This window comes from Paenibacillus sp. KS1, assembly GCF_001680695.1.
In the GTDB taxonomy this organism is placed as follows: Bacteria; Bacillota; Bacilli; order Paenibacillales; family Paenibacillaceae; genus Paenibacillus_B; species Paenibacillus_B suaedae.
This window is the reverse complement of record NZ_MAIS01000028.1, coordinates 1-57,671: the sequence shown is the minus strand read 5'-3', so window position 1 is coordinate 57,671 and position 57,671 is coordinate 1. Positions and strand designations below refer to the sequence as shown.

The 57,671-nt window shown below is 48.4% G+C and carries 56 protein-coding genes and 2 pseudogenes (1 of these 58 running past the window's edge); 15 read left to right on the top strand and 43 right to left on the bottom strand.

Annotated elements, in window-relative coordinates:
• The 8 genes from gatB to uptA all read right to left on the bottom strand — a co-directional run.
• Positions 1-42, bottom strand: partial view of an Asp-tRNA(Asn)/Glu-tRNA(Gln) amidotransferase subunit GatB gene (gene gatB / locus BBG47_RS11735; protein WP_065291866.1) — the start only. It extends 1,401 nt beyond the left edge of the window; the window shows 42 of its 1,443 coding nt (coding positions 1-42); the start codon lies at positions 40-42; its stop codon lies off the left edge, out of view.
• 17 nt (positions 43-59) lie between these two features.
• Positions 60-1,502, bottom strand: coding sequence for an Asp-tRNA(Asn)/Glu-tRNA(Gln) amidotransferase subunit GatA (gene gatA, locus BBG47_RS11730; protein ID WP_094183154.1), 1,443 nt, complete (start codon positions 1,500-1,502; stop codon positions 60-62).
• Positions 1,503-1,541: 39 nt separating this feature from the next.
• The gene (gene gatC, locus BBG47_RS11725; RefSeq protein WP_021255273.1) at positions 1,542-1,829 is read right to left on the bottom strand and encodes an Asp-tRNA(Asn)/Glu-tRNA(Gln) amidotransferase subunit GatC; all 288 of its coding nucleotides are present in this window, start codon (positions 1,827-1,829) and stop codon (positions 1,542-1,544) included.
• A 149-nt stretch (positions 1,830-1,978) separates the two neighbouring features.
• A complete protein-coding gene (locus BBG47_RS11720) occupies positions 1,979-2,359 on the bottom strand; it encodes a hypothetical protein (RefSeq protein WP_021255274.1) in 381 nt (126 codons plus the stop codon).
• A 159-nt stretch (positions 2,360-2,518) separates the two neighbouring features.
• The gene (locus BBG47_RS11715; RefSeq protein WP_094183153.1) at positions 2,519-3,742 is read right to left on the bottom strand and encodes a M24 family metallopeptidase; all 1,224 of its coding nucleotides are present in this window, start codon (positions 3,740-3,742) and stop codon (positions 2,519-2,521) included.
• A gap of 259 nt (positions 3,743-4,001) precedes the next feature.
• Positions 4,002-4,625: an MBL fold metallo-hydrolase gene (locus BBG47_RS11710; RefSeq protein ID WP_065291864.1), complete on the bottom strand. Its 624-nt coding sequence runs from the start codon at positions 4,623-4,625 to the stop codon at positions 4,002-4,004.
• A 23-nt stretch (positions 4,626-4,648) separates the two neighbouring features.
• Entirely contained in the window at positions 4,649-5,215 is a 567-nt protein-coding gene (locus tag BBG47_RS11705; protein WP_065291863.1) for a thioredoxin family protein, read from the bottom strand.
• Positions 5,212-5,829, bottom strand: a complete 618-nt coding sequence (gene uptA / locus BBG47_RS11700) for an undecaprenyl phosphate transporter UptA (RefSeq protein WP_021255279.1) — start codon at positions 5,827-5,829, stop codon at positions 5,212-5,214. The genes BBG47_RS11705 and uptA overlap by 4 nt, the downstream gene beginning before the upstream one ends.
• Positions 5,830-6,093: 264 nt before the next feature.
• Between uptA and BBG47_RS11695 the strand changes: the two genes are divergently transcribed.
• The 5 genes from BBG47_RS11695 to BBG47_RS11675 all read left to right on the top strand — a co-directional run bounded on the left by BBG47_RS11695 (position 6,094) and on the right by BBG47_RS11675 (position 10,575).
• Positions 6,094-6,552: a cupredoxin domain-containing protein gene (locus BBG47_RS11695; protein WP_065291862.1), complete on the top strand. Its 459-nt coding sequence runs from the start codon at positions 6,094-6,096 to the stop codon at positions 6,550-6,552.
• Between the two features lie 50 nt (positions 6,553-6,602).
• Positions 6,603-6,938: a dehydrogenase gene (locus tag BBG47_RS11690; protein WP_370510431.1), complete on the top strand. Its 336-nt coding sequence runs from the start codon at positions 6,603-6,605 to the stop codon at positions 6,936-6,938.
• 142 nt (positions 6,939-7,080) lie between these two features.
• Complete coding sequence (locus BBG47_RS11685; RefSeq protein ID WP_065291861.1) at positions 7,081-8,034, top strand: D-2-hydroxyacid dehydrogenase; 954 nt, start codon at positions 7,081-7,083, stop codon at positions 8,032-8,034.
• A gap of 2 nt (positions 8,035-8,036) precedes the next feature.
• The gene (locus BBG47_RS11680; protein ID WP_083189241.1) at positions 8,037-9,206 is read left to right on the top strand and encodes a winged helix-turn-helix domain-containing protein; all 1,170 of its coding nucleotides are present in this window, start codon (positions 8,037-8,039) and stop codon (positions 9,204-9,206) included.
• A gap of 61 nt (positions 9,207-9,267) precedes the next feature.
• Complete coding sequence (locus tag BBG47_RS11675) at positions 9,268-10,575, top strand: MFS transporter (protein ID WP_065291860.1); 1,308 nt, start codon at positions 9,268-9,270, stop codon at positions 10,573-10,575.
• Here the strand turns inward: BBG47_RS11675 and BBG47_RS11670 are convergent.
• From BBG47_RS11670 to yyaC, 10 genes are all read right to left on the bottom strand, one after another.
• On the bottom strand, positions 10,537-10,980 hold the full coding sequence (locus BBG47_RS11670; protein WP_065291859.1) for a hypothetical protein: 444 nt from the start codon (positions 10,978-10,980) through the stop codon (positions 10,537-10,539). The two genes, BBG47_RS11675 and BBG47_RS11670, sit on opposite strands and share 39 nt — an antisense overlap.
• 7 nt (positions 10,981-10,987) lie before the next feature.
• Positions 10,988-13,084 carry an O-antigen ligase family protein gene (locus BBG47_RS11665; protein ID WP_065291858.1) on the bottom strand — a complete coding sequence of 699 codons (2,097 nt, stop codon included), beginning with the start codon at positions 13,082-13,084 and terminating at the stop codon, positions 10,988-10,990.
• Positions 13,085-13,188: 104 nt separating this feature from the next.
• On the bottom strand, positions 13,189-14,628 hold the full coding sequence (locus tag BBG47_RS11660; RefSeq protein WP_065291857.1) for a hypothetical protein: 1,440 nt from the start codon (positions 14,626-14,628) through the stop codon (positions 13,189-13,191).
• A gap of 75 nt (positions 14,629-14,703) precedes the next feature.
• Positions 14,704-15,381, bottom strand: a complete 678-nt coding sequence (locus BBG47_RS11655) for a PilZ domain-containing protein (protein ID WP_021255287.1) — start codon at positions 15,379-15,381, stop codon at positions 14,704-14,706.
• Between the two features lie 371 nt (positions 15,382-15,752).
• Positions 15,753-16,955 (bottom strand): class I SAM-dependent methyltransferase, encoded by a 1,203-nt coding sequence (locus BBG47_RS11650; RefSeq protein ID WP_065291856.1) that lies wholly within the window; start codon positions 16,953-16,955, stop codon positions 15,753-15,755.
• A 13-nt stretch (positions 16,956-16,968) separates the two neighbouring features.
• On the bottom strand, positions 16,969-17,736 hold the full coding sequence (locus BBG47_RS11645; protein ID WP_065291855.1) for a DUF6483 family protein: 768 nt from the start codon (positions 17,734-17,736) through the stop codon (positions 16,969-16,971).
• A 5-nt stretch (positions 17,737-17,741) separates the two neighbouring features.
• A complete protein-coding gene (locus BBG47_RS11640; RefSeq protein ID WP_065291854.1) occupies positions 17,742-18,413 on the bottom strand; it encodes an SdpI family protein in 672 nt (223 codons plus the stop codon).
• Complete coding sequence (locus tag BBG47_RS11635; RefSeq protein WP_021255291.1) at positions 18,413-18,694, bottom strand: autorepressor SdpR family transcription factor; 282 nt, start codon at positions 18,692-18,694, stop codon at positions 18,413-18,415. The genes BBG47_RS11640 and BBG47_RS11635 overlap by 1 nt, the downstream gene beginning before the upstream one ends.
• A 159-nt stretch (positions 18,695-18,853) precedes the next feature.
• Positions 18,854-19,648, bottom strand: coding sequence for an alpha/beta fold hydrolase (locus BBG47_RS11630; RefSeq protein WP_065291853.1), 795 nt, complete (start codon positions 19,646-19,648; stop codon positions 18,854-18,856).
• 473 nt (positions 19,649-20,121) lie between these two features.
• Positions 20,122-20,679: a spore protease YyaC gene (yyaC, locus tag BBG47_RS11625; RefSeq protein ID WP_065291852.1), complete on the bottom strand. Its 558-nt coding sequence runs from the start codon at positions 20,677-20,679 to the stop codon at positions 20,122-20,124.
• A 271-nt stretch (positions 20,680-20,950) separates the two neighbouring features.
• Between yyaC and BBG47_RS11620 the strand changes: the two genes are divergently transcribed.
• Positions 20,951-21,175, top strand: a complete 225-nt coding sequence (locus tag BBG47_RS11620; RefSeq protein WP_021255294.1) for a DUF1128 family protein — start codon at positions 20,951-20,953, stop codon at positions 21,173-21,175.
• Positions 21,176-21,268: 93 nt separating this feature from the next.
• Here BBG47_RS11620 and BBG47_RS11615 read toward each other — a convergent pair whose 3' ends face one another.
• Both BBG47_RS11615 and BBG47_RS11610 read right to left on the bottom strand, forming a co-directional pair.
• Entirely contained in the window at positions 21,269-21,973 is a 705-nt protein-coding gene (locus BBG47_RS11615) for a copper homeostasis protein CutC (RefSeq protein WP_065291851.1), read from the bottom strand.
• A gap of 53 nt (positions 21,974-22,026) precedes the next feature.
• Positions 22,027-23,034 carry an asparaginase gene (locus tag BBG47_RS11610; protein ID WP_065291850.1) on the bottom strand — a complete coding sequence of 336 codons (1,008 nt, stop codon included), beginning with the start codon at positions 23,032-23,034 and terminating at the stop codon, positions 22,027-22,029.
• A 155-nt stretch (positions 23,035-23,189) separates the two neighbouring features.
• Between BBG47_RS11610 and BBG47_RS11605 the strand changes: the two genes are divergently transcribed.
• Together BBG47_RS11605 and BBG47_RS11600 are read left to right on the top strand one after the other, a co-directional pair.
• A complete protein-coding gene (locus tag BBG47_RS11605; RefSeq protein ID WP_254659805.1) occupies positions 23,190-23,879 on the top strand; it encodes a phosphatase PAP2 family protein in 690 nt (229 codons plus the stop codon).
• Positions 23,880-23,970: 91 nt separating this feature from the next.
• On the top strand, positions 23,971-24,354 hold the full coding sequence (locus BBG47_RS11600) for a YtxH domain-containing protein (RefSeq protein ID WP_065291849.1): 384 nt from the start codon (positions 23,971-23,973) through the stop codon (positions 24,352-24,354).
• Between the two features lie 95 nt (positions 24,355-24,449).
• Here the strand turns inward: BBG47_RS11600 and BBG47_RS11595 are convergent, their stop codons facing one another.
• From BBG47_RS11595 to BBG47_RS11560, 8 genes and pseudogenes are all read right to left on the bottom strand, one after another.
• The gene (locus tag BBG47_RS11595; protein ID WP_028532007.1) at positions 24,450-25,220 is read right to left on the bottom strand and encodes a sigma-70 family RNA polymerase sigma factor; all 771 of its coding nucleotides are present in this window, start codon (positions 25,218-25,220) and stop codon (positions 24,450-24,452) included.
• Entirely contained in the window at positions 25,217-25,675 is a 459-nt protein-coding gene (rsbW, locus tag BBG47_RS11590; RefSeq protein ID WP_065291848.1) for an anti-sigma B factor RsbW, read from the bottom strand. Before rsbW ends, BBG47_RS11595 begins: the two co-directional genes overlap by 4 nt.
• 33 nt (positions 25,676-25,708) lie before the next feature.
• Positions 25,709-26,029 (bottom strand): STAS domain-containing protein, encoded by a 321-nt coding sequence (locus BBG47_RS11585; RefSeq protein ID WP_021255301.1) that lies wholly within the window; start codon positions 26,027-26,029, stop codon positions 25,709-25,711.
• Between the two features lie 117 nt (positions 26,030-26,146).
• Positions 26,147-27,337: pseudogene (locus tag BBG47_RS11580) on the bottom strand (response regulator); the annotation flags it as partial.
• Between the two features lie 11 nt (positions 27,338-27,348).
• Positions 27,349-28,215, bottom strand: a complete 867-nt coding sequence (locus BBG47_RS11575) for a CheR family methyltransferase (RefSeq protein ID WP_065291846.1) — start codon at positions 28,213-28,215, stop codon at positions 27,349-27,351.
• A 48-nt stretch (positions 28,216-28,263) separates the two neighbouring features.
• Entirely contained in the window at positions 28,264-31,650 is a 3,387-nt protein-coding gene (locus tag BBG47_RS11570) for a response regulator (RefSeq protein WP_065291845.1), read from the bottom strand.
• Between the two features lie 20 nt (positions 31,651-31,670).
• The gene (locus BBG47_RS11565; RefSeq protein ID WP_021255305.1) at positions 31,671-32,813 is read right to left on the bottom strand and encodes a SpoIIE family protein phosphatase; all 1,143 of its coding nucleotides are present in this window, start codon (positions 32,811-32,813) and stop codon (positions 31,671-31,673) included.
• A 175-nt stretch (positions 32,814-32,988) separates the two neighbouring features.
• Positions 32,989-33,585, bottom strand: a complete 597-nt coding sequence (locus BBG47_RS11560) for a DUF948 domain-containing protein (RefSeq protein ID WP_065291844.1) — start codon at positions 33,583-33,585, stop codon at positions 32,989-32,991.
• Positions 33,586-33,808: 223 nt separating this feature from the next.
• Here BBG47_RS11560 and BBG47_RS28940 point away from each other — a divergent pair, with 223 nt between their 5' ends.
• Positions 33,809-33,970, top strand: coding sequence for a DUF1328 domain-containing protein (locus BBG47_RS28940; protein ID WP_083189240.1), 162 nt, complete (start codon positions 33,809-33,811; stop codon positions 33,968-33,970).
• 104 nt (positions 33,971-34,074) lie between these two features.
• Here the strand turns inward: BBG47_RS28940 and BBG47_RS11555 are convergent, their stop codons facing one another.
• The 3 genes from BBG47_RS11555 to BBG47_RS11545 form a co-directional block, all read right to left on the bottom strand.
• Positions 34,075-35,481 carry an L-cystine transporter gene (locus tag BBG47_RS11555; RefSeq protein WP_065291843.1) on the bottom strand — a complete coding sequence of 469 codons (1,407 nt, stop codon included), beginning with the start codon at positions 35,479-35,481 and terminating at the stop codon, positions 34,075-34,077.
• Positions 35,482-35,554: 73 nt separating this feature from the next.
• Entirely contained in the window at positions 35,555-36,010 is a 456-nt protein-coding gene (locus BBG47_RS11550) for a MarR family winged helix-turn-helix transcriptional regulator (protein ID WP_065291842.1), read from the bottom strand.
• A 91-nt stretch (positions 36,011-36,101) separates the two neighbouring features.
• Positions 36,102-36,674, bottom strand: coding sequence for a hypothetical protein (locus tag BBG47_RS11545; protein WP_021255310.1), 573 nt, complete (start codon positions 36,672-36,674; stop codon positions 36,102-36,104).
• A 249-nt stretch (positions 36,675-36,923) separates the two neighbouring features.
• Between BBG47_RS11545 and BBG47_RS11540 the strand changes: the two genes are divergently transcribed.
• The 4 genes from BBG47_RS11540 (at position 36,924) to BBG47_RS11525 (ending at position 41,028) form a co-directional block, all read left to right on the top strand.
• Positions 36,924-37,571, top strand: coding sequence for a hypothetical protein (locus tag BBG47_RS11540; RefSeq protein WP_065291841.1), 648 nt, complete (start codon positions 36,924-36,926; stop codon positions 37,569-37,571).
• Positions 37,572-37,734: 163 nt separating this feature from the next.
• Complete coding sequence (locus tag BBG47_RS11535) at positions 37,735-39,183, top strand: MFS transporter (RefSeq protein WP_083189238.1); 1,449 nt, start codon at positions 37,735-37,737, stop codon at positions 39,181-39,183.
• Positions 39,184-39,207: 24 nt separating this feature from the next.
• Complete coding sequence (locus BBG47_RS11530) at positions 39,208-40,437, top strand: macrolide family glycosyltransferase (protein ID WP_065291840.1); 1,230 nt, start codon at positions 39,208-39,210, stop codon at positions 40,435-40,437.
• A gap of 165 nt (positions 40,438-40,602) precedes the next feature.
• On the top strand, positions 40,603-41,028 hold the full coding sequence (locus tag BBG47_RS11525; RefSeq protein ID WP_028532002.1) for a MarR family winged helix-turn-helix transcriptional regulator: 426 nt from the start codon (positions 40,603-40,605) through the stop codon (positions 41,026-41,028).
• Positions 41,029-41,153: 125 nt separating this feature from the next.
• On the opposite strand, the gene wsfD is transcribed toward BBG47_RS11525, so the two are convergent.
• From wsfD to BBG47_RS11500, 5 genes are all read right to left on the bottom strand, one after another.
• Positions 41,154-42,575 carry a glycan biosynthesis hexose transferase WsfD gene (wsfD, locus tag BBG47_RS11520; RefSeq protein WP_065291839.1) on the bottom strand — a complete coding sequence of 474 codons (1,422 nt, stop codon included), beginning with the start codon at positions 42,573-42,575 and terminating at the stop codon, positions 41,154-41,156.
• Between the two features lie 67 nt (positions 42,576-42,642).
• Complete coding sequence (locus tag BBG47_RS11515) at positions 42,643-43,170, bottom strand: GtrA family protein (RefSeq protein ID WP_065291838.1); 528 nt, start codon at positions 43,168-43,170, stop codon at positions 42,643-42,645.
• The gene (locus tag BBG47_RS11510; RefSeq protein ID WP_065291837.1) at positions 43,167-44,183 is read right to left on the bottom strand and encodes a glycosyltransferase family 2 protein; all 1,017 of its coding nucleotides are present in this window, start codon (positions 44,181-44,183) and stop codon (positions 43,167-43,169) included. Before BBG47_RS11510 ends, BBG47_RS11515 begins: the two co-directional genes overlap by 4 nt.
• Before the next feature lie 225 nt (positions 44,184-44,408).
• Positions 44,409-45,506, bottom strand: a complete 1,098-nt coding sequence (locus BBG47_RS11505) for a serine hydrolase domain-containing protein (protein ID WP_065291836.1) — start codon at positions 45,504-45,506, stop codon at positions 44,409-44,411.
• A 105-nt stretch (positions 45,507-45,611) separates the two neighbouring features.
• The gene (locus tag BBG47_RS11500) at positions 45,612-46,802 is read right to left on the bottom strand and encodes an anhydro-N-acetylmuramic acid kinase (protein ID WP_083189237.1); all 1,191 of its coding nucleotides are present in this window, start codon (positions 46,800-46,802) and stop codon (positions 45,612-45,614) included.
• Between the two features lie 397 nt (positions 46,803-47,199).
• On the opposite strand from BBG47_RS11500, the gene BBG47_RS11495 reads away from it, so the two are divergent.
• Positions 47,200-47,637 (top strand): hypothetical protein, encoded by a 438-nt coding sequence (locus BBG47_RS11495; protein WP_065291835.1) that lies wholly within the window; start codon positions 47,200-47,202, stop codon positions 47,635-47,637.
• 78 nt (positions 47,638-47,715) lie between these two features.
• Here the strand turns inward: BBG47_RS11495 and BBG47_RS11490 are convergent, their stop codons facing one another.
• From BBG47_RS11490 to BBG47_RS11465, 6 genes are all read right to left on the bottom strand, one after another.
• Entirely contained in the window at positions 47,716-48,903 is a 1,188-nt protein-coding gene (locus BBG47_RS11490; protein WP_065291834.1) for a trans-sulfuration enzyme family protein, read from the bottom strand.
• A 160-nt stretch (positions 48,904-49,063) separates the two neighbouring features.
• Positions 49,064-49,738: a serine/threonine-protein kinase gene (locus BBG47_RS11485; protein ID WP_065291833.1), complete on the bottom strand. Its 675-nt coding sequence runs from the start codon at positions 49,736-49,738 to the stop codon at positions 49,064-49,066.
• A gap of 268 nt (positions 49,739-50,006) precedes the next feature.
• Positions 50,007-50,279: a transcriptional repressor gene (locus BBG47_RS11480; RefSeq protein WP_065291832.1), complete on the bottom strand. Its 273-nt coding sequence runs from the start codon at positions 50,277-50,279 to the stop codon at positions 50,007-50,009.
• A gap of 50 nt (positions 50,280-50,329) precedes the next feature.
• The gene (locus BBG47_RS11475) at positions 50,330-51,799 is read right to left on the bottom strand and encodes a catalase (RefSeq protein WP_065291831.1); all 1,470 of its coding nucleotides are present in this window, start codon (positions 51,797-51,799) and stop codon (positions 50,330-50,332) included.
• A 389-nt stretch (positions 51,800-52,188) separates the two neighbouring features.
• Positions 52,189-54,051 (bottom strand): ABC transporter ATP-binding protein, encoded by a 1,863-nt coding sequence (locus BBG47_RS11470; protein WP_083189235.1) that lies wholly within the window; start codon positions 54,049-54,051, stop codon positions 52,189-52,191.
• Positions 54,044-55,789 carry an ABC transporter ATP-binding protein gene (locus BBG47_RS11465; RefSeq protein WP_065291875.1) on the bottom strand — a complete coding sequence of 582 codons (1,746 nt, stop codon included), beginning with the start codon at positions 55,787-55,789 and terminating at the stop codon, positions 54,044-54,046. The genes BBG47_RS11470 and BBG47_RS11465 overlap by 8 nt, the downstream gene beginning before the upstream one ends.
• 498 nt (positions 55,790-56,287) lie before the next feature.
• Between BBG47_RS11465 and BBG47_RS28935 the strand changes: the two are divergent.
• A pseudogene (locus tag BBG47_RS28935) lies at positions 56,288-56,452 on the top strand (PAS domain-containing protein); the annotation flags it as partial.
• Positions 56,453-56,629: 177 nt separating this feature from the next.
• Here BBG47_RS28935 and BBG47_RS11460 read toward each other — a convergent pair.
• The gene (locus BBG47_RS11460) at positions 56,630-57,478 is read right to left on the bottom strand and encodes an EcsC family protein (RefSeq protein ID WP_065291830.1); all 849 of its coding nucleotides are present in this window, start codon (positions 57,476-57,478) and stop codon (positions 56,630-56,632) included.
• Positions 57,479-57,671: the final 193 nt, after the last annotated feature.

The following is a 57,671-nucleotide window of genomic DNA, read 5'->3' as shown; positions in this document are numbered from 1 at the left end:
CACTTCCAAGCCAATGACCGTTTCATATTTCGTACTTGGCATGTCGTAAGCCTCCTCAATTACAACTGCGGACGCAGCTTATGGAACTCCGTGCGTTGTTCGAACGCATGGGCTGCACGAAGCACAGTCGCTTCGTCGAACGCCTTGCCAATCAATTGCAAGCCAACCGGCAATCCATCTGCCAACCCGCATGGTACGCTAATTGCTGGAACGCCAGCCAAGCTGACCGGAATCGTCAATATATCATTCAAATACATCGCTAATGGATCATTAATTTGCTCGCCGATACGGAATGCCGTAGTCGGTGCTGTCGGCCCGAGCAAAATATCGAACTTGTTAAATGCTTCGTCAAAGTCACGCTTAATCAAAGTGCGGACTTTCTGCGCCTTCAAGTAATAGGCATCATAGTAGCCTGAGCTTAGTGCATACGTACCCAGCATAATGCGGCGCTTCACTTCTTGTCCAAAGCCTTCACTGCGAGAACGATGATACAGATCCAGCAGATTGTCAGGGTTGTCCGCACGCACTCCGTAGCGAACTCCATCGAAGCGCGCCAAGTTGGAGGAAGCTTCCGAGGAAGCAAGCAGGTAGTAGGTCGCTACTGCATATTCGGTATGCGGCATCGATACTTCTTCCCATGTCGCACCCATATCCTCGAATACTTTCAAGGCAGCGAGCACAGCTTCCTTCACCTTCGGATCGACACCTTGTCCAATATATTCAGAAGGCACGCCAATGCGCAGACCAGTCACATCGCCTGTCAGCTGTGCTGCATAATCCGGAATTTCTACCTTCGCCGAAGTGGAATCCATCTTATCGTGGCCTGCAATCGCTTGGAGCACGAGGGCTGCATCTTCTACATTTCTCGTAATTGGACCGATTTGATCCAATGAAGATGCGAATGCAACCAAGCCGAAGCGAGAAACGAGACCGTATGTCGGCTTCAAGCCAACGACTCCACAATAGGAAGCTGGCTGACGGATTGATCCGCCTGTATCAGAGCCTAGCGCGAATGCAACTTGTCCAGCTGCTACGGAAGCCGCGGAACCACCGCTAGATCCGCCCGGAACACGTTCCAAATCCCACGGGTTGCGAGTCGTGCGATAAGCAGAGTTCTCATTGGATCCGCCCATTGCGAATTCGTCCATGTTCAGCTTACCAATTGTAATGGCACCCGCTTCCTTCAACTTGCGGGATACTGTACCGTCATATATAGGTACGAAATTATCAAGGAATTTACTTGCACATGTTGTGCGCATTCCTTCCGTTACGATGTTGTCCTTAACCCCTGCAGGGATACCAGCCAATAAGCCGATCTGTTCTCCTGCCGAGATGCGCTTGTCGATTGCGGCTGCCTCGTTACGGGCACCCTCTTCATTCATAGTAAGAAATGCTTGCACTTGCTCATCCGTGCTGGCAATGCGTCGGAATGACGCGTCCACCAATTCAGAGACGGAGAGCTTGCGCTCTTGTATTGCTTGTCTTGCTTCCGTTAATGACATCTCAAGTGGTGTCAATGCGGGCATCCTCCCTTATTCGCTTTATTCCAGAACGGCCGGTACTTTGAACTGACCATCTTCTTCTTCCGGTGCGTTAGCCATTACCTTCTCTATCGGCAGTGAAGGACGCGCTTCATCCTCACGCATCACGTTCCGTATAGGTAGAACATGAGTCGTTGGCGTGACGTCATCGGTATTCAATTCATTTAATTTTTCTGCATATTTTAGAATCGCGTTCAGCTGTTCCGTGTAACGCTCTTTCTCTTCATTGCTCAAGTCGAGTCTTGCCAACTTAGCAACGTGCTCGACGTCTTGTACGTGAATGCTCATCGGCAGCCTGTTCCTCCTTGCGCCATCAAGGCCAAATTCATCCCCTTATTATAGCTTAGAAGCGGAATCAACTCAACGCGTCATTCTGATAAAGTAATGGATGCAAAAAAACACCGAAGCACCGGAATGACCGGTGATCGGCGTCTTCTTTAAATCCAAGCTCTTAAATTCACTTGGCGAATGAACTCTTCTTGTGACATTGCTCCGTCCTGTTCGCTCTCTTCGCTATCAGGCTCTGCGTCTGCGTTCATAATTCGACGGAATAATGATTCATTATGGGTCGCCAGTGCATAATCGATAAGTGCTTCCCGTTCGATGCGGTCCGCTTCCTGCTGCAGCAACCGTTCCTCTTGATCGACATCGGATGCTGGCACAAAAAAGTTGCGGTTTGCTCTCGGAACTCGGATGACATAGTCGAATGCGTTGTCTGCATTGCGGTCATAGGCAATAATATAGCCGTATTCCCCGATAGGCAAATGTTGTTCGAAACGGTCGGCAACAATGACTACTTTCTCTCCCAAAGGCAGCATTGTCCATGCCTCCCATCCGTTAGATGTATTCTATATGGTACTAGAATTTATGGTTCCTGTAAATGTATACGTACGAGTATCGCAATTGGTCACAAAAAGAAGCCTCTCTATCCTGCATACGATAAAAGCTGTACATCCGACTCTAGCTATTGTCTATGTTCACAAAGAAATGATTCGCAATCCTTCCTCCGCAGTCGTTAGCTTCTCATATCCATCAGCAGTAATCAGGTATGTATTCTCTATACCTACGACACCGCGTCCCGGGAAAGTGAATTTAGGTTCGATAGCAATTACCATCCCCTCCTGAAGCGGCTGCTTGAACCCGCGGGCCAATACAGGCCATTCATCAATTTCCATACCAATTCCATGTCCAAGAAACTTGACTTGATCCTCACCATACCCCATAAAATGCTCTTGCAATCCATACGATTTCGCCATATCAACCGCGTCTTCGTACAATGTCTCGCATACCGTTCCCGGCTTCAAGTGTTCCTCAGTTGCACGCAATATCGCTTCCGAAGCATCATAAGCACGCTGGAGTTCATCGTCCAGTTCCCCAATGACAAGGGTTCGGGTCTGATCAATTACATATCCATCGATGCAGCAGCCGAAATCGATCAGAATAGGTTCATTCACTTCAATCGCCTTACGGCTAGATCCTTGTGGACTTGCAGGTGTCAGTCCAAGCCCTCCAGCGGGACCGTCGAAGTAAGTCGGTTCTGCGCCTGCACTTCCTGATGCCACCATGCCAGTTATTAGTTCCTGATTGAAGCCGCGCATTCGGATCATTCCAACATGACCCTGCAGTCGGAATTCTCGTTCAATGTAAGCAATGAGTTCTAGTTCTGTCATTCCCGGCTGGATGTAATCTGCAGCATCAGCAAGCACCTTATGTGCAGCAGCTGCGGCAACCCGAATGCGATCCAGTTCATCAGAGGACTTAATCATTCTCAGTTCCCGGAATAGGATCGATCCGTCTGTCCAATTCGCATCTGGAATGACTGTTCTCAATCTCTCATACTGCTGAACAGGTAGAACATCGAACTCTGTAGCAATGACGACAGCTTCCTTAACTTGGAACAGCTCCGCATAGTATGAGCGGATCGTCTCACCAAGCTGACGGAATGAACCGAGCGGAGCAACGCGAATGATCGACTCCTTCTGCGCACGCAGATAGCTGCGTTTCACCAAATAAACAGGTTCGCCGCATCTCGGTACGAGCACATAGCCGGTCTGCATGGAGCCGGTTAAGTAATATATATCCACGTTGTGTGTAACTAAGTACAAATCGATACCAGCAAGCTCCATCTTCTGCTGCAGGCGAGCGATTCGATTGCGATGCTCTTCGATAATTGCTGCATCTATTCGCTGTTCGGAATGCATCAATTGACTCCTCCTCGTATTAGGAAATGATATCTGCCGTTTTATTTGCACTTGTATCTGTTATGTAAAAAAAAGGACTGCGATACATAGTAGTAGGCAGTCCCATCGTTGCTGTATGCTTCCCTGATCATATCACGAGCGAGGTTTGGCTAGCAAAATGGATCTATGTATATTGGATAAAGTGAGCATCAAAAAGCGCTTGGTCTCCTTGTTCATCAGGAATCAGGAGTGCCAAGCGCTTATGTACTGCAAAATCGTATTAGACAAATGGGTTGTGCTTCTTCTCGTATCCAATTGTTGTAGTCGGACCATGTCCAGGGTATACCGTCACTTCGTCGCTTAGTGTGAACAGCTTCTTATGAATAGAGTTCACCAGTGTCTTCATGCTGCCGTCTCTCAGGTCTGTTCTCCCCACACTTTCCCGGAAAAGAACGTCACCTGCGAACAAGTGCTTATCATACAGGAAGCTCACACTGCCCGGCGAATGACCAGGTGTATGCATGACGTAGAAGGAATAACCGATCAGCTCCAGTGTATCCCCATCTTGCAGCAAATGTTCCGCTGGCTTCATGGACATTGGCGGAGACATTTGCGGCCACATGGTCGAGCCATTAAGTTCCGGTGTTGTCAGCCACTCTGCCTCAAGCTCATGAATGTACACCGGGCACGGATGTGCCTTACGCACAAGATCCACACCGCCAATGTGATCGAAATGCGCATGTGTCAACAATATTGCCTTAACGTTTAGTCCATCGAGCGCTTGCAGCAACCGATCTGGATTCATACCCGGATCAATGACAACCGCTTCTTTCGTATCTTCATTTGTTAATAGATAAGCGTTTGTTTGGACAGGACCTAAATTGAAACTTTGAATCGTAAACAATGTCTTGTCAGCTCCTTGCTATATTAAAAGCCTGACAGCAGGTCTCTCAATTCAGACGTAATTCGAGCATGATAGCCCGTTCCCTCGCCGTATTGTTCGAGAATACGCTGTCTGACTACTTTCAAATTATCTTGATAATCCGGAGCTTCACGATCCGGGTTCTCTTCCTTGAATCGGATCATATGTGCCTGTACGTCACTTGGACGAGGTCCCCATTGACCGAGAACATAACCGCCCGTATCAGTGAAAATGACGATTGGAACGGAGCGTCCGCCCATCGTCAGGAATTGATCCATAACCTCAGGGAACTGTTCCATAATTAAGACTTCTGTATCAATGCTTGCTGCTTCCATAGCGCGGAACACAACAGGCACATTACGTACCGCATCTCCACACCAATCTGCCGCCAAGATTAAGCAGCGGATATCGTCCCGATATTGAAGCGATTCGAAAAACTCCTTCTCTTCTTCACTGGACCAAGCAAATTGATCATACCAGGAAATGAAGGCTTCCTTGTTCTTCTGCATGGAGTCGATAAATGCTTGTGGTGAAATTCCTTGACCTATCACATTCGCTACATGTTTGCTCATTTCGGGTTCCCCTCTCTTCGCTTGGATTTCATATATTTGATAACAAAATATAGGGTAAGGCCAGCAAGTGCAACCAAAATAAATGGCTGAACATAAGGTGCCGCCTTCTCATTAATATGTTCCCACTGATCTCCAAGCGCGTACCCCAAATAAACAAATAGGATGGTCCATGGGATTACAGCCAGCGTTGTCAGAAGCGTAAATTTTCCTACCGGCATCTTGGATATTCCTGCTGGTATGGAAATCGCGTGACGGACAACCGGAACGAATCGTGCAGAAAAGATTACGCCTGTTCCATACTTCTGGAACCACTCTTCCGACTTCTCAATATGGTGCTTGCGTATCAGGATGTACTTCCCGAACTTCTCCAAGAAGGGCCGCCCGCCATATCTGCCGATTGCATATACGATGAGTTGCGCAAAGACACCACCAATTGTGCCGAAAATAATCGCAGCGATAAAACTGACCTTGCCAATCGATACTAAATATCCGCCGTAGGCTAACACGATTTCACTCGGGATGACTTCAATCATGAGCCCCAGCATTATTCCCCATTCCCCAAGCTGCTGCACCCAATGAAGCAGCATATTGATCATATCATGTATCCATGCCATAGCTCGTCTCTCTCCCTTTTTAATTCCCAGCTTATTCTAACATATGGATCGCCATGACTCCAATCATGACTTTGGCTTGTTCGATCTTGATGCCTCCTTACCCCCTGGGATAACACAAGTCATGCGCTACCCTGGCCATGCATACACTTGGACTAAGCACAAGCTTGTACCTTATATCTTCTCTAGTAATGGCTGCCTGCAAATGAAATGTTATGAGCAAGCACTAAAAAGTGATACTCAATTGGGCAAAGGAGGTTTCACAATTTGACACGTTTTTGGATTGTCTCTCGCAAACAATTGCGAATTGGTGCAATCGTCTTCTCCGCCATATTAGTAGCTGCAGCGTTCTGGCGCTATGAAACCGTGCGGTCTGAACGGGCAGTTGAGGCAGCACCTCAATCGACTCGAATTCTCCACATGGTAACAGGAGAGGTTAAGTCCAAACTGGATAATGGGAAAGAAATCGAAGTGTATCAATTTATTCCGGGTACAGTTCATGCCAAAGCCGGTGAGCGAGTAGAGCTTCGTATTCGCGGAATTAACGGCAAAAAGCATGATTTCGAAATCGAGAGCATGAATGTAAAAGGCAGCATCGAGAAAGACAAAGAAACCGTCATCACCTTTACTGCCAAGGAAGGCATTCATCGCATCGTCTGCTTAACCCATCCCGATATGCAGCATGAAGGCCCTATGGTAGGGTATATCGTAATCGATTCGAAATAGCGCGCGGCCACAAGGAACCTGGGTAGGATGCCTGCATATGATGAACATATATGCAGGAAAGGAGTCGTCATCCATTGAAAGCCCCGAAGGAGCCTCATACAAGGCCTCTCCCCACAGCCAGAAGAATTCGCCGTGCTTGCAACAATGAGTTGTATCGAACCATTAAGCGGATGAACGTCTGGATTCCCGAAGATCTCGTCAAACAAGGAGAAGAACTTTACTATCGCAAAGTGATTGAGAACTTGATCTGGATTCACGAGAACGGTGCCAACCGCAAGAAGCTGTCCGATTGGTGGGACGAGACCGTCTGCGAAGAGCTTGCCGCACTGTGGAATGTAGATCAAGCGAAATTATCCTCCAGCTTCCGGCAAGCATTCGGAGGCTAACTGCTATAATCGCTCATGCAGGCTGTCGGTTACCATCCGTTCAGCCTATTTCTAATGTCCAGCAACCTACGAAGCACTCATAGACGCACCAATCGGATTCGAGTTATGATGTTAGAAAATGGACGCTAAGGAGGACCTCATCTTGAAAAATATCGTATGTGCACTAGCTTTGCCGCCAGAATTTCTAGAGGGCATTCGCCTCGCTGCTCCCGAATACAATGTCATTGCTGGACGAGCTAAGGAGCTCGATCGAGACGTATTCCGACAAGCTGAAGTTATTTTCGGTTGGTCGCCTGCTATCATCGAGGAATGCCTCCATGATGATTCCCCGCTTCGCTGGATACAGCTGTGGACGGCTGGTGCCGATTATGTTCCGATGGATACACTCCGCAAGCACGATGTAATGTTGACTACGGCGGGGGGTGTGCATCCCGTCCCGATGATGGAGACGGTATTCGCGATGCTGCTCGGCTTCACTCGAAATCTGCCACAAGCGATTCGCAACCAAGATCGACACGTATGGGACAGTAAAGGGAATTATACGGAACTGCTGGGCAAGACCATGGGGATTATCGGCATCGGGCAAATCGGGGCTGAGGTTGCACGAATTGCCAAAGCGTTCGGGATGCGTGTTCTAGGCGTACGCCGCTCCGTTCAACCGACTGATTATGTCGACGGCTTGTACACGTTCGAGCAGCTGAATGAAGTTCTATCTGAATGCGATGTAGTCGTCAACATACTGCCAAAGACATCTCAGACGATAAACTTATATGATGAAAATAGGTTCGCTGCCATGAAGCACGGGGCACTGTTTATCAACGTTGGACGCGGTGCATCGGTGAAGACGGATGCTCTTATCGGTGCCTTGAACAGCGGCCACCTCGCGGGCGCTGGCCTCGATGTGTTCGACATCGAACCATTGCCAGAGGATCATCCGTTATGGTCCATGGACAATGTCATCATGACTCCTCATATCGGAGGCAATACCGATCAATTGAAGGAACGAGCTACGAAGCTGTTTATCGAGAATCTCAAGGCCTATATCGCACAGGGACGTCCTGCTCGCAGCATTGTCAATTACGACAAGGAATACTGAGAATGCTGATTATGATGTCCGGGCTTGCGTTTGAACCTCGTGATTATTCTGTCAGCTTTCAGGCTGAGACAATCAACTTGCTTGCGAAAGAATACGCGCTGCTCGAATTTCTGTACCGAAATCGCGGCAAGGTCTTTAGCCGGGAGCAGCTGCTGGATCAGGTATGGCCAATGGAATATCCGGGCGAACGAACGGTAGATGATCATGTGTATCGGCTCCGAAAAAGAATGAAACCATGGAGCGGGAAAGTTCAACTGATTACCGTGCGGGGGCTTGGCTACAGCCTCACAATAAAAGAAACGCTGGGACTTGCGGTTCCGTCGCTGACGGACAGTGGATTGCAGAAGCAAATCGGGCAGTTGTTGGACACCTATCTCATGTTAGGGCAAAGCCAATCGATGTTAGCCCTTGTCAATCAGCAAGAGCTTCTTGGCGTGAATATCAGTCCCTCCCATCAAATGTTTCTGAGGTTTGTGCGGGCAGATCTGGACTGGTTTCTGGAAAGCGATGCGGAGAACCCAGATAAATTATATTGGCTGCTGATATTTTACTACTCTTTTTACATGGAACCGGCAAAAAGTCTGAATTACTTTGAACGGACGATTGAATCGGGGATTTTGCCGTTTGAGATGCATCGCGAGCTGAAAGTGTTAAATATTCTTGGTCTTTATGCAGATAACGGTCGTGTTGAAGAGGATCTGCAGCGTGTGCAAGAAGCTTATCGGATCATCGAAAAGGAGCAAGGTAAGCTGGATGCCTTCAAGGTTCATATTGCCATGTCGGAAATGCATATTCATTTGGTCGCAGGCAGTATCCAAGAGGCAGAGCGGTGCTCTAGGCAGATCGAAGACATGCTGGCTGACGCTCCTTATTTGCGGGAAATCAGCGCCTATCATGGTTTAAGAGGGAAATTGCTGCTGCTTCAAGGCCACCCCCAAGAAGCAGCAGCTGCATTCGAATATGGCCTTGAGGCCGGCGAAACGGCGCATAATGTACCGCTGCTCGCTCGGTTGATCATTGGTACACTCCATTTTTTGAAAACCTCATATCACGATTCCAAACTGCTGCAGACCTTCCAGACTCGATATGATGAGTTTGAACGGGGGTATAAGCTGGAGGCATATAAACAGCCCATAGAACAGATGATTGATCGGATTTTAGGTTCTGTCTGATAACCCCCTGATATTTCTTCGTTAAAGTGAGAGTAATTCTGATTTAACGGAGGAAATATTCATGTCTACCACATTTGTATCAAACGGGCGCCAGGTATCTATTTGGAAGAACCGGATTTTTACTAAGATGTACTCGGCTTATGCCGTCTCATCTTTCGGCGAATGGTTCGACGTCTTTGCAATTGAGATTCTGGTGGCATACCGCTGGCATGCGGATCCGTTTATGATCGCCTTGATTCCGGTGATGATCGCTCTCCCCGGCATTCTGTTCGGATCTTTCGCCGGTGTAATCGCCGACCGCTGGAAGAAGGTCAATCTCATGCTGTTGGCCGATGCAGCCGAAACGCTGCTCACCATATTGCTGCTGTTTGTTCCCGGCATGTACTGGATGCTGCCTTTGCTTGCGTTTCGCGCCACAATGGGAGTATTCCGCGTTCCAGCGCATCAAGCGTTAACGCGCCAGGTGGTTCAGGAGAATCAACTGCTCAAAGCAACCTCGTATAACGGGCTCGTCAATCAATTTTCCAAAATCGCGGGGCCCCTGCTCGGCGCAGTGGCTTTAACAGTGATCTCCCCACAATTATGTATTTTGGTGAATGCCATCACGCGCTTTTCCTCCTGCATCTTGCTATATACAATGCGGCATATCGATGAAAATGCAAAAGCAGAGAATCGGGAGAATTCTGATGACTCGGAAAACGGCGCAGAGACTAAGATGAGCTTCGCCCAATTATGGAAGCAAGGGTGGGCATTGCTGCTGCAGCGCCGGATTCTTTTTAGTAGTTTTATCGTGAATATGATCATTATGCTGATTATTTTGATGATCGATTTCCAGTTTCCGACGTTGTATCGGGAAATTGCCCCTCATAACGAGTCTCTGCTTGGTTGGATGGTGGCTGCCACAGGAGTCGGAGCGTTTATCACCATCCTGCTGCTGAACCGTCTTGGCAAAGTAAGGTACGGACCTGGTATCGGAGGAGGAGCCGCGTTGATTGGAGCTGCTTTTGGAAGTATGGGACTCTTAAGAGCGGATTCGCATGGAATATGGAGCATCGTCTTGGGACTTGTGATCGGTATTGGAAACGGGCTGTCTATCGTGACTTATAACTATGTCCTACAGAAAGAAACTCCTGAGGGTATGACAGGCCGGATCTTTGGCATTCAAAATATGTCCGCCAGCACGATGATGGTAGGTGCGCCTTTAATCGGAGGCTTACTGATTCGTGGAATGGGTGTGAGCAAGGTGTTTTTCTTGCTGGGAACAGTTGTCTTCATCATTGGCGTCATATGCCTGAGTTTTCAGCACGTATTATGGCCGACCAGGTTCCAATCAACGCAGCCGCAAGAAATGCAGGAGGTTTCCGGGTAGCGGTTTATGCAGATCAAAAGACTCCAGTATGGAGCCTGAAAATAAGCCAACTTTCCGTCTTATGGATGTCATTTTCATATTGTTTATCGTGCTGGCAACATTGACGTACTCGCTCCAGCGAAGGTACGTACCGCTGATTTCAACCGGATGCTGCGGGACGATGCTATTAATCTGATCGTACCGCCTTGGAGTGGCGAATATTAATTCAGCGGAAAGTTCAAATCGGCCTCTGTTCGCATTATCTGCGACGAGGCCGGTTTTTTCTTGAGTTGTTCGAGATTCCGCCCTTATCGGCGTGCCGGCAGGCACAGCATGTTCAAAGTTCACCTTCAACTTCATGAGAAAAGTCCGGTATCCTGGTGACGTCAAATGAAGGCGACCAGCGCTCCGAATTCTGGTTAACATCCATGAACTACTGTCCCCTCGTGATCAACGAAACGATCGAGCTGTAAGCCCGCTTCGCTTCCTCCGTCATTGCGAAACGCTTGCCGTTCGCAGGATTGCGCATGAGAAGGACATGATGTGCCTCCGCTTCATATCGCCGGAACATCTTGCCTGCTGCGTTCGCATATGCGGCCGCTTGAAGGCGATCTGCACTGTAGTGCGCCGCAAGCGACAGCTTCTCAATGGCTTCGGTCTGCAGCACGCGATCGAAGCGGTCGCTGCTAACCGCCGCCTCCCACCAAGCGGCGGCGTCATCGGCGCGGCCAAGGCGTGCACTTGCCAAGGCGAGCGCACGGTAGAGCCCCTTGCCATCGCGTTCGTAGCGCAGCCCTTCCTGCAGAAGGGCAAGCGCCTCCTGCGGAGGCAAGGTTCGGCTCACGGCGATGCGAAGCGCCGTGTTCGCGGGCGCCCAGCGCAGCGCAGCCACTTGCTGCGCATGCGCGCGGGCCATGCCGACAGGGCCTGTGGCCTTGTCGGCAGCAGCGCTGGCAGCCGCGGCGAGCTGTTGTGCCACGAGGTGGCACGACGCGAGCACGATTGCGGCTGCCAGCGGAGCGGCAAGCAGCAGTGCCGCGAGACGCTTCCCGCGCTTCGTGCCCACCTGCCACAGCGCGAAGCGCATCCTTGGAGAGCCATGATTGAGGCTCTCATCGTACAAGCCCAGCGTTAGCAGCACTGCGAACAGCAGCGTCACTAGCCCATACGACATGTCGAAATCAATCAGACTATGTGCAAGCAGCATCGCTGCGGCCAATCCGAATCCGGCATGCCGACGCCATGCTAGCAGCAATGCTGCTAATACTAACCCTATTGAAGGCATTGTAAATACCAGCCCTACATCAAGCAGCATATCCAGCACGCTGCTGTGCACTTCCTTGCCAACATACGGCTCGCTCTGAATGCGTGCAAACTGCTGCCGCCATGAATCTCCGCCTGCGCCGAACCAAGGATGTTCCTTCCACAGCGTAATTGCATCCTTATAGAACAATGTTCGCGCTCCTGCAGTAGCATAATGATCCGTAATCCGGCTGCTTGCCCCTATAGGCAGCAAGTGAATGCCTGCTATCATAAGCATTGGAAGTATGATGAGAATCAACCCATTTCGTAGCCAACGGTTCTGAGATAGACTCAGCATTACGCCGCTGAACAGTACAATTGAACCGATCCAAGTGAACCAAACAGGCATCGGCAGCCACCCATCCCCACTCTGCCACATCGAGGCACTCCACGCGGCCGCTAGGAAAGACCATGCTCCGAACCACAAAAACGTCGTCACGTACTCCGCACGATAGCCGCGAGCGCTCCAGATTCCAACCAGCAATACGATACCAAATACGATCCAGGATCCCCTTGATTCGGTAAGACCAAGGACGACCAAATGGGGAACAATCGGCACAGCCGCAAACAGCCATTTGGTCGAGATTACCCGTACATGAATATTTCCACTCCGTTGGCTTCGAGCTTTAGCCGCCGCACAGGCTGCGCCGTTCAAGTGCAGTAACGCGAATGCCCCAGCAAGTACACCAAGCGTATTCGGGTATTGGACAACCCCACCTAATCGAAATCCAAACGCCGACAATTCTGAATTCTGACTCACCATCACACCTGATTCATTCGGTATCCATCCATAGAGCATGCCAAGAGCGCTGCCACTGATTAGGAATCCGACTAGCATGATTGAACCTGTAATGAGCCGCTTAGCCTGATCCCCCCCTCTGTGCAGCATAATGGCGAGCAGTATAATCCAAGCTTGCAGCATCGCGGTTCTTAGGATTTGCATCTCTGTGCCATATACGGTTGCAGGCCCTAACACCCAGCTAATGAGGTAGCCAATGAGCAGGGGAAGCGGATATATGAGTGGCAATGGAAGGAGTGCATCCCACCTCCATGCGGCAAGCATACATACAGAAGTTGCACAGAGCAGGAGAGATAGCATTCCCACATCGCGATCATAGAACAGCCCCTGCTTCCATAACGCAACAAGAAGCACAGCGAAGATTATCCCGATTCCAACATACAAAACAACAAAATTGCCATGGCCATCTTGTTGTAAATCCACCTTCATCTGCACTCCCCCTTCTTTCCCGATTCTACCAATTCTATATCTATTATGATGGACAATCAAAAAGAAGGCCAACCCTTAGGTTGACCTTCTAACGATACTGCTTGTTATTCTGCGAGAATCGCCATCACGATCTTAGCGCGAACAAAATTATTGTCACCCTTCGTGAACAGCCATTGCTGGGCGTCCACAATCTGATAGGATGATTCGCCTCTTGCGGCAGCCAGCTCCTTCAATTCACGAATGACTTTCTCTTTGCCGGACAGTTCAATCGCTCGCTCCAGCGTGACCGTCGTTCCATCGAACAGATAGAGACCATACTGTCCTTCATCAAATCCTTTAGATTGGCCCTTTTGTTGATCAATGATGAATGTAAGGCTGCCCCCACTTGTCAGTTCTCCCTTACGAGCATTACCTGATGCAACCTTCTGTTCGAGCTCTGCATAGGAAGGCAGATACTGTTCAAATGGAGCCATGTAATACTCACCGGAGCCAGCTGGCATCACTTCAAAGCCGTTATCTACTTCTGGATAAGTACCGGCAATCCCAACTTCGCGCGGTTTGCTGATGTACATGCTTAATGTTCCATGCGCAGGAATACCTTGTCGTTGATCATCCGCAGTAATCGTGATTTTCTCGATGCCCTCTGCGGAATCGGCTCTCGCACGCAACAACAGGTTATCCCCATTAATCTCGCATGAGACCAGGCCGTTTGCCGAGACTGCAGTATAGAATAATTCATCGTTGTCTAAATCCTCAAAATACCGTGACAGCACGATACTAGCTTCCCCGCCAGGCATCAAATGCACAGTACGATCAAAATTATTTTTCAGGCTGGGTGACTGATTGATTTTATAGTCCTTATAGTATGTAGCGGATATATCTTTACCGTTCGTATCTTTTATTGTTACTTTGAATACCCATCTAGTATCCACTGCGTTCTGAGCCACAGCGCTGAAAATATATCTTTTCTGATTAACAGGTGTTATATTATTGAATCCATTTCCAGAGCGAAGCTCGTTATAAGGTACCGGTAAGTTGGATCTCCAATCTACATTCTCAAATATATATTGGAAATCATTGATTTCAGAAGACCCCAGCTGCACATAACTTTCCTGTTCAGGTTCTCTAATCCGAGGAATAATATTACCCTGTGAGGGGTCGACTACCGCAACGACAAACTTATGATGAAGTACCGTTCCATCCCCTTGGGTCCATTTGAACTCGACCGTAGTCGATCCTGGACTATGCGGCGTCACCACGTATTCTTCGTTAGGTAAATCTACCTTTACTTCGGCAATTGCAGGATCAATGTTCACCACTTCCTGATACGTAACATTCGTAACAGATGGCTGAATTAACTCGGCCTTAATCTTCTGACGCCCTTCCTGATTCATTGCAACGTCTGTGAATACCTCAAATACCTTAGTCGGGTATCGATTATTTAGCCCAGCTGCTGACGTCGATGTTGGTAAGGCGCTTAATAGGAGCACGATGCCAAGACATCCGATTAATAAGTTCCTTACATGACGAGAAGCGCGCTTCAAGCTGCTCCCTCCCTCCCTTTCTCTCCTACCATTTCTATTCTATGTAATGGTGAAGTACATTGCTATTTTAGCATGTTATGGGCGAGCTGTTATTGAATTTTTTGATTTGCGATCAATATGTGATTTAATCTGTTCCCGCATAATAAATGCACGCAGGGACCGTTGTGCAGGATCACTGGTTACCTGAAGCTTGGCTCCATAGAAAATATCGTCTTCCCGACTCGCCATACGAGCAATCGTTAAGCGGCAAGGAACAGCAAATCCAAGCTGCAGTTCAGCCTCTAATTCGCTTCCTTCCACGAATGAAGAGTTCCCCTTAATGTTGAAACCGATCCCATTCAAACTAATATCTTCGATATGAATCGGTATTGGCGTCGGCGTAATTGCCATTCCTTCCGCCGGTCGTGGAGGCAGTACGTATCCATGCTTGCGCACCTCTATTCGCGGAAATAAGCGTTGATCTGTAAATTTACGCTGTTGATGCGGCGGATGAATAAGCATCAACGACCCTTCATGCCGTGCCACAGCCTGAGTATGGAAATTAAATATGCCTACCGGCGAATATATGGTCACCTTCAGCGCCTCTCCAAGTTCAAACCGCTCGAATTCTGGCAGTTCTACCTCCATGACATCTCCTTCTAAATAAGACAATACTCCCGTTGCAATGCAGTTGTCGCCCTCAAGCACTGTACGACTGTGCAAAAGCGACATTAACAAATGCTCTGGAGCATCCGTTACATAAGCTCCCGTCATTGACCGTTCAACCTCCTAGGTTCTTCGTTCGCAGTTTATCCCCTTGCTCTGCTTCGCTTCGTTTCACTATTCACGTTAATCTTGCTCTTGCTGTATGAAGATCGAGCCAGACATAGGCGTCCTGCTTGTTCTATTGCAACAACTCACTTTGCCCTGTTCTATAACCATGCAGCTATAGATTCTTTTAATGGGCATTGATTTGTTACTGTTCCTGTTCGATACTACCTTCCTTTATATATCGTCCAAAACGGAGGGAATTTGAAGAGAAGCATACTACTGGATAGAGTCGCTCGACCAAAGAGTTCATGTATGCAGCTCACTATCCCCCACATCAAAAAGAACCCTCTACACAACGGAGAGGGCTCTGATACTTATACTGTACGCTTGCAGCCACGAGCTTCCAACAGCTCCTGCAGGGCATGCTCCAAGTACGGATCTGCGTTCAAAAACTGTCTGAACGTCTCATACTCGTTCCACATTTGCGGGTCAGTCTTCTCTACCTGCCCAGCAGGTTCTTCACCGCGAACCGCACGAATCAAAATATTCTTGGGTGTGTGCTCTATATCAATAAATTCGAGCAATTGTGTACGATATCCTACGCAATCAAGCAACTTCGCCCGCAGTCCATCCGTCGCCAAGGCACTGAAACGTTCCTTCAATATGCCGTGTCTCAACAAGGGCTCTAGCACGCTCTGCTCCACCTGACGGTTCAATTCATGCTGGCAGCATGGAACCGACAAGATAACTTGAGCTCCCCACCGTACAGCCTTGTTTAGCGCTGCATCTGTCGCGGTGTCACAAGCGTGCAGCGTCACCACCATATCGACCTCATCGGCACCTTCATATTGGGCGATATCCCCCATTTGGAAGGAGAGTCCGTCATAGTCTAAGCGCCTAGCAAGCGCCTCGCACCGTTCGATGACGTCCCGCTTCAAGTCCAACCCTACAATGTGAACCGGGAGCTTGGATTCTACATGCAGAAAATGATACAGCGCGAACGTTAGATACGATTTGCCGCAGCCAAAATCGATAATGCGAACCGTACGATTGCTCGGCAGATGCGGCAGCACATCCGCTACCATTTCGAGGAAGCGATTGATTTGGCGGAACTTATCATATTTCGCTGCAATCACATTTCCTTCCTTGCCCATGATGCCCAGTTCGACCAAGAATGGAACCGGAACTCCCTCGTTCAACACATATTGCTTCTTGCGGTTATGTGACACTTCAACCTTGCGCACAACTGCCGCTTGCTTGCGAATCGTTACCTTGAATTTCTTGCTGATCAACACTTGGTAATCGCCTTCTGTTGTCCGCAACAGTCCCTGCTTGAATGTACTCTCGAATAAAGACATCACCTTCGCAGCCGCTTCTGTTAACGGGACATTATCATGCGTCACCTTATTATCATAATGATACTCGAACTGGATCTGAATCTGCCCGCGCAACTGCACCGGCTTGAGCAGCACCTTGGTGTAGCCCTCCTCAGGCTTGCGCCGCAGCTGGCTAAGCACTGCACTGCTTAAAATTTGTTCTGTAATCACTCGTTCAACTAACTCTGTTAATTGTTCCATCTGCTTATAACTCCTACCGTTCCATTTGCCATGCTGTACTCTTACTTACGTCTTCTCTGCCCGAGATGACCTCTTCTCGGCTTAATCCGCCTTCTAGAAGCGTCTCATCCGACATTGCATCAAGTCGTTCATAGAACTTCAACGCTTGCGTATATCGACTTGCTGCCTGCTCAGGATGATGCCGCTCTCCACTGTTCAACCACTCAAACAAAGAGTCCTCTGCTTCAGCCAGACGACCCTCCTTCTCAAACCAGCGCCACATCTTCTCCCTTAAGCGATTATCAATATGATAGCCTTTGATTACCTGATATATCGCTTCCATCGAGTCTTGAACCGGAAGCAGCCTCCGATCACTACCTTGCGAGGTCGCTTCCAGCAAAAGCTCGTACGACTTCATCAATCGCAGAATATATATTGTCTCGTCATTGTCAGTTCCCATCATGCTCTCACCATATCGCGGCACTTCGGCAGCGCCAAACGGCGACGACTCATTATCATGCCTGCTTCGTTCCCATTCCAACTTAGCCCGCTCATACAGTACAATCGCCAATGCTTGGATCTCATCTGCATGCAGCCGCTCTCCCGTCCGGAACAGTCGTATGATGTCCTCTGTCGGAAGCTTGTCAGCCAGTTCCCCGCTAATCCGAAAACGGCGCTGCAACAATTCATCCCACTCGACAATCAGTTGCTCACGCTTCTTCTTTTCCTTTAGTCCAAGCGCTTGACCAAACATACGAGTCATCTCTTCAATTAACCGGAGTAAATAATCACGTTGGTGCATCACCATCACCTCGGCCGTATTTTAGATTGAAAGACAAGGTAGGAATAAATCATGGGGACAAAGACTGATACCGCTATTACAAGTAAACCGATATATCCACCCCAGTGGAGGGGCAGCAGCCATGCTCCAGCACATGCTAGTAACCCCGATATAAGCCACACCTTGCCTGCCAGACGATGCGTTTTGCGCCATACCTGTTCGTCTGCAAGCGTCCACGGCGTACGGATACCGAAAAAATAGTTGAACCGAACACGTCCAAACATGTTGCCAAGGAACATCCATAAAAATCCGAGCGCAGTTAAAATCAGAGATTGCACCGGAAACCCGTTAATTAGATGATAGCCGATCACGACGCCGAATATAGCTTGCAGGAACACAGACAATGCCCAGCCGAACCATATGTATGTGGATTCGAATTTCTTGTAATTGTGCTGCTGCGGATCTGCACGTCGAACGAACGGCAAAAGTACGGGGATCAGTATTAAGATAGCAGAGAATATGATAAAAACTATCGTCTTCTCCATTGTCCCGTCAGGAGCGCCATAGTAGTTGAAATGGGATACAATCCTCTCTGGAAGCTTCGGATATGCCAGCCACATCAGTCCAGCTACAATCACATTGTACACAAACAATACAAGAAATGCCCTTCTCTCCAGACTGTGATCCAGTAGTTTCATTAATCATCCCTCCCTCGCTTCCCCTGGTATGAAATGATATCAAGAAACCAGCCGAGAGCCTCCTGCAATACGGTTGTATTGAGTGAGTACCATATATGCTGGCCTCGCCGCTCATCAAGAATGAGCTTCGCTTGCTTCAACCCATTCAGATGATGAGAGATGCTTGGCTTCGTCATATTAAAGTGATCGGCGATGTCTCCTGCCGTCATATCCTTATCCTTCAACAAGGTTATAATCTGTCGCCTAGTCGGATCTGCAAGTGCTTTAAACGCCTCATTCATGTCAAAGCCTCGCTTCATGTACATAATATTCGGATTCAGACATCCAAAAAGTAAGTCAAGTATAGCGAAAAAGGGGAGCTTCCTCAAGTGAAGCTCCCCTAAACGTGGTCATCCATATCATCGTTGTCCCCTAATACATCAGAACACTTCTGCTGCCTCTTACTGAAATACATTAGCTAAATAGGTGTGCAGCGCATCCGCAAGTGTCGCTGGCGTCTCCATCATACTCATATGACCCGCCTTCTCTATCGTAACCTGCGAAATATTGTCCCCGCTCGCCGTAAAGGCTTTATCTGCTGTCACAATCTGATCGTGCTCTCCCGCTACTAACAGCACGGGTAACTCAGTTGCTTGCAATACCGAAGTCCGATCAGTTCGCTCTCTCATCGCAAGCGCTGCTCCAGCAGCTCCTTGCGGCGGTGTGCAATATCCAATCTCCTTCGCCCTGCTCACCTGCAAGGCATGCTCTTCAAGATGCTGTGGCGCGAACAGCTTCGGGATTAATCCGTCCACAACAGGAACGATACCTTGCGATTGCAGCTTCTCGACAACGGCCAAGCGATTCTGCTTGCCCTCTTCGGTATCCGGCAAGCTCGTGGAATGGATCAGCCCGAACCCATGCAAGCGGCTGCTATAGCGCTGAGCGAACGACAGCGTAATATATCCACCAAGAGAGTGACCAAGCAGCACAAATTGCGATAGCTCGAGCTTATCGGCAAGCGCAAGCACATCGTCAGCCATTTGTTCAATGGTATATGCGCCTACAGGTGAATCTGACTTGGCATGACCTCGCAAATCTGGAGCAATGACGCGATAGTTCTGCGCCAGCATCGGCATTATCGCTTCCCAATATTTCGAACTTCCACAATAGCCATGAAGCAATAGGACAGCAGGGCCTTGTCCTTGCTGTTCTACATTCATCGTAAAGTTAGCATCCACCTGTATTCTTGTCATCGCTTATCCCTCTCTCCTTCTGGTACGTTCTCAAATTCGCAAGCCTTCATTTTATGCAGAACCTGCCGAAATATGCACCTTTAATTACCATTACACAAAATTTTCAAAAAAGCTTGTCCAAAGCATTCTTTCATTCCAAAAACATCCATACATATATAGTATATTACACTACCCATAAATGCCTGAATCAGCAGCCAACTCCAAGCATTGCCCGCACCAGTAATCTGCGATCTCGAATAGAGGGGGGGTGAACAATATGCAAGGGTTCGAACTTTTCTTTGCCACGAGTGCATTTATTCTCGGGTTAGTTCAGCTCATCATCAAGCTGACGGACCGGGAAAGTAAAAAATGATCCGTTCCCCCAGAACGGATCGGTACAGCTTAACACGCACATCTGTATGAACCCGAATGATGGAGGCGGAGGGCGATCCGGCTCCATCTTTTTTTGGCCCACGACATCATTTGTATGGAGGTTATTCGGTATTTATGCTTGGCTCGGGAAGAAATGATTTGATGATAGCATCCGCTATTTCGTCCGCCATCTTCATGACGTGATGCAAGGAAGTCGTCTGCAATGTCCAATACGGCTTCGGGCCATTCACATTCACGACACAAGCAATGCTGTATTGACCCACTGCTGGCATAGCTAAGCCGACCGATTCTGCTGGCTGTAAGGAGGAGTGGCTGACCAGATATTGTCCTACGGAGCCTGGATGTCCGAGGCAAGCATCGATTGCAACCGTCACAACATGATCCCGCAGCGCAGATAACCGGGATTGCAAATTCGTGGCATCACATGGCTCTTCCATCGTCCCTACCACCTGCAATCCACGCTGCGCAAGTCGGGTGCCAACCAAGGGTCCAAGCGCATCTCCTGTGGATCGGTCGGTACCGATGCAGACGAACATAACGTCCTGACCTTGATGCTTGTCTGCGACTTGCCGCAGCCAATCTTGGAGACGATCTATCGTACAGCGCGTTCTCTGGCCGCTCTGTTCGTATACCTTATTCATATTGCCGTTGACTTGCATGGGCGGAGAGCTCCTTCTGTTCTTTGTACTTCTTGATCAATCCTACTTCATAATTCATTCTGCTACATGATTCAATCTGCTTCATGATTCACATTCTACTGTACAATTCCACTGATGCCAAGCAAGGCACAATAAGGAAGGAAGCATAAGAAATGCCTCGGAGACGAACATTGAATTACGCGAGGATATCGTTTTGTTTCCACTGCTTTCGTGATACAATACGGACATGTTGAATAGGACGTTATCGCAATAGCGTCTAAGGAGGAGAACCATGGTTTCCAATGAAAGAACGCAAGCCAATGTAGAAATGATGATTGATGTGATCAAGGATAAATTGAAGATGGCTACGGCAGCAGCGATGCAGTCCTCTGCGTTCTCCGTAGAGCAATATGACGACATCAAGGATATTTACGATATCATTATGAGCAAGCCTGCTTTCAGCATCAGTGAAGTAGAGGCGATTGTCTCTGAGCTCGGCAAATTACGCCGTTCCTAACACTTTGTCGTATCGCATCACCAGTTGCAACCAAACGAAAAATAGCTCCTAGCGCACAGTGCATAAGCAAAGCGGCTCGGGAGCTATTTTTATTTATACCGTAATTGTATTGAGCGACGACCGCAAAGCCCGCAGACGTTCAGGGTCAATTGGTGCTAGGGCATGACCGCCCATGCGTACATTCGATCCAAAATGAACCTGCTTCACTCCTGCTTGCCTTGTGAAATCAACCACCGTCTCCGCGGTCAGTCCACTGCCAGCCAAAATCCCCAGATTCGAGCCAGCAGCTTGCCGCACCATGGACTGGATACACGCAAGGCCTTGCAGAGCGCTTGGCTGACCGCCCGATGTCAGTACAGTAGTCACCTGTGGGTAAGCAAGCAGAACATCCAAGGCTTGTAGCAGATCGGCAGACTTATCGATCGCACGATGGAAGGTCAGCGGCAAATCGCCGGCCGCCTCCAACACTCTCTCAAGCAGATCGACGTCTACCTTCCCTTCCGGTGTAAGCGCGCCAAAAACAATAGCATTAGCTCCAGTTTCACGTAACAAGCGAGTATCGCGCACAATTGTTGCTCGATCGTCTGCATTATACACGAATGAACGGCTATGCGGCCGTACCATCACATTAACCGGAATACTTACGGAAGCTATAGCCTCTTCAACGAGCCCGAGACTAGGGGTTAGTCCCCCTTCTGAAAATGCAGTAATCAGTTCAATGCGATCTGCTCCATGCAGCTCCGCTTCCTTCACCTCTTGCACTGTCGTACCGATAACCTCTAAGAGTATGGGATTCATTAGCTCACCTCTTCTATGATGTCATACTACAACGAAATTGCGCATCATACCGCTCACTTCAATGCTTGAAGCTGAAATACCGTCTTCTGTTCACCGACCACACGGCCGTTGTCGTTCCGAATTGTGCCTGGGAACACGCGACGAATACGCTCAATTGTCGACTTCTCCTCATAACCAATCTGTTCGAGAATCGATGCAACAATATGCGCCCATTCCTCATCTGAACCATCCGCTACCTTGAAGGCGAAGCCCAGACCTTCACGACGAAGTCCGAAGGCAAATATCCCTTTGAAGCCGCCCTTGGCTATGATGTTCTTATCTTCCATCAACAGCGAGTCAACCCGATTCGTACCGCCAACTAATAATGGATACTCCTGCATTGCATTGCGAATGCGCTCTGCAGCCTTGCGAGTCGGTTCATCCTTAATAAGCTCTGGGCAGGCGATCTTCACATACGCCGTTGCGAGTCCTTGAAGCGGAAGTGCATACACCGGGAAACCACAGCCATCCGTACCTGCATGCATCTGTTCTGGATCAACACCTGCCATCTCGCCGATTGTACGTGTAATCTCTTGCTGTGCGGGATGTTCAGGTTCCGTATAAGTCGCCAGATCCCAGCCCATCATATGGCTCCATGCAAGGACGCCGAAATGCTTGCCAGCACAATTATGATACGCTCTCCGGCGTTCTCCTCCATCGCGCAAATACTGCTCTTTCACTTCTTCGTTCAATGGAAAAGAGGGCGAGCAAATCAAATGATTCTCTTCAAGTCCCGCACACTGCATAATGTGTTCCATCGTATCAATATGAATGGATTCTCCTCGATGAGACGCTGTCATCAACGCTAAATCTCGAGTTTGCAGCCCATAATGCTCAAGCGTCCCACTGCGAACAACAGGGATCGCCTGCAATGGCTTGCCTGCCGAACGCAGGAACATCGGTGTATATATATCTCCGAGCGCATATTGAGGCTGCAGATGGCGATCGACACCACAGATTGCACCGCGATGCTCGCACTCCAGCCAGCCGTTACGTGTTTCCTCCACTAGACGTTCATTCATGTTCGTCTTCCTTTCATTTCTTCCAGTTGCAACAAAGCATGGAAATATGTTATTGATATTACATATTTACCTTTTGTCCATAATCCGTGCTTTAAGAAGCATCAGCGGACATCTTGTAATGTAAACATACACCTAAAGGAGAAGTGTTGACAACTGTGAAACAACAATATCGGGGCGTTACGCCAGAAGCAAAACGCAAGTTCGCACTAAATCTTCTAGGGGGAGCTGCCGCGACACTTATCTTGGCTATCGTTTTCTTTTTTATCACTAGAAGTGTTCTTCTGAATCAAACGACTGACTTCGATCGCTACGTAACGGATACGGTACGCCAAGCAGCCTCCCCTACCTTAACAACTGTCGTCACATGGATCACCCATATCGGATCTAGCCGTGTCGTTGTACCGTTGGCTGGCATACTTATTGTACTCCTTGCCTTCGTGTACAAGCGCAGATGGGACGCCATAAGCCTGCTGACTGTCTCATTGGGAGGCGCCTTGGTCAATGAAGGCCTGAAGATCTGCTTCCAGCGGGCAAGACCAGAATGGGAACACTGGGTCGTTGAAAATGGCTACAGCTTTCCAAGCGGTCACTCCATGGTTAGTACTGCCTTCTTCGGCATGATTGGATATTTAATATGGGTTCACTTAAAAGAACAGGGCAAGCCTGCCGGATATGTGCTTGTGCTTACGGTATTACTTATAATATGCATCGGGCTTAGCCGCATTTATTTGGGTGTTCATTACGTAACCGATGTGCTGGGCGGATACACAGCAGGTGCAATCTGGCTTCTGTTTACCATCATGGCGATGCAGTGGCTGAGAGACCGCAAGAGAAGCGCTCGATAGGTACAGATAATGGGTGCCTCTGTTTCAAACCTCCTAAAATTGTGTAATCCTCTAGTAAGACATTCGACTACACACAAAAGGAGAGGTTAGTATGAGTCAAAACACAGAATGCAATAACGCAAAAATGGATTGCAACACATTTGTAAAGGGACTTCTCATTGGGGGCGCGATAGGAGCGGCGGCAGCTCTGTTGCTTGCGCCGAAATCCGGACGCGAGCTGCGCTCAGATATAAGCGATAAGGCACAGCAAGTAGGCGGCAAAACAAAAGAAATGGCGACAGAACTTGGATCCCGCACAGCTGAAACCGTAAAAACGGTTGGATCAAAAGCGGGTGCAGTCGTTAGCAGCGTGAAAGAAGCATCCAAGGAGTTCGCTGCAACCGTAAAGGAAGCAACAGCCGACACTGCAAATCAGTTGAAGGAAGCATCTGCAGACGTAGCAGAGGAAATTGCGGACGAGTTGAAGAAGGAATAGTGAACGGTGTCTAATCTTTATGAGAATGCATCCATATTATCATAGCAGACACAAAATGAAGATGCTGTCTATACAGACTAGCATCTTCATTTTTTCTACGAAGAATTATTCGATGTCAATATATTCTTAAGTTTCTCCGTTGCACGCCGCTGGATGCGCGACACGCTCATTTGGGAAATGCCGAGACGATCCGCAGCCGAACGCTGTGATAATCCCTCATTAAATATAAGTGCCAATACATTTTGTTCTTCCGGCTTGAGTTCCTTCATAGCCTCCATCAGATCCATCTTGCGTTCCACCGATTCATAATCGTCGGCTTCAGAGCGAATCAGCTCTCCCAATGTCGCAGCACTCTCATCCTGCGATAATGGGGTATCTAAGGAGACGTAATGATAGCACTCTCGACCGGCTAGAACTTCGACAGTTTCTTCGACGGACAATTCCAACTTCTCCGCAATCTCATTTACATTAGGCGACCGCTCAAGCTTCATTGTCAGCTCATCAATGGTCTGCTGTACGAGCGCACCTTTTTCCTTAATCCGGCGTGGAACTTGTATATACCATGACTTGTCCCGCAAGAAGTTCTTCATATGCCCAATCATACTTTTCATCGCATAAGCTTCGAACGGAACACCTAACGAACTATCGAATTGCTTCAATAAGCGGATCAATGCCATATTGCCGACCTGCATCAAATCTTCATACAAGTCCGGACGGTTGCGTGAAATCTTGCCTGCGGCCATCTTGACCATGGGATCGTATCTCTGAATGAGGATCGTTGCAATCTCATTATCATTTGTAGCTTGATATTCATGTATGAGCCGTGTTGCTTCCTCGGATGAATGTTGTTGAGGGACAGCACTCATAGAAGTTCCCCGCTTCGCTGCAGGCGCTTCTTCATCTTCACAACGGTGCCGTGACCATCGACGCTCATCACTTCAACCTCATCCATCAACGCCTGCATTAAATAATATCCAAGACCACCGGCCTGAATATCTTCAAGCTGCTTGTCATGCAAGCCTTCCACCCCACTGGTCTTGCTTGCTGCATCAAAGCTCGCTCCCTCATCCTGTACGATGATCCCAATCTCATCCTCAGCAACCTCAAACAGTACTTCAACGACTCCACCCTGCGAATCATACGCATATAGCACTGCATTATTGCAAGCTTCCGAAATCGCTACCTTCATATCTTCTATATCCTCATAGGAGAATCCGATACGGCTTGCGATACCATACAAAGTCAACCGTGCCAACTCAACATATTCGGCTTGTGCTGGCAATGATAACTTAACGCGCTTCCATTCTCTTGCGTGTTCCATAATTCTGATTCAGTCCCTTTCATCGTTCATTTGTTAGGCTTGTGGGGTCAGAAATTTCGAAATACCTGTCATATCAAATAGTTTTTGGACATGTGTCGGTACATTTACAATACGGAAAGCTGACTTCTGCTCATGACGCATCTTCAATATCGAGATCAAGATTCCAATCCCTGTGCTATCAATATACGTCAGCTCTTTTAGATCTAAGGTAAGCTCTGTGTTCGCATCGTTCACAATCGGTTCCATCGTGGAACGAAACTCTTTCGCTGCTGCCAAATCCAAGTCTCCACAAGTCTGGACAATTACTTGTCCCTCTTGCTGTACCGTCTTAACTGCAAACTTTTTTCCGTTCATCATGTTCCTCTCCTATACATAGGTAAACTTGTTAAATGTACTTTATTGGTAAATAACCTTCTTCATCTAAATCGAAACAATGGGAAAAGAATGCGGCGGCTACTCGCCACATTCCTTCAACCATACGTCAAATGTAAATAGGGCACCTTCTGGTACCGGTATGGCACGAATATCCCCGTCCATCAATTGGACAAGCGACTTGCAAATGGCAAGCCCCAATCCACTTCCGCCATACTTGCGGTTCATAGAAGAGTCAAGCTGTGCGAATGGCTGGAACAGCCCTTCCATCTTATCGACTGGAATACCGATTCCTGTATCCCGTACATCGAACCGGACATGGAACTTATTGCCTTCCCCCGTGCGCTTCGTTTCGATGATGGACACATAAATGCTGACATTCCCACGATTCGTAAATTTGACTGCATTTCCTACGAGATTAATAAGGATCTGTCTGACACGCAGCATATCTCCATACAATAACGCTGGCACATCCTCATCCATTGAATACGACAAGGTCAGCTCCCGCTTATTCGCCTCGACCATGAACAGCTCATAAACTTCTATAATGAGCGAGTTCGTATCGAACGGAAATTCTTCTAATTCCAGCTTGCCTGATTCCATCTTGGTGAAATCAAGAATATTATTAATCGTCCTGATCAGTGTATCGGCACTCTTGCGGATCAACTCCGCATAGTTCGATTGCTCACTCGTCAGCTCAGTATCGAGCAGCAGATCAACCATTCCGAGCACCCCGTTCATCGGCGTTCGAATCTCATGGCTCATCATTGCTAAAAACTGTGTTCTAGCAAGTGCCGCGCGTTCCGCTGCTTCCTTAGCAGCTGCCAGCTCACTATTCATCCGCTCAAGTTCCTTCGTTTTCTGATGGAGAAGCATCTTCTGCGCCTGCAGCCGCTTCTGTGCCAGGAATATACCAACGAAGCTATGAATCTTCGACTTCAAAATATGAGGGACGAATGGCTTGACCATATAGTCAACCCCGCCCGCTGAGTATCCAGCAAATAAATGCTCGGTTTCCTTATAGTTCGCCGATACGAATATTATCGGAATATTCTTCGTCTTCTCGCGAGCCTTAATCCATTTGGCCGTCTCGATCCCATCCATGCCTGGCATTTGAACATCCAGCACAATAACGGCGAATTCCTCTTTCATCAAGTGGCGCAAAGCTTCCTCGCCTGAAGTAGCCTTGACCAAGCGATAGCTTTCCTCGGACAATACGGCCTCAAGTGCAAGTAAATTCTCGCGCCTATCGTCAACGAGCAAAATATTGATTGGTTCCAAGGTGTTCACAATTGTGCCTCCTATCGTATTTTACGATAAATCTTCTCGTTACGATCGATCTCCTCGTATTGAGATTCTCTCCCTGTAAAATGCAAGGATTCCTTGCCTCCGACAATAAGCACACCTAGTGGCGCCAAGCTCTCATAGAAAAGATCATGAACCCGGTTGCGCAGCGGCTCATTAAAATAAATCATTACATTGCGGCATAGGATGACGTTAAACTCATTGAAGGATCGATCCGTTGCCAGGTTATGCTCTGCAAAAATTACATTTTTACGCAAGTAAGGATGAATAACAACGCCCTCTCCAGAAGCCGTATAATATTCGGAGAAAGAGCTTGTCCCGCCCGCCTCCAAATAATTTTTGGTGTATGTGCGCATTTTGTCCATCGGGCATACGCCTTCTTTGGCTTTCTGCAGCGATAGCGGATTCATATCCGTTGCATACAGCCTGGTCTTCTCATACAGCCCTTCCTCATGAAGCAGTATCGCCATGGAGTATACTTCCTCTCCTGTCGAGCAACCCGCATGCCATATCCGAATATACGGATACGTACGCAGCATAGGGACGACCTGTTGACGAAATGCCAAGAACATGGAGGGATCCCGGAACATTTCGGTAACGGGGATTGACAGGCTGCGGACAAAACGCTGCAAGCAATCCCGATTATAGAGTACTCGGCCCTGCAGCTCCGAGATCGTGTCTACCTTTTCCTCATGCACTTGATGCCAAATGCGCCGTTTGAGCGAAGGATACGCATAGTCCCGGAAATCATAACCATAGACTCGATAAACCCCTTCTAACAGCAATTCAATCTCAATGCGTTCTCGGTCCGAATCCTGGGGCCTTCTTCTCTCATCATGTAAACCGAGCCCGTTTCCGTTCATATCTTATCCTTGCTCCTTCATTCATCATGTCAACATATTGCTTACCTGTTATTTATATAACCATACTCGCATCAATGAAAGCAGCTGTTCCGTCTGAAATGGCTTGCTGACATAGTCTGACGCTCCTGCCTCAATGCACTTATTGCGATCTTCTTTCATCGCCTTCGCCGTCAGTGCTATGATCGGCAGCTTCTCGAATCGAGGCTGTTCGCGAATGCGGCGCATCGCTTCATAGCCATCCATCTCCGGCATCATCATATCCATGAGAACGAGGTCGAAATTCTCTTTCCCATCCAATGCTTCAAGTGCTTCGCGTCCATTTTCAGCATACACGATATTCATATCGTACTGCTCTAGCACGCTTGATAGCGCAAATACATTGCGCACATCATCATCGACGAGCAGTACCCGCTTGCCTGACAGCAGCATATCGCTTGGTCCCTGGTTTTCTTTTTCATCGCTTGGCTGAACCTCCTCCGAACGCTTCAAGAGAATCATCGTTTCTTGCAGCAGACGTTCAGGAGACTTCACATCCTTAATAATGATGCTCTGTGCGCGCTTCTTCAGTTCTGTCTCTTCCTTCGCATCCAGCAGTTTTCCAGTGTATACAATGATTGGGATACGACGGATTCGGGAATGGTGACTAATCTCATCCATTAATTCAAATCCTGTCATATCAGGAAGCAGCAAATCCAGCACCATGCCGTCGAACTTCTCTTCCCCGAGTACCTTAAGTGCTTCCGTCCCGGTTGAAACCGCGGTAACGGCTACGTCCGCTCCTTCAATTAAGGCAATTAGAGACTGTCGCTGCGGACCATCATCTTCTACGATCAGCAGCTTCTTCTCCCCAAATGGCCACTTATGTCCGTCCACTTCTTCAGAAACAGCGACTTCCTTGAGCAACGCTTCTTCCCAAGCAGTAAGAGGCATACCCTCATGGTTCGCAGATACCTGCGGCATATGAGGCTTGACGAGCTTACTGCGTTCCTCTGATGTATGCCCCTCTTCGCCCTCTACGGTTAGTGCCGCTTGGGCTTCTGCGATCGCCTTTTCATACAAAGCAACGGTGGAGTTAACTGGAATCGATGAAGGCTCTACCGCCTTCATCGGCAGGAAGAAGGTGAACGTACTGCCTTCCTTCTCTCGACTAACCAGCTGAAGCTTGCCGCCAAGCAGTCTTGCCAACTCTCGGCTGATGGACAGACCGAGCCCTGCGCCGCCGTAATTTCGGCTAGTTGTACCATCCAACTGCTGGAACGCTTCGAAGATCAAATCTTGTTTATCTTTCGGAATGCCGATCCCGGTATCTACAACATGTATCGCCAAATAAGGCTCATCCGCTTCCTGAAGCGGGGAAGGCAATTGCTCCGGCTTCGCCTTCGTAATGTGAAGGGTTACTGAGCCCTTCGTTGTGAATTTAAATGCATTTCCAATCAAATTGCGTACAACCTGCTTCACTCGATGCCCATCAGTTACTAGGGAGCTTGGCAGATCTGGATCTATCTCTACCTTGAACTCAAGCCCTTTCTGCTCTGCAATTGTCTCAAAGCTGTCGCTCATAAAGGAGGCCAATTCGCTCAAATAGACAGTTTCAAAATTCAACTGCATCTTGCCTGCGTCGATCTTGGACAAATCCAAGATTTCATCAATCATTTTAAGCAGATCCGAACCGGACATGTTAATCGTACGCGCATACTCGACCTGCTTCTGTCCCAAGTTCCCTTCCTTATTCTCCGCCAGCAATTGGGACAGCACCAGCAGGCTGTTAAGCGGAGTACGCAGTTCATGAGACATATTAGCGAGGAACTCAGACTTGTACTTCGAAGCCAAGGCCAACTGCAATGTCTGGCGTTCCAATATCGTTCGCGCCCCTTCGAGCTCTTCGTTCTTCTCTTGGGTTGCCAGCATCTGTTCTTCCAGCGCACGTGTCTTCGCGATCAGTTCCGTATTGTAGTGTTCCAGTTCTTCCTGTTGACGCTGGAGCATCTCCTCAGAACGCTTCAATGCTTCTGTGTGCGATTCCAGATGCTCGTTCGAGCGCTTCAATTCTTCCTGTTGTGTCATCAGTTCCTCAGACTGGCATTGCAGTTCTTCGGTAAGCGCCTGTGACTCACGCAGCAATTCCTCTACACGCAAGCGTCCGGAGATCGTATGCACGATGACTCCGAGCTTCTGTGCGAGCTTTTCGAGCAGTCGATGCTGTACTGGTGACATCTTCGTCAATGATGCCATCTCTAGCACCGCAATCACTCTGCGTTCGAACATAATCGGGAATAAGATAAGCTCAATCGGTTGAGATTGACATACGCCCGATTCAATTCGAATGGAGCAATCCTTCATTTCGCTTATAATGATTGGCTTCTCATCCACGACACATTGACCGAGCAGACCTTTCCCAACAACTATTGTTCGCTCAGCCTTCAAATCGTCAGTAGCTGCATAAGTACCGAACAGTTCGAATACATCTGGATGATCCGTCTCATTCCGAATATACAGGGCGCCATATTGTCCACCAAGTGTCGGCACGAACTCGCTTATGAACATCTGCCCCACCTGATTCAATGTAGCGGCTCCATTCAGAAGCTCTGTAACACGTGCTGCATTTCCATCGATCCATGCCTGCTCTTCTTGAGCCTTCCGATACAATTCCTCATTCTTCTTGCGTGCTTCCAAGTCTTCTGCCATCCGCTTGAACACTTGAATGACTTCTCCAATCTCATCATTCGTATGCGGCTCAAGCTTGCGCACAATACGAAGCCTTCCACGGGCAAGACTGCGCATCATGATGGACATCGTATTCAAATTCCGTGTCACACTCGGGATGACCCACAACATAATCGCGCAGGAAACGACAAGCCCCAGCACCATTATACCGGCCGTCAAAGTAATCGACTGCTCGTAATGCTTCTTCGCTTCCAGCACCTGATTGTCAATCGACATCTCATGATGATTGGCCAAATCGGCCACACTGTTTTTCAAGTTGCGTTGATATTCCAATCCCTCTTTATTTCGCAATGCGTTGGCTTCTTCATATTTATTATTGGTGGTGAGCTCTACTGACTTGTTGACGAATTCGTCGTACTTGTCCCAATCGCGTATCGCCAGCTCGATGAGCTTCTTCTCTTGCGCCGTTGAATATTGTGCCGTCAACTCCCTGAACGATTTAACAATATCATCACGGTAAACCTTCCCTTTTTGCAACAGTTCTTCGCCGTTAACATTCGGGTTTAGCATATCGGTCACCAGCACGCTGGCGATATTGTCCATGTCGTCCCGAATCAAAAAGGCAAGTTCCACTTTGCGGAAGCTGTCCGTATAAATCTGATCCAGATCCTGCTGCAAGCTGCTCATGCGATCATAAGACACCCAGCCAAGTCCGGATATGATAAGCATGAACAGAACGAAGCCAGCGATTAATTTCGTGCGTAACTTCACTGTCTGCTCCTCCTTCTAAATCAATGAACATCCACCCAAATCAGGCACTTGTCATCCTCACTGTCCTCATCAGAACCAGGTGCAAACAGCTCGTCCCATGAACTGCTCTGCAGCGTCTTCTCGTGTCGAAGAATATTGGCAATGCGCTCCATAGCCTCTTCCACGCTGTTGCCTGCCGTTTCCATTAACCCATCCGTATACATTGCAATTCGAGCACGTGAGTCGCATTGTACTTCTTTGGTCTCTACTTCAAGCTCTGGGAACATGCCTACTGGATATCCGGTAGATTCCAAGGTTATGAGCTCACCATCCTCCATCATGACAACGCCAGGAGGGTGTCCTGCGTTCGCATACTGGATGCATCCCTTATTCGTATCAACAACCACATATAATGCCGTCATATAATAGAGCATTAAATTCCCGTTCATATGAAGCTGATGGAATTTCGTATTCAATCGCTTAAGCACAAGATCCGGCTGTTCGATCTGCATAACGGCGTCCCGTAGAACGGAAGCAATGAACATACACAGCAGCGCAGAGGATACGCCGTGCCCCATAACATCGATTATGATAATTCCATATCTGCCTTGGCCCAGCGGGAACCAAGCATACAGATCTCCCGCCAGCTCCTCAGAAGGCTGATATAGTGCGTTGATCGTAATATGTTCATCTTGATAAGGCTCTGTCAACACAGAGCTCTGCACCTTCGCAGCCAAGCTTAATTCATCGCGAATATGGCGATCACGTTCCTTATGCCAATCCTTCTCCCGCTTCAAGCGCAGCGCTAGCCGGATTCGAGCCAGCAGCTCCACCCTGTTAATCGGCTTCGTGACGTAATCAACCGCACCCGCATCCAATGCCTCTGCGAGCATATTGGAATCCCCAATCGCCGTTACGATAATAATCGGAATGTCCCGAAGCTCAGAGTATTGTTGGATCGTGCTGCAAGCTTCCAGTCCATCAATCTCCGGCATCATCATATCCAATAAAATAAGATCAATATCCGGTACATACATAGGCCCAAGAGGCCCATCCATCCCAAGAACTTGATACATCTCATGGGCTGACGAAGCAGTCTGCACTCCGTCATAGCCAGCTTTACGAAGGATTTCCCGAATGAGCATGACATTCGTCGGATTGTCATCAACGACGAGAACGTTCATCATACTCTCCTCCCCTCATCGATTATGATATAGTTCGTGCCTTTTCGACATAGCCCCCCATAATTCCCAACTACCACTATACCGGAAAAGGCCAAAGAAGATCATCTCTTTTTGTTACTTGCCTGTGAAAAAAAACGAGAGCCGGTTAACCAAACTGTTAACCGGCTCTCCCGCACTATGCGCGCTGTCTCCACAATTGCCACAGCTTCGTCCCAATATCGACCCATTCCTTCCAATCCTGCTGTTGGCTAGCTGTGGAATGGGAATGGCCTTGTCCCTGCGGTGATTGTTCACGTTCTTGCTTATGCTCGGCTTCACCCAGTGGATCCTGTGTTATCACAGCAGTATCCGCCTGCAGCGGTGCTGATACAGGCGCAGACGCTGCTGCCTGATGCTCCTTAGACACTCGTCTATCAGGGGTGGGCTTACGTTCAAATCGCCCTGCGGCTCGACGTACCCCCTTAACCAGTCCTACTGATACCTGCTTCGCAGCGATTGAGATCTCGTTCAAGGCTTCACCAGCATGTTGAACAGAGTCCATCACTGGTTCCATTTTCTTTAATTGCTCTGACAGCTCTAGAGAGAGTTCATTCGCATTTTTGGCGACACCTTGCAAGTCGCCACTCAATAAATTCACGGTCTGCTGTACTTGCTCAAGCGTATCGGCAGCCCGCTCCAGAGAGCGCTTGGCTGACAGCAGTGTTTGAATCAGATAGAACACCAGTACCGCGAACGCTGCTGCTGCAAGTAATGCACTAATTTCCAATAACATAGATGAATACCGCCTTTCTCCGCATTCCCAAGCATAACACATTTTTCCGTATACCAATTATGAATTAATACCCTGAAAGCAGAACTGTGAAACAAAAATACCCAATTGTTTAGCTGTCCTCCAGCTGTGGTAATCATCATGCAAGCCACGACAATCGAGCAGCATAGACAAGCTACTCGGCCCAAGCCTATTTTCGCAACTTTCTATCAAGGAGGAACTGCTTATGCTTACATGGTCAGCTATATTTTTAGTAATCGCTGTAATTGCAGGAGTATTTGGTTTTTTTGGGATCGTCGCAGCAGCAGCATCCATCGCCAAAGTACTGTTCTTTATCTTCCTCGTTCTGTTCATCATCTCCCTTGTGACGGGAAAACGAGTGTCATAATCACCATATCGCTCTATGCAACATACAAGAATAACAAAAAAGGCTCGTCCGTATGACGAGCCTTTAGCCTTTTGTAATGCTTAACCGTTCATATCGATATTCAACTAAGATTCTTCCCCGGAAGGTGAACGGATCTCACCACGGAGAAATGCTTCCTTGTCCCACTGTCTTAACCAACGAGAGGATAATACGCCCGCCAGCATAGATCCATTTACATTTAGCGCGGTGCGCCCCATATCAATTAGGGGCTCTACAGAAATTAACAGTCCCGCCAAGCCAACCGGCAAATTCATCGAGGACAGCACGATTAGTGCGGCAAATGTAGCTCCTCCTCCAACACCCGCAACACCGAAGGAACTGATCGCAACAACTGCTATTAGCTGCAGAATAAACCATGGATCGAGCGGATTCGTTCCCACAGTAGGTGCAATCATGACGGCCAGCATGGCAGGGTATATGCCGGCACATCCATTCTGTCCCATTGAAGCGCCGAACGACGCACTAAAATTCGCAAAACTCTCCGGTACTCCAAGTTTATCCCGCTGTGTCTCCACATTGATCGGAATAGAACCTGCACTTGTACGTGACGTAAAGGCAAATACCAAGGCAGGAGTTGCGAGCCTCACGTATCGTGCAGGCGATATCCCCGATAGCCCAAGAAGCAGCAGGTGAATGATAAACATGACAATCAGTGCAACGTAAGAAGCAATTACGAATCGGCCCAACTTCCATATCTCCGCTGGTGCTGTCGTAGACACAACGCGAATCATCAACGCAAGTACACCATACGGCGTTAATCGAAGCACCAATGTCACCATCCGCATAACAACCGCGTGTAGCGAATCAATGATAGAGGTGAACATGCGCCCATGCTCAGGCTTCTTCCTAGCCACACCTAATGCTGCAATTCCAACAAAGGCAGAGAAAATAACAACTGCAATGGTAGAAGTTCTTCTTCCCTCTGTCATATCGAGAAATGGATTCGTAGGTATGAACTCCAGTACCTGCTGCGGGATCGTCATATCACGCACTTCTCCGACCTGTTCACTCAAGTGCTGCCCACGTTCTGTCTCTTGTTGTCCCGCCTCCATATTCACAGCGGACAAATTGAAGGCCAGCGCAGATGCGATGCCGACAGCAGCTGCAACGGCAGTCGTCGCGATCAGGATGCTTATAATCAATGCACTCATCCTGCCAACACCCGTTCTCGTCGTCACATGCAAGATCGCGGAAATGATAGATACGATAATCAGCGGAATGACGACCATATGCAGCAGACGTACATAGCCACCACCCACGATATACACCCAATCGTTGAGCACACGTACAATACCATGCCCAGCTCCATATAGCTGCTGGAGAATCGCTCCATATACAATCCCTAAGCCGAGCCCAGCAAATACCCGCTTCGTAAAGGACACATGCCTCTTCTGCATGACATACAGCATATAGAGGAGTCCAAGCACAACAACAGCATGAACGATCAACCACCAACCGTTGCTCACGGTCATTTCACTCCTTGGTCGCAGGAGGCGCGGACATTCTCATGTCCATAATTCCATCCAGCATCATGTGATGCTATTATTACTCCCCAACTTGTGATATTTCATCCAGATTGAGGTTGACTTGCTGACAGATGTGAATGAAATGAAGCAAGTCTTCATCTGGAATTCCTTCAAAGAAGCGCGCGTACACAATCTCACGCTGTATTTCCACCGCCTTGACCTTCTCATGCCCGGCTTCTGTCAGCTCCAAATAATTGATGCGACGATCAAGTGCATCTCGATTGCGTGTAACATATTGCAGCGAGGTGAGCTTATCGGTTATGCCCGTCACGGCTCCCGGTGTCAAGCGAAGCTCCTTTGCTACATCTGTTACTTTCATTGCCCCATTGCGAAATAGAAGATTCAGTACTGCAAATTGAGTCATATTCACATTGAGATTATGCAGTTCCAAATGCCGATCCCATTGGGCGCGCATCCCACGCAACATAGAGCGGAAATTCATCTGCAATTGGAGCAGTTGTTCACGATTAGGCAAACTGTCACGTCCTTTTCTATCGTCCTATCTAACACACCAATCCTAACATGAACCTAGCAATCAGCAACAAATAGGCTCATCTTACTCCGTACTAAAGCTTCAGCCCAAAGCGGAACTTCCAGCCATCTTCTAAGAACTTCACTTCTTTTACTTTAACCAAATGCGGCAGCTCTGACGATAGGGAAAATTCCTTCGTCTGCAATGACAGCCATGAGAGAGGGATTGAAATGTCCTTCACGCGGGCATCAGTCGGCACTACACGTACCGATTGACTGCTATCATCCCACTCCAATTGGAATGTAATCTTGAGTTCTGCTTGAACATAAGAGATAGGCTCCAATTGAATCGTTGCTTCCAATTCATTGTTCGCAAGCTCTGTCTTCATCCCACTAATATTCCACTTTTCCTTCAACGAGCGATAAGGTTCTGTCTCCTGCATATGCTTGGATACCAGTCCATTAATCTCTTCTTCGCTAAATTGTATCGTAAGAGAACGATTGTGCACGATTTGCTCCAAACGTTCTGACAAGGACACATCCACTTGAGGAGGCCAGCCTAATACCGTAGTCGGTTGAATGTAAAAATACGCCGCTCCAGCAAGCAGAATAAACAATACGATGACCGTCAACAATCCACGGCGCAGCCATTTCCACAATGTCTTCACTCTTATCATCCCTTCCAAAATATTGTTTCACTACCATGTAAACCGGTTACATACTAAACAAGGCGGGGGGAACATTCCTTATGTCACCTATAAACGATACCTTCATGTCCTCATCGCAAACTTCAATATCCTCGAGAAGGCCTAACATAAAGTGGGTATCTGACAACAAATCCAGTAACAAGTAATCGGAATGTTCACCTTAGCAGTAAACCATACCATTGTATAACCATGAGAGAGGAGAATTCAATAATGAAGAAATTAGTGGCAGTGATGGCTATGACTTTAACGTTCAGTACGATAGCTGCAACAGGAGCATTTGCCGCACAAGCAGCAGATACAACTGGAGTTGTTACGACAGAAACCAAGTTCGTAGACCTGGAACAAAACACGACTCTCTATGATTCGATCAGCGGTAAAAAAGTAGGCCTCTTGGAGCCTCAGGTGATTTCAATTGAAGCAGCATCGAAGGATGAGCACAATACGACTTGGTATCGGGTGTTTACATGGATGGGAACAGCGTGGATAAAAGACCCGAATGCCTACTCCAAACTCGTTGCAGTCGGCCCCAATACAACCATATATAACATGCCTAACGGCAAGCAGACGGGCAATCTTGCAGCGCAGACACTTCCTATTATCAATGAGCAAATTGATGAGTCCGGATTTACCTGGTATCAGATCAATAGTTATCAAGGCAAAGCATGGATACTGAATCCAGAACAAAGCCAGCGTGCCAAGTTAACAGCAATAACTCCACTCTATCAAGCCATTGATGGCAAGAAGGTTGGAGAATTGAAGCCGCAGACGGTAAGTGTGCGTACAGTGAAATATGATGCAAAAGGAAAGCGCTGGGCCAATATCCCGACTTGGAAGGGAAACCTGTGGATCAGATGGTAATCTGCAGCTCCTGCTAAGCGAATATTCGAATTTACAGGTATTGACATAAATAATTGCTGTGAATATAATAGTCGTAACAACTATCTAGGACGACGAAGAGACATAACCATTGTATTGCATCCATACATAACGGTTATGTCTCTTTTTCACCCAATTAGTTGCTATGACTACTATTGTCAAGGCAATTATAACTTTTGAACGGAGGTGTGTTGGAATTCGTTCTGCAGACACCGGAATTTTTCAAGTTCCGTATCGGGCGTTGACAATCGGCATTATACTCATTTTATCTACTGTCGCCTTCGAGGGTCTCGCCATTACTACCATTGCTCCCACACTCGCACACAGTCTGCAAGGCATCCATTTGTACGGCTGGATCTTTAGTACCTTCTTATTATTTCAACTTATCGGTTCCATGGTTATCGGCAAACAAATTGATCGGCATGGCGTAATTGCATCCGTTCTCGTCTCTTTCTCTATCTTTGTCATTGGCATCATCATAGCTGCTCTCTCCTTCCATATGTATATGCTCATTGCAGGAAGAGCATTGCAGGGTTTTGGTGCTGGCTCCCTTGTCACCTGTGTTTATTACATTGTAACGGTTCGATACCCGGATTCGCTGCGCACCTCTATATTGGCAGCTTTCTCAGCCGCTTATGTTCTTCCTGCATTAATCGGACCTTATGTCGCAGGCCTCATTTCGATCTATTTATCGTGGCGATTCGTGTTTTGGCTCGTGCTCCCTCTTATCGTGCTCGCACTCTGTATGACACTGCCTTCTTTCCGGAGCATACAGAAATCAAGCAGTTCCGAGATCAGGGACGGGCGCAAAGAGTTATACGCAATACTGCTCGCTATCGGAACAGGATTGCTGCTGACCGGGTTAGGCCGAATTACGGATTGGTTAGGCGTAGTGCTCACCGGAATTGGGATTGCCATTATGGTACATCCGCTCCGTCGTCTGCTGCCTCAGGGAACATTCACGGTAACGCGTGGTCTCCCTGCCATAATCGTAACCCGAGCACTCTACATCGCCTGCTATTTCGCAACGGAGAGCTATGTCGTGCTCGGATTAACGAAGGTAAGAGGAATAACTGAGGATCTCGCGGGACTAATCGTAGCCGCTGGGGCATTAAGTTGGTCTGGTGCCGCATGGGTACAAGCTCGCCTTGACCGATGCGACCTAGGCAAAGGCCGGCAGAGGAGAATCCGAGTTGGCTTGTGCATCATGATTGTGGGTGTCTCTCTTGTGCTCACTTCTATTGCACTGTCAGGCGGCGGCGTAGCTCTCGCCTTGATCTCGCAGGTCATTACCGGATTTGGAGTCGGGCTAGCCACCCCAACAATTGGGGCAGTTGCTTTGCAGCTGGCTGAGGAAGGCAAGGAGGGCGAGGTATCCGCCACACTCCAATTCATCGATTCATTCAGCATAGCTGTAAGCATAGGGATAAGTGGGGCCCTTGTAGCTCTAAGTGAAAGCCTGCAATTGGGAATCTTCACGGGTGTCATGATGGCATTGGTTCTACAACTCTGCTTCGTTGTTCTCAGTTTCGTTACGTCTTTCCGCATTACGATGAAAGCCCACAGTATTGTACAGTCACATTCATCAATGTAGTATCCATTTTTGGAGGTGGACGATTTGGCACGTGCATTGGTTGTCATTACTCCTGCTGAAGGACATGTGAATCCATCGTTAGGTTTGGTTCAGCAGCTCGTAAAGTGTGGCGAGGAAGTCACTTATGTGTGCACCGAGGAATATCGCAAACGGATTGAAGCCACAGGTGCAAAGGTCATTACTTACACGTACGCTCGGGGATCATTTGCGGATGATCCGATATTGAAGCCGAAAATTTACAAGCATCCTTACCAATTTATTCATTTCATCCTGCGCGGCATGATTGAACCTATCATTCCAGAGGTTCTTGCTCTCACTGAGCAGGGCTCTTACGACTATTTGATTTATGATTACTTATTAGGCGGCTGGGGCGGACAAATGATTGCAGAGCGTCTTGGTATCCCTGCTGTATGCTCCATCACTTCGTTCGTATTCGTGAAACCGCTCGGAGCAGAACAACTGATGACCGAGCAGGAGGAGCAGGAAATTCAGGCAATCTATGATTCCTCGATGGAGATCGCAAGGCAATTAGCGGATCGCTATCAACTATCCGCCCCTGACATGTCTGATATTTTCAACGCATATGGAGAGCTGAAGGTCGTGCATCTCAGCCGTGATTTGCAGCCAAATGCAGAATTGCTGGACGACAGCTATGTGTTCACTGGCTCATCCATCGTACCGCGCATGGATGCCCCAACCTTTACATTGGATCGAAGCCAGCTTCCTCATGCACATACCGTCTATATCTCGCTAGGCAGCATTTTGAACAACAACATTGAATTTTACAAGCTATGCTTTGAGGCTTTTCGCAATGAAACCATTACATTCATTTTAGCCTGTGGCAAAGAGACAAATATGGAGCCGCTTGCTGACTTGATTCCAGACAATTTCATTATTAAACCCTACTTGCCGCAATTGGAAGTGCTGCAGCAAGTGGATGTCTTCATTACACATGCCGGCATGAACAGCACAAGTGAAGCCTTATACTACGATGTGCCGCTCGTCATGATCCCATTAACGTCCGATCAGCCTATGGTTGCAATGCAAGTGAAGAACCGGGGAGCTGGAGTTATCGTGGATCATCAAGGTCTCACGCCAGAAGTGCTTCGGAGCGCACTACTCGAAGTGCTGCATACCCCTTCCTATAAGCAGCAAGCCCATGCCATCGGCAAGTCTCTTCGCGAAGCAGGAGGATATGAACGGGCTGCCGAGATCGTCATGAGCGTTGTTGGGAAGGCAGCAGCACAGCCTTGAGGACACGGAAGTAACCCGGATTCGTCGCTCAATCGACAACTGTCCCGCTTCATTGACACGTTATTTGTCCTTACCTATAATGGTCATAACAACGATAGGGGTTGTTCAAAGCATGCGTATTTGAACAACTATAATAACGATGTGAATGAATCTGGGGGTCCGCATTTGGAATTAGAAAAGTATATCGGAGTCATTGTTCATCGGGCAGATTTGAAGCTTACGAATTATTATCAGAAGGTTGTAAATCCTTTCGACATCACTGTCGACCAATGGGAAATCTTAGTGGTGTTGTGGGAGCAGGAAGGAATCACACAGAAGGAACTCGCAGAGCGGCTGCATAAAGACCAGACGAATGTAGCTCGCATGCTGTTCAAGCTCGAGAAAAAAGGCTTTATCTATCGAGTAACGCATGAATCGGATCGCAGATCACTTCGTGTATACTTGACTGTCAAAGGCCGAGAAATCAAAGAAGACATACTTGCTCCATCCATTGAAGCTTACCAGAAAACGATTGAAGGATTAACAGAGGAAGAAGTGGAAACGTTCCGCAGAATCTTGTCCATTATGCATAACAATGTTAAGGATCTATAACAGATTAGGCAGTATAAAAATCCCCTCGGAGTTCCGTAGCTGCATCATCGATATCTTACGATGTGCAGCTGCGGCCCGAGGGGATTTCCAATATGCGCAGCTATATCATAGCTGTATTTCGCCCGCTATTCCAACTCCGGCGAACGGTCGAATATCCGGCGCACCTGTGACACGATCCAAATGACCGTAAATACGATCATAATATCGAAGCTCACATTGAACAGGAATAGATGCTTGCCCAAATCGGCTTCCCCATCGCCGACAAGTGGCACTGCGACGGAGATAATCGCTATTAAGGCTACGATGAGCGTGACATCCAGCATCTGACGCTTATATTTATTCCGAATATACTCCTTCAGCACGATGCCAATGTATAGTACAAAGAAGATGAAGAAAAAGGTAAAGTTCTTCGGAATTAGTTTCTTCTTGCCCTCACTCCAAGTACTGTAGGTATACGATAATGCACCGCGTGGCTCACCCAATTCCTTCTCATAGCTCCCTAGGTAATAAGGACGAATGAATGTCGCCTGCGAAGCGGCAGCCTCAAGTTTGTCAATGATCCGAACTGGATGACGCAAGTAGTAGCCAACAATGTCCATATGTCCAAGTCTGGAGTAAACATGTTCCGTAAGCTCAGGCGCATCCTGCTTAATCGGGACATCGGATTGAAAATAGTTCGTTCCAGCGAGAACCGCATATTTCTGAGGGATGCCTAGTGCATCCAAGTCCTCTGACACATGCGGAGAATCTTTTAAAATTCCGAAGAAGATCGTCTGATACAAATTGATTTGCTTCAGCTCTTTAGGCGCGAACACATAGATGAGCGCTGTTGTCGCGATCATGAAGGCTGCTCCCCCAGCTATCACCCGCTTCCAAGCTCGATCCGGCCGCTTTTTGTACAATCGAAGCCCATATAAAGCAAACACCAAGCCAACCGGCGCATTTTGAATCTTGGAGGCTGCCAATATAAACGCGCAGACAAACAATAGGACTAGCCAAGTGAGTGAAGGATGCTGCTGCCTTGCCAAAGTAACCGCAATCGCCGTGGACAACAATAGAAACAGCAGGGAAACCGACTCACCGAAAAAGGAATGAAAATAACCGACATATCCAATATCGAAAAACATGAACAGTACACAGAGCGCTGCTGTGATTTGCAGCCACCGCTTGCCTGCACAAGCGTAGCGGACAATGACAAACAATGTGCTTAATAGCAGCAATGAATATACGATGCCCATTGCCTGCATCGGGAAATAGGATGGATTGAGCACCCGTCCAATTAGCCCTGCAATGAAGACAAACAACACCTGCGAAGACGCATAATTGACAGCAAATGGACCGTAATCATATTTGGAATGACTAAATCCGAAATACTTGTCCTCATATGTAAACGTGTCATTAAGCGGCGATATCCCCCCGCTCCGCACGATACGATCAAAGTCTCCGTTATCTGCTACTCCGATATAAGGCGAAGTAAACAAAATGCATGTTAGAATGATAGCACCGATTAGAACGGAACCCCAAGATACCCAATCTTTTCGTTTCATGCCAAGAATCACTCTCCTAACTAAAAAGAATAGCACTTCCCCGAGATGGGGAAGCGCCTCATTTCATTTATTGGCGTTCAGCACTGCGGTAGTTGTCATAGTCCTCTCCGAGTTGTCCGTCGCTCGCTCGCGCCGCACGGGATGAAGGCTCAGATGCTGACGATGGTGCGGCGAAGGTAATCAGTCGATGAAGCACAAACGAAGTTACGGTGTAAGCGCCCGCTTCGCACAACACAATCAGCGATTGCTGCCATGATTGCGGCAGTGAGCTTAGCAGCCCCGTAACCAGCGCTGAGAATGCAGGATGAAGCAGCACGTAGGCTGCTGCATAACAGAGCAAGGAAATAACAAGGAACCGAATGAAGCTGCTGAGCTGCGCCCCCTCGTATTGGAACGTAAAGCGGCGATTGAGCACATAACTGCACAGCACCCCTATGGTGTTCCCGACAAATGTCGATGAGAAGTGATCCCATCCAGCAAGGTGCATCAGTGCATAAATAAGCCCAAGTCCAATGCATGTGTTAATCACGCCGACAACCGCATAGCGGCTGAACAATCCCAGCCAGCCCTTACTGGCCGCTTGCTCACGGCTCATCGGTTCACCTCTGCACGCTGGGCACCCGGCCAGGAAGGCTGCGCCTTATTCTGTACCACGTATGCGTCAGACAGCACCGTCTCCACAATATAGGGTGGTCTGCGTTTTACTTCATTATATATCTTCCCGATGTACTCTCCGATCACACCTAACGCCAGCAACTGAATGCTGCCGATGAACCATAGCGAGAACATCAATGAAGCCCAGCCGGACACGGTATGTCCAGTCAGCTTGGAAATAAGCGTGTAGCCTCCGGCAATAATACTCGCTCCCAGGCTGATGAAGCCAAGCATTGTAACAAGGCGCATAGGTTTGATGCTGAACGACGTAATGCCATCCCATGCAAATGACAGCATCTTGCGAAGCGGATACTTCGATTCACCTGCAACACGCTCCATACGGTCATAGGCAACTGTTGTGGAACGGAATCCGATCAGCGGTACGATTCCTCGCAAGAACAAGTTCACTTCATGGAATTCGCTCAAGTGCTCTACAGCCCTCCGGCTCATAAGGCGATAATCTGCATGGTTGTATACCAATGGGATACCCATCTTGCGCATCACTTTATAGAAGGATTCAGCACTCCAGCGCTTGAACCATGTATCTGTTGCTCGGCTGTTGCGAACACCGTATACGACCTCGTATCCCTCATGAAACTTGCGCACGAATTCTCGAATGGCTCCGGTATCGTCTTGAAGATCGGCGTCTAGCGACACAATGCAGTCCGCATGCTCCTTCGCGTACATAAGTCCGGCTAACAGCGCCTTCTGATGGCCGGCATTGCGAGCAAGCTTCAATCCGCAAATAACAGGGTGAGCGGCGCGGGCCTTCTCGATCTGCTGCCACGTTCCATCTCGGCTCCCATCATCTACAAGCAAGATACGGCTGTCGGCTGATACGAGCTGATCCCGTTCGAGTCCATTCAGCAATTCGATGAGTACAGGTGTCGTAATTGGCAAGGCCTCCTCCTCGTTATAACAAGGAATGACCATATAAAGAATCGGTAATGTCATCGTAGTACCCCTTTTACATTGAAAATACGACATATTTCCACATACAGCTGATTTCCATTATATCCTATATCATGAAATATGCATAACCAAAATGATAACTTGGCTCATCTATTATAGCGAAAGACAAAACCGCCTGCCGAACGCTCAAAGCGAACAACAGGCGGTTTTAGACGAAAATCGTGATAAAGGGACGTGAATTCTCCGTTTCATGCCGACAAATCAACTTTATTCTGTGATTGCTGCTAGGACGGCTTCATGAAATTGGCGTCGCAGTTCTGATATACTCTTATCCCGTCCATAATGCACGCGATTGGTAAGCAGCACCACTACGATATCCCTTTCAGGATCGATCCATATGCTTGTACCCGTAAAGCCTGTATGACCGAAGCTGGAGGCTGACCATCCTATTCCAGCAAAATCAGCGGTATCCCCTTGCAGCACCCAACCGAGTCCTCGCTTTGCATTGGGTATATTGGAAGTCTGACAACGGAGCGCCTCTTGAATGACGCGGTCAGACAGCAAATTGCCCTCCGCTCCATGCAGCTCAGCCTTGCTTACCCATAAGCGGGCATAACGCACTAGATCGCGCGCAGAAGCGAACAGCCCTGCGTTTCCGGCGACGCCGCCCAACGCAGCTGCATTCTCATCATGGACCCGTCCCCAGCAATGCTCCTCTAGCCGCGAATCATATTCCGTAGCCGCTATTCGTGAACGAGCCTCCTGCGGAGGATTGAAGCTGCTGTCCACCATGCCGAGCGGCTTCAGCAGCATGCGTTCCACCGCTGAAGCCAGTGACTCTCCGCATACGCGCTCTATAAGTCTACCGAGCACAATATAGCCGAGACAACTATACTGACAGCCTGCTCCCGGCGGATACTCTACTTCCATACGATCCAGATGGCGAGCAATCTCATCATGTGACCATCCATGTGAATACAAATCCCGATGAGGAGGCAGGCCTGAAGTATGTGCGAGCAACTGGCGAATCGTAATCGAATCTTTTCCATTGCCGCTGAACTCGGGCATGTGCATGGCCACAGGATCATCCAAGTTAAGCTTATCTGATTCAACAAGCATTAATAGTAACGGGAGTGTCACGACAATCTTCGTCAAGGAAGCACAATCGTATATGGTATCAATCGTGACTGGTATCCTGTGCTTATCTGTATCCACTGCATGGCCCCTAGCATACTCGAACGCATGACCACCGTACCAAATAAGCGAGACGGCCCCTGGAATATCTCCACTCGTTATTGCATCATCAATCAGCGCGCAAGCATCCTGAAACTGTGCGTTGTTCGCAGCAAGACGACCTTCCGGCATCGCCCAATCCCCCCACAGCATTGTGATGAATCTTAGAACGCAATCGTAAGTCCTATTACCGAGAAATTCTCATCTACTTCATAGCAATCATAGCTATGGATTGGATTATGGCATGGCCAGCTTGCCCATAATGGTTGGACGCACAGCTCCGGTAACACGAGGCAAATTATTCGGAACCCCGTATATAAAATCATTTGCAAGCAGGGCGAATGCGATCGCTTCCTTCGCATCTCCCGGCAATCCCATCTCATCAGAGGCTGTCACCTTCTGTTCCGGCAGCTCTTCCGCAAGCCAGCGCATCAGTGTTGCATTGCGTGCTCCCCCTCCGCTGACAATAACATCTCGTATGCGGTGTTGAGGAAATACAAACTGCCGATAGGCATCCGCAATCGTGCGGGCCGTCAATGCGGTGAATGTCGCAACGATATCCTCAGCCGACAGCCCCAGCATTCTGCCATGCTCGATCCAATGCAGCGCATAATCCGTACCGAACATCTCACGTCCAGTCGTCTTCACTGGCGGCTCGGCGTAGTATGGATGTGCAAGCAATTCATCCAGCAGCTCGGTATTCACCTGGCCGCGTGACGCCCATTCCCCATTGCGGTCATACCCATATGCCCCACCCGATAATTGATAGATGGCTTGATCGATCAGCATATTGCCGGGACCCGTATCGAAGGCGGTCACCGTACTCTGATCCCCGCCAGCAGGAAGAATCGTACAATTGCCAATTCCGCCAATGTTCTGCGCAATTCTGCCCACTTCCGAGTCTCGCAGCAACAGATAGTCCGCATACGGCGTTAATGGTGCTCCCTGTCCGCCAACTGCCATATCCGCCGGCCGATAATCTCCGATAACGGGGACACCCGTATGCTTGGCAATGATTGAGATATCCCCAATTTGTAGAGTGGAAGGAACCGCACATCGATCTGCCTTATCTACGACAGGCTGGTGCCAGATTGTCTGGCCGTGGGAGCTGATGAAATCGACGTCCTCCATCGAGATTCCAGCATTGCTTGCCGCCTCGCGCGCCGCCTGTGCCAGCATTTCCCCCATATAGGCATTCATGATACATATTTCTTCTGTACTCGTTCCGCCTCTTGTACACAATCTTTTCAGTCGCTCTCGAAGCTCATCATCATATTCCTTGCAATGAAAGGCGATCATATCTGCCCGAGACTCTACTCCCGCCCCCTGAATGGAAACGACTGCGGCGTCAATCCCGTCCAGTGAAGTACCTGACATTAGTCCGATGATAATATGTTCCGATTTTACAGCTAATGATCGTGTGCGCAACCTTTCTCCTCCTTAGAAACTCCAATTCTCTACATGATATGTAAACGTCTTCATGAATAATTGCTGCTGAATCCATTAAGCCCTATTTTTTGCGAGAACATGTCATTTTTGTCCTCTATTCTTATTATACGCTTCTGAAATTTTATTTCAATTTATGATATAATAATAGAATTATCATTCCACATGAATCTCATAGGGATGGGCTCACGCAGTCGAAAAGAGCCATGTTGAAGAGTAATTTCAACAATTATTAAAACATTCTGCTTCAGCTCGTACATTTCTCATGTAACCAATTGCTCCTCGTAACACAATTGACACATTGTATTTCTGATCCTGACAGATTATAATCTATCCAAATCAATCCAAGAGATTTTTATCACACTAAGGAGCTGATTGTATGAATTTCCCTTCTCTTCAGGAAATTGAGTCCCTTGAGAGAGACGAACAAATTGATGCCATAAAGAAGCTGCGTCTAAGCAATCGTATTCATGAGATGGCAGAAGGCTTCGGGTTCAAGAGCTCTTCGATGTATTACAATTGGTTGAAGAAGCTGCAAATTTATGAGGATCTGTGCGGAAAAAAAAGTGTGTTCAATCCGATTGTGCCTCGATCATCCAACGAGTCGCTGCTTGCAAACGCAAGCTATACGCTCCGAGATGAATCGGGCAGCTTCTCTCCGGCTTCTCACCAAGTTGTACTATCCCAAGAAGAGATGAAGTTCAAATATGACTTAGCAGCTTCAGGATCACAGGCCGCTGCCTTGCTGCGCAAGATTGCAGCCTACATCGAAGATGAGGAGAGCGAGTTTAGCATTACCCTCTGTATCGAAAAATAATGGCTGCAACGCAAAAAGAACTGGACGCGTCTATCTGCGCAGCCAGTTCTTTTGTGTTTATCCTATATACCTCTAATTCTACGATAATCCCAATTGTTCGAAGGAGCGGCGCATATCCTGAATGAGCAGTTCAGGATCTTCAAGTCCTGCGTACAGCCGTACGAGGACAAGCTCTTTTCCCTCTTGCCCTGCTAGTGGGCGAACAACTTGCACTAAGCTCTCATAGCCACCCCAGCTGACCCCGATTCGGAACATTTGCAGCCGATCCGCCCATGTCAGCACCTGCTCAAGCGGAAGCGCCATCTCGAAGGAGAACAAGCTCCCGTACCCGCTCATTTGCTGCTTCGCCAACTCATGCTGCGGATAAGTAGTCAGTCCGGGATGGTTCACTCGCGCAATGTACGGAAGCTCATCCAAATACGCAGCCACAGCAAGACCATTCTGCTGCAGCCGCTCCATACGCAGTGGGAGCGTGCGCAGTCCGCGCATCGCAAGACATGCTGTCTGCGGCGTCATGATTCCGCCGTATAACAGAAATTCTTGGCGTCCGATTTCTTGCAGCCGTTCATGTGAACCGATAATAACCCCAGCCATAATATCACTATGTCCGCCAATATATTTCGTCAAGGAATGAACCACCAAGTCAATACCGAGTTCCAGCGGATTCTGGAATATCGGAGTCGCCCACGTATTATCAATGATCGTTGTCGCTCCGATTCGCTTGGCGAGCTCCGCACATGCACGCAGATCCTGAAGTCGAATCGTCATGCTTGTCGGGCTCTCGAGATATAACATTGAAGTATTCGGCCGAACAGCGGCTTCTATACTCTCAATCGATTCCCCATTCACGAATGTCGTCTCAATCCCGAAGCGGTGCAGGTAATTGCCAAGCATTTCACGAGTTGGCCCATAGACATGATCCACACAGATGACGTGATCACCGGCCTTCACTGCTGACATAATGGCCGCAGAGATCGCCGCCATTCCTGAAGCGAAGCAGCGTGCTGCTTCCCCTCCCTCCAGCAGAGCCAACCGACGCTCTAATTCATTGACGCTCGGATTGTTGCCGCGCGAGTAGAGATGGTGCTCTAGCGGAGAATCCAGTGCCTCATAAAATTCCTTATGGCATGAAAAGGTAAACAGACTGTTCTGATACATCGGCATTGTAACTGCGCCGAAATGCCGTTCATCGTGACAATCATGCACGACTACTGTTTGCTTGTCCCACTTCTTGTCTGAAGACAGGCCTTGTCTCTCGGTTGACATGATCTTATCGTTCCCTTCGCGGCAATAATGACTATATTTATATTGCACCATACTGCGGCATGCCAGCCCTATCTGACACCGTGTATGGACATTGCTAAATATGAATCCCCTAGTACTATGACCTTCTACTGCCCATGTATTTTCCTTCCCGCTCGCATAGTCAGTTCTTATCGCAGCCCGTCGCAGCCGCGCGTCTACGGTAAATCTGGTAGCTTTTGCGAAGCAGCTCAAGCAGCCACTCCGGAACCGGCACTCCCCACTTCAAGCCTAGCGGTTTGTACAACAAGCGATATGCTCGCTTGAAGTCCCCCCACATGCGGTCAGGCTGCGGGATCAGAAAATCGGATACATCCACGACATACCCTTTGCCACAATCATTGGTGACATTTTTGCCATGGATGTCTCTTGGGGTCAACCCTCGTGCGGATGCATACTCCAGCGCTTCATCAATATCGTCCAATACCGATTGTGGTATCGATACCCCATGCCGGAGGCAGTGATACAGCGTTACCCCGGGTAGCCGCTTCAATATCAAATATCCTTGCCCGACGTAATAACATTCCGAATAGGCAGGATGCTTGCCCAGACGTCGATATACTTCCGCTTCGTCGTCCAAGCCCCTCCTACCTGCTGCATACACTTTTATCGCAACAGAGGCATATTGCTTATGGCTGAAGACGACTGCATAATTCCCTGCGCCAATAACCTCCCAATCCACCGGTATATTGGACACTTGAACGGGGTCGTCCCCATTCAGACTGCGAATGTCTGCTGCAGGCAGCAGAACAAGCTCAATCTGCTCTATTAGCGACTGAAGCTGCTCTGGATTAAGCATCAATACCCATTTCTCCTTCTAATCATTGACCATGTGGCAACCCAAGCGAAACGCATTTCTCCCCTTAATATACCATATCGCCGGTCTTCGAACGCTATCATCAGATGCCCCAGATCCAAAAAATGAGAGCCTCTTTTTGCAATCTAATTGGGAGCAGCCAAGGAATACATCAGGGTATGGTCACGCAAAAAAGGATAGGGACTCAGATATAATCTGAGCCTCTATCCTTCCTCATGTAAATGATGAGATCCATCAAGGATTCAAGTACTTATTTGGCAATGCATTCATACCGCTTCGAGGTGTGATCTTCATTCAGTTCACGCACGATACCGTTCTTAACAAAATATTTCAAGCTGCAATATACCGTAGAGAGTGAAATGCGCTTCGTGGTCGCACGCATTCCAAGATAAATTTCAATCGCGGTTGCGGGGGACTCGGCTTGATTAACGAACGATAAGACCGCTTCTCTCTGCTGTGTTAAATGTACGGGTTCTCGCTTACTGTCAGATTGTACGAATGAGATCATCGAATTGCGATTCATGGGGGTCCCTGCCTTTCTTATCGTTGTTTTCATCGTTACTTAAGAGCATGTTATGAGTTCATATGCTTCGTGTGCGCACTTACGTCAATCCCAAGGCCAGCCGCAATTCGGGCACCATAGCCCGCATCGGCACGGAAGAAGTTGCACAATGCGCGCATTTGAACCTCAGGTCTAACCTGCTTGAGGTCGTTCACCAAGTTCGCAATCAATCGCGATTGCTCCTCTGGGGTTAAGCTGCGATACTTATCGCCAGCCTGCCCGAAGTCATTCGTCTTGCTAATCGTACGCCGCATCGTCGTGCCGTCGAGGAGCATTTCGCTCTCTGCGAACTGCCCTCCTGCTTCAACATATGCGCCGGGATGGCTGTTCGGTTCATAGTTAATTGGAGACGGATCCTGATTCACATTCAGGGCTCCATCGCGCTGATGGTTCCGAACTTGGGCAAACGGGCAATTGACTGGTATTTGCAAATAGTTTGGCCCTAGACGGTGGCGCTGTGTATCCGGATACGAGAACAAGCGGCCTTGCAGCAGCTTATCTTCCGATGGCTCAATGCCAGGTACCAGTACGCTTGGCGAGAAGGCAGACTGTTCTACGCTCGCGAAGAAGTTCGCCGGGTTCTCGTTCAACGTCATCCGTCCTACCTTCATCATCGGCACTAGCTCTTCCGGCCATACCTTCGTAGGATCAAGCGGATCGAAATCAAAATCATCCCCTTGAGATGGCTCCATCATTTGCACATACAAGTCCCATTCTGGGAAGTCTTCTGCTTCGATCGATTCATATAGGTCACGAGTAGCGTGGTTGAAATCCTTCGCTTGAATATGCTCCGCTTCTTCTGCAGTCAGGCTGCGCACACCTTGAAGTGATTTCCATGTATATTTCACATAAACAACCTTGCCTTCATCATTCACCCATTTGAAGGCGTGTACGCTAAATCCGTCCATTTCTCGATAATTCGCCGGGATACCCAGGTCTGAGAATAACCATGTCAACATATTGGTCGATTCAGGAGACAGCGACATGAAGTCCCAGTAATGATCTGGTGTTTGGATATTCGTATGTGGAGCCGGCTTCAGCGAGTGCACCATATCCGGGAACTTAATCGCATCCCGAATAAAGAACACAGGCAGGTTATTGCCTACTAAGTCATAATTGCCTTCGGTTGTATAGAACTTCACAGCGAATCCGCGTGGATCGCGAAGCGTCTCAGGAGATGTCCCTCCATGGATGACCGTAGAGAAACGCACGAATACCTTCGTCTCAATGGAAGGATCCTGCAAGAAGGCTGCCTTTGTATATTTAGACATGCTTTGATACGGACGAAACACACCGAACGCCCCCGCACCGCGAGCATGGACGACACGCTCAGGAATACGTTCTCGATCGAAATGCGCAAGCTTCTCAATGAGATGGTAATCCTCCAACAACACTGGACCGCGCTGTCCAGCTGTTTTCGAGTTTTGATTATCAGCTACTGGGGCGCCTTGATTCGTTGTCAATTTCGTCGGGTTACTCAATAATATCGCCTCCGCATGTTTTTATTTTATGTTTTAAATAATAATAATTATTATTAAGTGTGTTATTAATTTAGCACACTGAGATACATTTATCAATAATAATTATAATCTAATATTTAATTTAGATAAAATAACAGAGTAATTGTGAGTACCGGCACATGATATGCGGCCAAGGATTGAATAGTGAATGAGAGGATAATACTGACGCTGGATATCGCGAGAGAACTGACACTTGGTGATAGAAGCCATCCTGTGCTGCTTCTTTGGCGGAAATTAGAATAAAGTCGCGGGTGCTAGAACTAGTGGATAAGCTGAAATGAAAATACACCTTACCTCCCATTCTAGCTCTGCACTGCTATTAGGAGATAAGATGCATTGTAGTAAGCAGATTATTGTTGCTCGGCTGTTCTTGGGTACGAACGCGAATGATGGATCAGCTCTGCATAATATCCATTCTGTGCAATAAGGGACTCGTTCGTCCCTTCCTCTGCAACGCGGCCATGCCGCATGACGATAATGCGATCAGCATGCTGAATGGTCGATAAACGGTGAGCAATCACGAGCGTCGTTCTACCCTCTGAGACCACTTCAAGCGCTTGCTGGATGAGCTGTTCGGTATGAGAATCCAAATGTGCCGTCGCCTCATCCAAGATGAGAATGCGGGGCTGGAACACGAGAATCCGAGCGAAAGAAATCAGCTGCCGCTCTCCCGCCGATAGACCGCTCCCGCGATCAGACAGCCTTGTATCATAGCCATGCTTCAAGCGCTTGATCATACCGTGCGCCCCAACCGCCTTGCAGGCCCAGATCACTTCTTCCCGCGATACGGTATCCTGGAATAGGCGAACATTATCAAGAATGGATCCCGAGTACAGAAATGGATCCTGCTGCACTAGTCCGACAATCTGATGCAGCGTATGCTGCGGCAGTCGGCGGATATCAACCCCATCAATCTCAACACTTCCCCGCTTGACGTCATAGAAGCGCGCGAGCAGGTTCACAAGTGAGCTCTTGCCAGCTCCCGTCGTGCCTACGATGCCTATGAACTCACCTGGCTTGATGTGCAAATCCAGATCATGCAGCACGTCGCGATCATCAACATAAGCGAAGCGAATATGATTGAAGTCGACTTGGCCCTGCACTTCAGAGGCAACTACATTATGCTCCTGCTCTGGCTTCGGATCCTGTACTTCAGGTTGAATGCGGAAGATGCGCCACAAGCGATCCATGGATACGATTGTGGATTGGAGTGTATTCCACTGCTGGGTAATATGGTTGATTGGCTGGAAAAACTGACGAATGTAATTGATGAATGCATACAGAACCCCGAACGCCAATGACGTATCCAATACAGCCATGCCGCCAAGCCACACGATGAATGCGACTGACACATTGCCGAGCACATCGAACGAGCGGTTGAACATGATGCTCGTGCGCACCTCACGCAGATTCTCTTGCAAATACTTCCGATTCTGCGCCGTGAAGCGCTCTGTCTGCTCCTTCTCCTGATGGAACGCCTGGATGAGGCCCATACCCGACAGATTCTCCGCCAAAAATCCGATAAGCCTTGACAGCTCACCCCGTGCGCGCTGATAAGCAGATCGCAGCGCCTTCCGGAAAGCGACCGCAATCGCAAAAATAATTGGGAACAAGATAAGGCAGAACATCGCAAGCCTCGCATCGAGCGAAAACATAAACGCCACGACCAAGAGAAGCGACATGCCGTCCCTTACTACGCTTAACAGCACTTGAGTAAAGAACTGGTTGATCGTCTCGGTGTCACTGGACACATTCGTTACGAGGCTGCCCATTGAATGGCGATCGAAGAATGACATCGATTGCTTCGTTATATGTCTGAACAGATCCTTCCGCAACTGGCCGACAATGCCCTGCCCCACCTTCTGAAGCAGGTTCGCCTGAATATAGGTGAACAGCAAGCTAAGCAGTGCGAGAAGCAAATAGCTGCCGCCAAGCAGAAATAATGTGTCCACGCCGTGCTTCCCGGCCAAGACATGATCGTCAATCGCGATCTTCACGAGATAAGGCTGCAGCAAATCCGCTCCAATTGCAAGGAATGTACATAAAAATATGGCGAGAAACGTCAAGCGATACGGCTTCGCATAAGCGAACATAGCGCGAAACGATTGCCTGCGCTCCTCGGGAGAAGCCCCTGCCATGCGTGAGCCTATCTCCTTGGACTGTGCAGGATGATGATTGTTCCTGCCCTTCACGTTCGCTGTCGGTTCAGGCATTTCTCTTCCCCTCCTCTTGAATCGTATTGAGCGAGGCATAATAGCCGCCTGATTGGATCAGTTCTTCATGTGTTCCACGTTCCACAATGCTCCCATGATCAAGGACAATAATTTCATCAGCGTGGCGTACAGCGCTTATCCGGTGTGCGATAATGATGTTCGTCTTGCCCTTTCGAACTTCCCGGAGATTGTTCAATATCGTCGTCTCTGTTACAACATCAACCGCACTTACACTATCATCCAAAATGAGAATGGGCGCGTTCTTAATCATTCCCCGTGCCAAGCTCGTTCGTTGACGCTGGCCGCCGGACAAGGTAAGGCCGCGCTCTCCCAGCTTCGTAAAGAACTGATCAGGAAATCCCATAATATTGTCCCATACGTCCGCTTGCTTCGCCGCCTCCTCAACCGCTTTGTCTGCAGCATTTCGGTTATAGAATGCAATATTATCTCGAATAGTCGTACTGAATAGGAATCCATCCTGCGGCACATACCCAATTTGGGTACGCAGGCTCTCTAGCGTAACTTCACAGATGTCTTGGCCTCCGATCCGAATTGTCCCCTTCGGAGGATCGTAGACGCGAAGCAGCAGCTTCACTAGTGTCGACTTGCCGCTGCCCGTCTTGCCAACAATGCCGAGCGTCTTGCCTGCTGATATCTGAATATTCACATCAGCTAATGATTCTCTACTTTCCTCTGGATAGGCAAATGTCAGGTTCCTGATCTCGATCACAGCATCGTCCGCCGAGATTGGCTGAGCACCCGCATATTCACGGATGTCCGGCTCTTCATTCAACAGCCGGTTCAAGCGATCAAGAGAAGCTCGTGAGCGGAGCATCACATTGATGACATTGCCGATTTGCTGCAGGGGTGTCATAATCATGCGCAAATACAGGGTTAACATAACGAAGCTTCCAAGGGATAATTGTCCCTGCATCGACAGCACACCCCCATACGTTATTGCGATAACGAGGGAAAGTGAGCCAGCAAACGGAATGAGCGCTTGGAAGAGAGATGTCATCCGCACAAGTCCTAATTGATTGCTGCAAATCTGATCCACTGTTGCGCCGAAGCGTTCTTCTGCCACATGCTCAACTGCGAATGTCTTCGTCACCTTCATGCCACCGAATTGCTCTTCTGCGGACTCCGTCATCGCCGCAAGGGAATCCTGCACCGCACGAGAACGAGTCCGAATGCGCGAGCCGAAATAAATGACAAACAGCGGAATCGTAAGCAGTGGAAGCACGCACACGAATACCAAATATAGCGGAATGCCACTTACCCCCATCATAATGATGACCGACAGGAGCAGGATCGTCGCATTCGTCGTCTGGTTCACTCCGTTGGCAATCGTTTCTCGAACCGAGGTAACATCATTCATGAAATAGCTGAGCAGCTTGCCTACACCGTGATTCGAATAATAGTGCTCACTTAATCTTGTAAATTGAGCAAACAGCTTCTGTCTAGTGTTGAATTCAAACTTACGCCCTAGACGATGATTCAGATATTGTCCAATTCCAAACAAAGAGCCATATCCGATAGCAACTCCAAGCAGCCATAAGCTGTAATGAATCACGGACTCCTTCGTCAGCCCCCGCATCTGCAGTTCATCAGTGAATCGCCCTAGCAAGGTGGGGAATACGGAGTAAATGATATTGGCTAACGCCATGCAGCCTACAGCTGTCACATAGAGCGGCAGATGAGCACGGACATGACTAAACAGCAATGTCTTTCCCTTCATGAATAGCATCACATCCTGTCTCATATTCGTTTAACCAGCACCGTACACTGGGCCATGTCGGCATCGACTGACTCTTCATCAGCCGCATGCGGGCCCGCCTGTCTACGGCACTCCTGTACCTTCATATGCACTTCATTTCTACATCGCACTGTGTATATCCATACATAAATAGTAATTGAAATAGTTGCCATTAACAAACCATATTTTCACATACATAACACCCAAGCTTCCTCACTGCTCTTTACAACACGGGAACACACCTCTCCCCCTACAAATGAAGTGCCTAGCCAGCACAAATAAGCCGTACTGTTCCAAGATTGGGTACGGAAAAGCAATTCGTTCAAAGAAATGCGTCAGAAATTATGCAAAGCAAAATGTGATCTCAATCAAATCGTCCCGTATTGTTCTTTGCTATCATCTAAGCATGCATTGAATTATTGATAATGAATCTCAATGACAAAGGAGACTTACGATGAGCGAACTTATTAATAATCGCGAAAAAAAGATGTCGAGGATTTCTGGATCCCGTTCAAGGATAAGTTCGTCTATATTCGCTATTTCGCTGTTCGGGACGAGTCGGGGAAATATATGGGGACGTTAGAATTTACGCAAAATGTAAGCGAGATTCGAGCACTAGAGGGACAGAAGCGCATCATGTCCTAGAGCGTCTCCTGATCTCATCATCGGCCTCTCTGGTACGCGGCCTGCTTTATGTGAATTGTGCCGTACGCCGATGCCGCTGGGCCGAATTCATTACACTAACCACTGCCCCTTTGAGCCGCTTGCCATAGGATCAAGGATCGGCTCGAAGGGGCAGCAAGCAATATCTGCAACTAGCGCTTAGCAGCAGTCATCCAGCACATTGAGACGTTCCAGCACTGCCCGCTTGCGGTATAGCATCTGCGCTGTCTCTGCCATCTCATGAATCATAGAACGGTTCATGAACGAACCGAATATCATGCCGATAACCGGCACGGATTGGAACAGCTTTTTCCAGCCAAAATTATCGGTAAAGGACACCATCGTCTCCCGCCATCCCTGTACTTCAGACACCGAGTCTCGAAGTCTATTCGGGTTGTCGTAGTCGCCAATGTCTTGCAGTACCGCCTGCTTGCCTACAATGTCGGACATCGTAAACTGCATACACTTCACAATAAAGAGCCGCTCTCTGGGATCATCCGGATCGAAGCCGTAGCAGATCGCCGTCTCCTGCAGCACCTTAAGTGCGATCCCAAGAACCGCAGGTATATCCACCGCTAACGTAAATATGCCGCCAAATCCCGTCGTTGCCCCTTGAGCAAATGCTACCTTCTTATTGGATTCCCGCACCGAATCCGCAACTGTGTTGCTCAGAGCTAAAGGCATCTGCTTCACAGCCAGCAGATCCAGTGGATTCCCCTGCGCAGTAGAGGCCGCCAGGGAAACAGGATCTTCTTCTGCCCACTTTGCACGAAGCTTTTGTAATATGCTTTTCTTCTGGACGAGGTAGCTTCCTCCTGTATGGAGATAGCCTCCCAACTCATCTAGCAATTCAGCAATCTTATTCTGTATCCCCTTGGGAGTGAAGCGATCCAGCAGCGCGAATGGCAGCCGTCCTATCTTCTCGAATATGGATAAGTCCTTCTGCTCTCGTTCCCATTCCTCTATCGCTTGCAGCATCTGTTGAAGCTCGTCTCTCGATTCTCCCATTCCTCTTGATCTCTCCGTCTCCGCATTAGATTAAACCATGTATTTCTATACCAATACGGAATGGCTTCATGTAGGTTGCGTCCCTTTTCCCGGATTGAGATCCCGTTCCTTGATAGCTCTAAGAGAGCGACGAGGTAGAAACGAAATGAGCATAGCGAGATGTGACTTCTTTAGACAGACTTCTTTAGACAGA

Excerpts from the sequence above, each read along its gene's own strand:
- gatA (WP_094183154.1), bottom strand. The coding sequence starts at position 1,502 with ATGTCATTAACGGAAGCAAGACAAGCAATACAAGAGCGCAAGCTCTCC.
- gatC (WP_021255273.1), bottom strand. The coding sequence starts at position 1,829 with ATGAGCATTCACGTACAAGACGTCGAGCACGTTGCTAAGTTGGCAAGA.
- BBG47_RS11720 (WP_021255274.1), bottom strand. The coding sequence starts at position 2,359 with ATGCTGCCTTTGGGAGAGAAAGTAGTCATTGTTGCCGACCGTTTCGAA.
- BBG47_RS11715 (WP_094183153.1), bottom strand. The coding sequence starts at position 3,742 with ATGCATTCCGAACAGCGAATAGATGCAGCAATTATCGAAGAGCATCGC.
- BBG47_RS11705 (WP_065291863.1), bottom strand. The coding sequence starts at position 5,215 with ATGAGCAAACATGTAGCGAATGTGATAGGTCAAGGAATTTCACCACAA.
- uptA (WP_021255279.1), bottom strand. The coding sequence starts at position 5,829 with ATGGCATGGATACATGATATGATCAATATGCTGCTTCATTGGGTGCAG.
- BBG47_RS11690 (WP_370510431.1), top strand. The coding sequence starts at position 6,603 with ATGCAGGAAAGGAGTCGTCATCCATTGAAAGCCCCGAAGGAGCCTCAT.
- BBG47_RS11680 (WP_083189241.1), top strand. The coding sequence starts at position 8,037 with ATGCTGATTATGATGTCCGGGCTTGCGTTTGAACCTCGTGATTATTCT.
- BBG47_RS11675 (WP_065291860.1), top strand. The coding sequence starts at position 9,268 with ATGTCTACCACATTTGTATCAAACGGGCGCCAGGTATCTATTTGGAAG.
- BBG47_RS11670 (WP_065291859.1), bottom strand. The coding sequence starts at position 10,980 with ATGTTAACCAGAATTCGGAGCGCTGGTCGCCTTCATTTGACGTCACCA.
- BBG47_RS11665 (WP_065291858.1), bottom strand. The coding sequence starts at position 13,084 with ATGAAGGTGGATTTACAACAAGATGGCCATGGCAATTTTGTTGTTTTG.
- BBG47_RS11655 (WP_021255287.1), bottom strand. The coding sequence starts at position 15,381 with ATGACGGGAGCTTATGTAACGGATGCTCCAGAGCATTTGTTAATGTCG.
- BBG47_RS11650 (WP_065291856.1), bottom strand. The coding sequence starts at position 16,955 with ATGGAACAATTAACAGAGTTAGTTGAACGAGTGATTACAGAACAAATT.
- BBG47_RS11645 (WP_065291855.1), bottom strand. The coding sequence starts at position 17,736 with ATGCACCAACGTGATTATTTACTCCGGTTAATTGAAGAGATGACTCGT.
- BBG47_RS11640 (WP_065291854.1), bottom strand. The coding sequence starts at position 18,413 with ATGAAACTACTGGATCACAGTCTGGAGAGAAGGGCATTTCTTGTATTG.
- BBG47_RS11635 (WP_021255291.1), bottom strand. The coding sequence starts at position 18,694 with ATGAATGAGGCGTTTAAAGCACTTGCAGATCCGACTAGGCGACAGATT.
- BBG47_RS11630 (WP_065291853.1), bottom strand. The coding sequence starts at position 19,648 with ATGACAAGAATACAGGTGGATGCTAACTTTACGATGAATGTAGAACAG.
- yyaC (WP_065291852.1), bottom strand. The coding sequence starts at position 20,679 with ATGCAAGTCAACGGCAATATGAATAAGGTATACGAACAGAGCGGCCAG.
- BBG47_RS11620 (WP_021255294.1), top strand. The coding sequence starts at position 20,951 with ATGGTTTCCAATGAAAGAACGCAAGCCAATGTAGAAATGATGATTGAT.
- BBG47_RS11615 (WP_065291851.1), bottom strand. The coding sequence starts at position 21,973 with ATGAATCCCATACTCTTAGAGGTTATCGGTACGACAGTGCAAGAGGTG.
- BBG47_RS11610 (WP_065291850.1), bottom strand. The coding sequence starts at position 23,034 with ATGAATGAACGTCTAGTGGAGGAAACACGTAACGGCTGGCTGGAGTGC.
- BBG47_RS11600 (WP_065291849.1), top strand. The coding sequence starts at position 23,971 with ATGAGTCAAAACACAGAATGCAATAACGCAAAAATGGATTGCAACACA.
- BBG47_RS11595 (WP_028532007.1), bottom strand. The coding sequence starts at position 25,220 with ATGAGTGCTGTCCCTCAACAACATTCATCCGAGGAAGCAACACGGCTC.
- rsbW (WP_065291848.1), bottom strand. The coding sequence starts at position 25,675 with ATGGAACACGCAAGAGAATGGAAGCGCGTTAAGTTATCATTGCCAGCA.
- BBG47_RS11585 (WP_021255301.1), bottom strand. The coding sequence starts at position 26,029 with ATGAACGGAAAAAAGTTTGCAGTTAAGACGGTACAGCAAGAGGGACAA.
- BBG47_RS11575 (WP_065291846.1), bottom strand. The coding sequence starts at position 28,215 with ATGAACGGAAACGGGCTCGGTTTACATGATGAGAGAAGAAGGCCCCAG.
- BBG47_RS11565 (WP_021255305.1), bottom strand. The coding sequence starts at position 32,813 with ATGAACGTTCTCGTCGTTGATGACAATCCGACGAATGTCATGCTCATT.
- BBG47_RS11560 (WP_065291844.1), bottom strand. The coding sequence starts at position 33,585 with ATGTTATTGGAAATTAGTGCATTACTTGCAGCAGCAGCGTTCGCGGTA.
- BBG47_RS28940 (WP_083189240.1), top strand. The coding sequence starts at position 33,809 with ATGCTTACATGGTCAGCTATATTTTTAGTAATCGCTGTAATTGCAGGA.
- BBG47_RS11555 (WP_065291843.1), bottom strand. The coding sequence starts at position 35,481 with ATGACCGTGAGCAACGGTTGGTGGTTGATCGTTCATGCTGTTGTTGTG.
- BBG47_RS11540 (WP_065291841.1), top strand. The coding sequence starts at position 36,924 with ATGAAGAAATTAGTGGCAGTGATGGCTATGACTTTAACGTTCAGTACG.
- BBG47_RS11535 (WP_083189238.1), top strand. The coding sequence starts at position 37,735 with ATGACTACTATTGTCAAGGCAATTATAACTTTTGAACGGAGGTGTGTT.
- wsfD (WP_065291839.1), bottom strand. The coding sequence starts at position 42,575 with ATGAAACGAAAAGATTGGGTATCTTGGGGTTCCGTTCTAATCGGTGCT.
- BBG47_RS11515 (WP_065291838.1), bottom strand. The coding sequence starts at position 43,170 with ATGAGCCGTGAGCAAGCGGCCAGTAAGGGCTGGCTGGGATTGTTCAGC.
- BBG47_RS11510 (WP_065291837.1), bottom strand. The coding sequence starts at position 44,183 with ATGACATTACCGATTCTTTATATGGTCATTCCTTGTTATAACGAGGAG.
- BBG47_RS11505 (WP_065291836.1), bottom strand. The coding sequence starts at position 45,506 with ATGCCGGAAGGTCGTCTTGCTGCGAACAACGCACAGTTTCAGGATGCT.
- BBG47_RS11495 (WP_065291835.1), top strand. The coding sequence starts at position 47,200 with ATGAATTTCCCTTCTCTTCAGGAAATTGAGTCCCTTGAGAGAGACGAA.
- BBG47_RS11490 (WP_065291834.1), bottom strand. The coding sequence starts at position 48,903 with ATGTCAACCGAGAGACAAGGCCTGTCTTCAGACAAGAAGTGGGACAAG.
- BBG47_RS11485 (WP_065291833.1), bottom strand. The coding sequence starts at position 49,738 with ATGCTTAATCCAGAGCAGCTTCAGTCGCTAATAGAGCAGATTGAGCTT.
- BBG47_RS11480 (WP_065291832.1), bottom strand. The coding sequence starts at position 50,279 with ATGAATCGCAATTCGATGATCTCATTCGTACAATCTGACAGTAAGCGA.
- BBG47_RS11470 (WP_083189235.1), bottom strand. The coding sequence starts at position 54,051 with ATGCCTGAACCGACAGCGAACGTGAAGGGCAGGAACAATCATCATCCT.
- BBG47_RS11465 (WP_065291875.1), bottom strand. The coding sequence starts at position 55,789 with ATGAAGGGAAAGACATTGCTGTTTAGTCATGTCCGTGCTCATCTGCCG.
- BBG47_RS11460 (WP_065291830.1), bottom strand. The coding sequence starts at position 57,478 with ATGGGAGAATCGAGAGACGAGCTTCAACAGATGCTGCAAGCGATAGAG.